The following is a 43,196-nucleotide window of genomic DNA, read 5'->3' on the forward strand; positions in this document are numbered from 1 at the left end:
TTGAGGATTGTCCTCTGATGCATCGAGCGATGCGTCCGGATCGAGCACGCTCAACGTACCCGTATCGCCGAGTGCTTCACGGCCGATGGCATCGGCGAGCAAGAGGCGCGGCGTCGAGTCAGTGAGGATGTGAGTCAGGCGTTCGCCGGGGTAAGCCGGATCGAGCGGCACATAGGCGCCGCCCGCTTTGAGTATCGCGAGCAACGCCACCACCATGCCGATGCCACGCTCCACGCACAGCGCCACGCGATCTTCCGGACGCATGCCCAACTTGATCAAATGATGCGCGAGCCGATTGGCGCGCGCATTGAGTTGCGCATACGTGAGCGTCTGATCTCCAAAGATCAGCGCGATCGCATCGGGCGTGCGCTCGACCTGCTGCTCGAACAACTGATGAATGCACAGATCGACAGGGTACGACGCAGCCGTATCGTTCCACGTCTGGACCAGTAACTGACGCGTCTTGGGCGGCAGCACATCGAGTTGGTCGACGGGCGTCTGCGGTGCCTGCTCGAGTGCCTGCACGAGGCTCGATAACGCTTGCTCCATGTACCCGCACAACTGATCGGGCGAGAGCGGCGCGAGCGTTTGCGCGGTCAAGCCAAGGCTCTCGCCGTTGTCTTCGACAGCGAGCATGAGCGGATAGTTGGTGCGCTCTTCGGCGCCCAGCAGCTCGATCCCCTCGAAGGCATATTGTTCATCGGCGACGGCCTGGTTGTGGCGATAGTTCAGCAGCGCGCTAAAGAGCGGCGCGGGCGCGGCCACGCCACTGCATCGCTGAGCGAGTGCGAGCGGAGCATGCTGATGCTGCAGCAAGGCCGCGAGACGTTGATGCGTGTCACGCACGCTATCGACAACAGAGACATCGTTCACATCGAGGCGAATCGGCAAGGTGTTGATGAGCAGCCCGAGCGCCTGATCGACACCTGCCTGCATGCGCCCGAGCAGCACGGTGCCGAAGACGATGCGGCCATCGCCGGTGCTTGCCGCGTCGAGCACACGCGCCCATGCGAGATGACAGAGACTGGCGAGACTGACGCCGAGGTCTCGCGCCTGCGTGCGCAGACGCGTGTTCAACGCCGCGGGCAACGTCACGCGAGCTTCGGCGACCGAGGAGCCGTCGTGATGCACATCGGTGAAGCCGAAGGGCAGCGTGGGCTCGCTGAGCTCGGCGAGCATGTCGCGGAAGAACGCTTCATGCTCCTGCTGAGTGGCGCCGAGCCGCGCCTGCGCGACCAGATCGCGAAACGGTTGCGCCACATCGAGCGCATCGGCATGGCCCTCGAGCAATGCGCTGATCTCTTTCTGAATCACTTCGAGCGTAACGTGATCGCCGATCAGGTGATGCCACACGAGCAGCGCGAGCCAGCGCGGCGAATCGTGTTCCTTCGCGAGGGTGAGCCGAAGCAGGGGCGCCCGATGCAGAGGCAGGCGTTGCGAGCGCGCATCGAACAGACGCGCGAGTTGATCGACAGCCGGACCGTGTGCGGGATCGAGCTCGATCTCATCGATGGTGACAGGCGCTTGGCGACAGACGACTTGCGCGGGCGTGCTGATGCCGTCGTGGATGAAGGCGGTGCGCAGGATGTCGTGCCGTGCGATGATCCGTTGCAGCGCATCGAGCCAGGCATCCAGACGCTCGCGGCTATCGAAGGCGATGCGCGCGGTTTGCAGATACGGGTCGCCCTCGGTGCTCAGCATGTGATGGAACAGAATGCCTTCCTGCAGCGGTGCGAGCGCGTAAATGTCCTGCACGTTCTTTATGCCGCCCGGGACTTGTTCGACGATGGAGTCGATATCCGCTTGCGTCAAGGCGATGAGCGGCAGCATGGCAGGGGTGAGCGCGGTCGTGTCGGGCGTGATGACATTGGGCGGCACGACGATATCGTGCGCAATCGCACCGCGCTCGATCGATGCGGCAAGCGTGCTGAGCACGGGCGTGGCGAAGAGATCGCGCACATTGGCGTGCAGGCCGATGCGGCGCATGCGTTCGATGAGCGTGACGGCCAGCAGCGAATGGCCGCCGAGCGCGAAGAAGTTATCCTGCCGGCCGACGCGATCGAGGCCCAGCAATTCGGCCCACAGATCGGCGAGCGACGATTCGGTCTCGCCCAAAGGCGCTTCGAAGGGACGCAACGCGAAGGCATCGGCGTGCGGATCGGGCAGCGCGTGACGGTCGAGCTTGCCGTTGGGCGTGAGCGGCAGTGCATCGAGCATGACGATCGCTGAGGGCACCATGTAATCGGGCAAGCGCTCGGCGAGATGCTCGCGCAAGACACTGGCATCGACATCGGCGAGCAGCGTGACATAAGCGATGAGTTGCTGATCCTGGGAGGCTTCGCTGCGGGCCCGCGCGATGACGACCGCTTCACGCACGGCGGCATGATCCACGAGTTGCGCTTCGATCTCGCCGAGCTCGATACGGAAGCCGCGCACCTTCACCTGATGATCGTTGCGGCCGAGGAACTCGATGTTGCCATCGGCACGATAACGTGCGAGATCGCCTGTGCGGTACATGCGATCGCCGGGCATGAACGGATCGTCGCGGAAGCGTTCGGCGGTGAGTTCAGGCCGGTTGAGATAGCCACGCGCCACGCCCGCGCCGCCGATATACACTTCGCCCACCGTGCCGAGCGGCACCGGCTTGCATCGCGCATCGAGCAGATAGACGCTGGTGTTGGCGATCGGCTTGCCGATGGTCTCCTTCAGGTGATCGCCCCTATGCATCTCGATCCACGTCGAGTAAGTGGTCGTCTCGGACGGGCCATACAGATTGCACAATCGTTCGATGTCGGTCTCGGCGAAGATGCGTTTCATCAGCGCGAGCCTGAGCGGCTCGCCCGCAAGGTTGATAGTCTCGACGGATGCGAGCGATGCGCCTGCATCGAGTAGAGAAGTGATCGCCGAAGGCACCGTGTTGACCAGGCTCACATCGTGCGGCTTCCTGGAAAGTGCGAGGACGTTGTCGACGAGATGCACGGTGGCGCCGCAGGTCAACGGTGCGAAGCATTCATAGATCGAAAGATCGAAATTGATCGATGTGGCAAACAGCGTGTGTGAAAGCTCTTTCGATGTAAAGGCGTTCTGCGCCCAGTTCAGGAAGTTGACGGCGTTTCTATGTTCGATGGCGACGCCCTTCGGCTTGCCCGTCGATCCCGACGTATAGATCACATACGCGAGGTTGTGCGGCGCGACCGGTGTTTGCGGATCGGCCTGCGAGAGCGTTTCGTCGTCGGATGCATGAAGATCGAGTACCGTCAGAGTGCCCGTGTCGCCCAACGCATGACGGCCGGCTGCATCGGCGATCAACAATCGAGGCGCGGCATCGGCAAGAATGTGATTCAGCCGTTCACCCGGATACGCAGGATCGAGCGGCACGTATGCGCCGCCCGCCTTGAGCGTGGCTATCAACGAGACGATCATGCCGACGCGCCGCTCCATGCATAACGCGACGCGATCTTCCGGACGCACGCGCAGCGCGATCAGTCGATGAGCAAGCCGATTCGCACGCGCATTCAGCTCCGCATACGTGAGGGATTGGTCTTCGAAGATGAGCGCGGTGGCATCGGGCGTGCGTCGAACCTGTTGCTCGAAAAGCTGATGCATGGAGAGGTGCTCGGGGTAGGCGGCTGCCGTGTCGTTCCATCGATCGAACAACGCATACTCTTCAGGCAACACGAGTTCGAGCGCATGTAACGGTACATCGGGCCGCGCGAGCGCCTGATCCAGCAAGCGCGTGAAGCGTTCGCCGAAACGCACGATAGTCTGCCTATCGAAAAGATCGCTTGCGTAGCTGATGCTGCCCGCGAAGCGGTCGTGCGTGTGAGTCAGGTTCAGCGTGAGGTCGAACTTGGCGCCGGCTTCGGCCGGGGGCAGAAGTTCCAGCGTGAGACCGGGCAAAGCAAGCGCCTCGAGCGGCGCATTCTGCAAGACGAGCATCACTTGAAAGAGCGGCGTACGGCTCGTGTCGCGCGCCGGCGCGAGCGCTTCGACGAGTTTTTCGAAAGGCAGGTCCTGATGTGCGTAAGCGGCGAGCGTCGTATCGCGCACTTGCGTGAGCAATTCGAGCATGCTGGGCGCGCCCGACAGATCCGCACGCAATACGAGCGTATTGACGAACAGACCGATGAGCGGTTCGATCTGTGCATGCGTGCGATTGGCGATCGGCGAGCCGACTGCCACTTGCGATTGCCCGGAGAGACGACCAAGAAGCGTCTGGAGTGTGGCGAGCAGCACCATGAATGGCGTCACGCCTTCTCGATGCGCGAGCGTGGTCACGCGCTCCGACAGGTTGGGACTCAGCGAAAAGGGCAATGTTGCGCCACGTCCGCTGATCCGCGCAGGGCGAGGGCGATCAGTCGGCAGATCGAGCGGTGCGAGTTCGGCGAGCTGAGTGCGCCAGTATTGCGTCTGTCGATCGAGTTCCGCGCCGGCGAGCCAATCGCGCTGCCACAACGTAAAGTCGGCATACTGCACGGCCAATGGCGGCAAAGCGAGCGCTTCGTCATGCAACGCGGCCTCATAGCACGCGCCGAGTTCACGCACGAGCACGCCGATGGACCAGCCATCGGAGATGATGTGATGCATCGCGAAGAGCAGCACATGCTCGTCTTCGGCGAGGCGAAGCAGCCGCGCGCGAAGAAGCGGCCCGTGCTGAAGATCGAAGGCTCGCGTGGCTTCGGCTTGCGTGATCCGGCGGACTTCGGCGGCTTGCGCGTCGGAGGCGAGCGTGCCGAGTTCGACGAGAGGCAGTGCGATCCGCAATTGCGTCGCGATACATTGAACCGCCTGCCCGTCTTGTTGCACGAAGGAAGTACGCAGGCTTTCGTGACGCTCCACGAGGGCATTCAACGCAGTGTCGAGCGCCGGAACATCGAGCGACCCGCTCAGGCGCACGGCTACCGGAATGTTATAGGTCGACTGTCCGGGGTTGAGCTGTTCGAGGAACCACAAGCGTTCCTGCGCAAAAGACAGCGGTAAATGCTGCGGCCGCGTGCGTGCTTGCAGTGTCGGGATTGCGCTCACGCGACCCGTTTCCTGCTGTAAGGTTTCGCCGAGCGAAGCCACCGTCGGCGCATCGAACAATGTTCGTAAGGGCAATTCGATGCAAAGCGCCTGACGCAAGCGCGATACGAGTTGCGTGGCCAGCAACGAATGCCCGCCGAGCGCGAAGAAGTTATCGAAGACACTCACGCGCTCGAGTCCGAGGACGCTGGCAAAGCACTGCGCGAGCGTATGTTCGAGCGAGGTGCGCGGCGCGACATAAGCGGCGAGATCCTGCCACTGCGGATCGGGCAATGCGCGCCGATCGAGCTTGCCGTTGGGCGTGAGCGGCAGCGCATCGAGCGTGACGAACGCCGATGGCACCATGTAATCCGGCAAGCGCGCAGTCACATGCTCGCGAAGCGCATTCGTATCGATAGCGGTGGCGCCAGTGACATAGGCGATGAGCTGCTGGTCCTGCGTCTCTTCACGCCGCGCCCGTGCGATGACGACGGCTTCGCGCACGGCCGGATGACTCGCGAGCTGCGCTTCGATCTCGCCGAGTTCGATCCGGAAGCCGCGAATCTTGACCTGATGATCGTTGCGTCCGAGGAACTCGAGATTGCCATCGGCGCGATAGCGCGCGAGATCGCCCGTGCGATAGATGCGCGCATCGGCAATGAACGGATCGTCGAGGAAGCGCTCGGCGGTGAGCTCGGCACGATTGAGATAACCACGCGCCACCCCCGCGCCACCGATATACAACTCGCCCACGGCACCCGGCGGCACGAGCCGGTAGTGCGCATCGAGCACGTACAGACGCGTGTTGGCAATCGGCCGGCCGACCGATACCGTGGATGACCTATGCGCGTCGCGGCCCGTGCGATAGCACGAGGACCAGACCGTCGTTTCAGTCGGACCGTAGAGATTCCACAGCGCCTTGACCTTCTCGTTCAGACGCGCCGCGAGGTTCGCGGACAACGCTTCGCCGCCGCACAGCGCGGTAAGCTTCGCGCTGCCGCTCCACTGCGTGTCGAGCAGCATGCGCCAGGTGGCCGGGGTCGCCTGCATGAAGCTGATGGCGTGTGCATCGATGAGCGCTTGCAACGCGAGCGGATCGGCCGCATCGTTGCGCGATGCGAGCACGATGCGCGCGCCGGCGCTCAAGGGTAAATACAACTCCAGGCCCGCGATATCGAAGGATATCGTCGTGACAGCGAGCAGTGTGTCGGCGGCGTTCATCGAGGTGATATCGCGCATCGAGCACAGGAAGTTCAGCATCTGGCGATGCTCGATCATCACGCCTTTGGGCTTGCCTGTGGAGCCCGATGTAAAGAGCACGTATGCGAGATGATGTGGTTCGATTCTGGTTTGAGGATTGTCCTCTGATGCATCGAGCGATGCGTCCGGATCGAGCACGCTCAACGTACCCGTATCGCCGAGTGCTTCACGGCCGATGGCATCGGCGAGCAAGAGGCGCGGCGTCGAGTCAGTGAGGATGTGAGTCAGGCGTTCGCCGGGGTAAGCCGGATCGAGCGGCACATAGGCGCCGCCCGCTTTGAGTATCGCGAGCAACGCCACCACCATGCCGATGCCACGCTCCACGCACAGCGCCACGCGATCTTCCGGACGCATGCCCAACTTGATCAAATGATGCGCGAGCCGATTGGCGCGCGCATTGAGTTGCGCATACGTGAGCGTCTGATCTCCAAAGATCAGCGCGATCGCATCGGGCGTGCGCTCGACCTGCTGCTCGAACAACTGATGAATGCACAGATCGACAGGGTACGACGCAGCCGTATCGTTCCACGTCTGGACCAGTAACTGACGCGTCTTGGGCGGCAGCACATCGAGTTGGTCGACGGGCGTCTGCGGTGCCTGCTCGAGTGCCTGCACGAGGCTCGATAACGCTTGCTCCATGTACCCGCACAACTGATCGGGCGAGAGCGGCGCGAGCGTTTGCGCGGTCAAGCCAAGGCTCTCGCCGTTGTCTTCGACAGCGAGCATGAGCGGATAGTTGGTGCGCTCTTCGGCGCCCAGCAGCTCGATCCCCTCGAAGGCATATTGTTCATCGGCGACGGCCTGGTTGTGGCGATAGTTCAGCAGCGCGCTAAAGAGCGGCGCGGGCGCGGCCACGCCACTGCATCGCTGAGCGAGTGCGAGCGGAGCATGCTGATGCTGCAGCAAGGCCGCGAGACGTTGATGCGTGTCACGCACGCTATCGACAACAGAGACATCGTTCACATCGAGGCGAATCGGCAAGGTGTTGATGAGCAGCCCGAGCGCCTGATCGACACCTGCCTGCATGCGCCCGAGCAGCACGGTGCCGAAGACGATGCGGCCATCGCCGGTGCTTGCCGCGTCGAGCACACGCGCCCATGCGAGATGACAGAGACTGGCGAGACTGACGCCGAGGTCTCGCGCCTGCGTGCGCAGACGCGTGTTCAACGCCGCGGGCAACGTCACGCGAGCTTCGGCGACCGAGGAGCCGTCGTGATGCACATCGGTGAAGCCGAAGGGCAGCGTGGGCTCGCTGAGCTCGGCGAGCATGTCGCGGAAGAACGCTTCATGCTCCTGCTGAGTGGCGCCGAGCCGCGCCTGCGCGACCAGATCGCGAAACGGTTGCGCCACATCGAGCGCATCGGCATGGCCCTCGAGCAATGCGCTGATCTCTTTCTGAATCACTTCGAGCGTAACGTGATCGCCGATCAGGTGATGCCACACGAGCAGCGCGAGCCAGCGCGGCGAATCGTGTTCCTTCGCGAGGGTGAGCCGAAGCAGGGGCGCCCGATGCAGAGGCAGGCGTTGCGAGCGCGCATCGAACAGACGCGCGAGTTGATCGACAGCCGGACCGTGTGCGGGATCGAGCTCGATCTCATCGATGGTGACAGGCGCTTGGCGACAGACGACTTGCGCGGGCGTGCTGATGCCGTCGTGGATGAAGGCGGTGCGCAGGATGTCGTGCCGTGCGATGATCCGTTGCAGCGCATCGAGCCAGGCATCCAGACGCTCGCGGCTATCGAAGGCGATGCGCGCGGTTTGCAGATACGGGTCGCCCTCGGTGCTCAGCATGTGATGGAACAGAATGCCTTCCTGCAGCGGTGCGAGCGCGTAAATGTCCTGCACGTTCTTTATGCCGCCCGGGACTTGTTCGACGATGGAGTCGATATCCGCTTGCGTCAAGGCGATGAGCGGCAGCATGGCAGGGGTGAGCGCGGTCGTGTCGGGCGTGATGACATTGGGCGGCACGACGATATCGTGCGCAATCGCACCGCGCTCGATCGATGCGGCAAGCGTGCTGAGCACGGGCGTGGCGAAGAGATCGCGCACATTGGCGTGCAGGCCGATGCGGCGCATGCGTTCGATGAGCGTGACGGCCAGCAGCGAATGGCCGCCGAGCGCGAAGAAGTTATCCTGCCGGCCGACGCGATCGAGGCCCAGCAATTCGGCCCACAGATCGGCGAGCGACGATTCGGTCTCGCCCAAAGGCGCTTCGAAGGGACGCAACGCGAAGGCATCGGCGTGCGGATCGGGCAGCGCGTGACGGTCGAGCTTGCCGTTGGGCGTGAGCGGCAGTGCATCGAGCATGACGATCGCTGAGGGCACCATGTAATCGGGCAAGCGCTCGGCGAGATGCTCGCGCAAGACACTGGCATCGACATCGGCGAGCAGCGTGACATAAGCGATGAGTTGCTGATCCTGGGAGGCTTCGCTGCGGGCCCGCGCGATGACGACCGCTTCACGCACGGCGGCATGATCCACGAGTTGCGCTTCGATCTCGCCGAGCTCGATACGGAAGCCGCGCACCTTCACCTGATGATCGTTGCGGCCGAGGAACTCGATGTTGCCATCGGCACGATAACGTGCGAGATCGCCTGTGCGGTACATGCGCTCGCCAGAAGCGAAGGGGTCGGCGACGAAGCGCTGCGCGGTGAGCGCCGCGCGCCGCAGATAGCCGCTCGCGAGACCCGTACCGCCGATATACAACTCACCCGTCACGCCGAGCGGCACAGGACGCAGGAATTCATCGAGAACATAGGCTCGCGTGTTGGCCAGCGGTCTCCCGATGGGAATCGACATGCCGTATGCGATGTCATCGTGATAGGCATGCGTCAACACGCCCACGGTCGTCTCGGTCGGGCCATAGTGATTCAGAATGCGCATGCCGGGCTTCAGTGCCTGCACGCGGCGGATCCAGTCGGAGCGCGTCGCTTCCCCGCCTAGCACGAGCAATTGCGTCGGCAATGCAGGCGCGGTGTCGAGCGTAACGTCAACGAGCGCGCGCAAATGTCCGGGCACGATCTTGAGCACATCGATTCCGCGCTGACGCATGTACTGCCCGAACAGATAGCTATCAGTGGTGCGGTCGTTCGACAGCACATGCAGCTCGTGGCCAGCGACCAGCGCACCGAACAGAATCGTATTGCCCAGATCGGTCGCGATGGTCGAAGCGAGGGCCATCTTGCACGGCGCGAGCACGTTCATCCTCGCAAGCACGCCGCTCAGATAGTTCGATAGATTCCGATGACTCAGCACGACGCCCTTGGGCTTGCCGGTCGAGCCGGACGTGTAGATCACATACGCGGGGCTGTGCGACTGCAGGTCAATGGCGGGATCGATATCGGGACATGCTTCGATACGGCACGCTTCGTCGTCGGGACAAACGATCGAGACGTTAAGCGCGACCCGTGAAAGACCGTCGAGCAGCGATGTCTGAGTCACGAGCAGCGATACATCGGCGTCGTCGAGCATGTACGCGAGGCGCTCGGCGACCGAGGCGGGGTCGAGCGGCACATACGCAGCGCCTGCCTTGAGTATCGCCATCAACGCGACGATCATGTCGATGCCGCGCTCCATGCACAACGCGACGCGATGTTCCGGTTCGACGCCAAGCGCGATGAGATGGTGCGCAAGCCGATTAGCGCGCGCATCGAGTTGCGCATACGTGAGGGATTCGTCTTCGAAAACGAGCGCGATCGCATCGGGCGAGCGTCGGACCTGTTGGGCAAAAAGTTGATGGATACTCAAGTGCTCGGGATACGCAGCAGCGGTGTCGTTCCATCGCCTGAGGGATGCATGCTCTTCGGGTAGCACGATGTCGAACGCGTGCAGAGGCGCATCGGGTTTTTCTAGCGCTTGTTCGAGCAGACGCGCGAAGCGTTCCCCGAGCCTTGCAATCGTGTGCTCGTCGAAAAGATCGGATGCGTAGCTCAGGCTGCCGGTAAAGCGCCCTTGCGTGTGCGCGAGCTTCAACGTGAGATCGAACTTCGCGCCGGCTTCGGAAGGAGGCAGCAATTCGAGCGTGAGTCCGGGCAAGGCGAGCGGCTCCGCCGGGGCGTTCTGCAACACGAACATCGACTGGAAGAGCGCCGTACGGCTAGTATCGCGAGCGGGCGCGAGTGCTTCGACGAGCTTCTCGAACGGCAAGTCCTGATGCGCGTACGCGGCGAGCGTCGTATCGCGAACTTGCCTGAGCAATGTACGCAACGAAGGCGAGCCGGAGAGATCCGCGCGCATGACGAGCGTATTGATGAACAGGCCGATGAGCGGCTCGACTTGCGCATGCGTGCGATTGGCGATCGGCGAGCCCACCGCGATATCCGTTTGCCCGGACAAACGCGCGAGGAGCGTCTGGAAGACGGCGAGCAGCAGCATGAAGGGCGTGGCGCCTTCGCGTTGCGCGAGCGCGATCAGCCGCTCGGAAAGCGCCGGGCTGAGGGCGAAGGGCAAGCTGGCACCGCGCCCGCTGATGTGCGAGGGCCGGGGGTGATCGGTCGGCAGATCGAGCGGCGCGAGGCCTTCGAGCCGATTGCGCCAGTACCGAGTCTGTCGTTCGAGTTCGGCGCCGGCGAGCCAATCGCGCTGCCACAAGGTGAAGTCGGCGTACTGCACATCGAGCGGCGGCAACGCAGCAGGCGCGTTCGACAACGCCGCCGTGTAGTACGCGCCGAGTTCACGCACGAGCACGCCCGTCGACCAGCCATCGTAGATGATGTGATGGATCGTGAACAGCAGGACATGCTCTCGCGCGGACAGGCGCAGCAATCTCGCTCGGAGCAGCGGACCCTGTTCAAGATCGAATGCGCGTGTTGCCTCATCTTGTGCGAGGCGGCGGACTTCGGTGGCCTGCGCATCGGCATCGAGCGTATCGAGCGCGATCAGCGGCACGGTGACCTGCGCTTGCATTGCGATGCGTTGAACCGGAACGCCGTCGTGTTGCGCGAAGCAAGTGCGCAGGACTTCATGCCGATCGATGAGCGCGTTCATCGCGGTCTGCAACGCCCGAGCATCGAGCGATCCGGTGAGACGCACGGCCACTGGAATGTGATACGCGGACTGACCCGGGTTGAGTTGCTCGAGGAACCATAAACGTTCCTGCGCGAAGGACAACGGCAGATGCGCGGGGCGCTCGCGCGTCTGCAAAGGCGGCAAGATGCTCGCGCGATCCGAAGGCGCATCGAGCGTCAGCGCTTCGGCAAGCAAAGCGACGCCAGGCGCATCGAACAGCGTCCGCAAGGGCAGCTCGATCGCAAGCGTCTGACGCAAACGCGAGACGAGTTGCGTAGCAAGCAGCGAATGGCCGCCGAGCGAGAAGAAGTTGTCGAAGACGCTCACGCGTTCGAGGCCGAGTACATCGGCGAAGCACTTCGCGAGCGTGTGTTCGAGCAAGGTGCGCGGCGCGACATACGCGGCAAGGTTTTGCCATTCAGGATCGGGCAACGCGCGACGATCGAGCTTGCCGTTGGGTGTCAGCGGCAGCGCGTCGAGCAGCACGAAGGCCGACGGCACCATATAGTCGGGCAGACGAGAACGTGCATGTTCCCGAAGTGCCTCGATGTCGATATCGCCGGTTGCCGTAACATAAGCGACGAGTTGCTGATCCAGCGTTTTTTGATGCCGCATGCGGCCGATGACGACAGCCTCGCGCACCGACGGATGACTGGCGACGTGCGCTTCGATCTCGCCGAGCTCGATACGGAAGCCGCGTATCTTGACTTGATGATCGTTGCGTCCGAGGAACTCGATATTGCCATCGGCGCGATAACGCGCGATATCGCCGGTTCGATACATGCGCGCGCCCGCGATGAACGGATCATCGATGAAACGTTCGGCCGTGAGTTCGGGCCGGTTCAGATAACCACGCGACACACCCGCGCCGCCTATAAACAACTCACCGATCGCGCCCGGCGGGACCCGCCGAAGGTGCGCATCGAGCAGATAGATGCGCGCGTTGGCAATCGGCTTGCCGATGACCGGCTGCACCTGGTCTGCCGTGATCTCGGTAAGCGCCGCATCGACGGTGCATTCAGTCGGACCGTAGACGTTGAACGCGCGAATCTGTTCAGCGTTCGCCAGTCGATTCCACGTCTGTTGTGTGATCGCTTCGCCGCCGATAAGCAAGGTCAGCTTCGACCGCCGGCGTTCGAGCAGGCCGCTTGCGAGCATGACATCGAGTTGAGTGGGCGTGCAGTCGAGCACGTCGATATCGGCGTTGTTCAGATAGTCGATGAGCACCGCACTATCGGTGCGCACGTCGGCGGGAATCACGATCAGTCGATGACCTGCAAGCAGCGCCGTGAGGCTCTTCAATGAAGAGTCGAACGCGATGCTCGCGTTCAGACCGATGCCGGAGCGCGCGGCGCAACGTGCGAACACCGTCGATTGCAGCGCGTAATGCAGATTCACGACATGGCGATGTTCGACCATCACGCCCTTGGGCTTGCCGGTGGAGCCGGAGGTGTAGATGACGTAGGCGAGATGATGCGGTGCGACGTTCGTTTGCGGGTTCTCTTGTGGGAGCTCGTCATCGAGCGATGCATCGATTTCGAGTACGCCGAGCGCGCCGGTGTCGCCCAATGCTTCCCGGCCCGCGGCATCGGCGAGCAGCAGACGCGGCGCGGCATCGGTGAGGATATGGTTCAGGCGCTCGCCCGGATAAGCCGGATCGAGCGGCACGTAAGCGCCGCCTGCCTTGAGTATCGCCATCAACGCGACGATCATGCCGATGCTGCGCTGCATGCACAGCGCGACGCGATCGTCCGGCCGGACGCCGAGCGCGATCATCCGATGCGCAAGCCGATTCGCACGCGCATTGAGTTCGGCATACGTGAGCGAATCGCCTTCGAATACCAGCGCGGTCGCTTCAGGCGAGCGTCGTACCTGCTGCTCGAACAGACGATGGACGCATGCATCTTCGGGATGCGCCTCGGCCGTGTCGTTCCATCGTTCGAGCAGCGCATGCTCGTCAGGCAGCACCAGTTCGAACGCGTGCAAGGGCGCATCCGGTTGATCGAGCGCCTGTTCGAGCAGACGCGTGAAGCGTTCGCCCATGCGCACGATCGTCTGTTCATCGAACAGGTCGGTCGCATAAGCGAGCGTGCCTTGGAATCGATCTTGTGTATGCGTCAGATTCAGCGTGAGATCGAACTTCGTGCCGGCATCGGCGGGGCGCATCACTTCCAGCGTCAGGCCGGGCAGCGCGAGCGGCTCCATCGGCGCGTTCTGAAGGACGAACATGACCTGGAACAACGCCGTGCGGCTGGTGTCGCGAACCGGCGCGAGCGCTTCGACGAGCTTCTCGAACGGCAAGTCCTGATGCGCGTAAGCGGCGAGCGTGGTCTCACGCACTTGCGCGAGCAGTTCACGCAGCGACGGCGATCCCGAAAGATCGGCGCGCAAGACGAGCGTGTTGACGAACAGGCCGATGAGCGGTTCCGTCTGCGCATGCGTGCGGTTTGCGATCGGCGACCCTATGGCGATGTCGTTTTGACCGGACAGCCGCGCGAGCAGCGTCTGGAAGACGGCGAGCAGCAGCATGAACGGCGTGACGCCCTCCCGATTCGCAAGCGCGTCGATCCGTTCGCATAACGCGGCACCTACCGCGAATGGCACACTCGCACCGCGTCCGCTCATTTGCGATGGACGTGGGCGATCGGCGGGCAGGTTCAGCGGTGCGAGTTCGGCGAGCTGATTGCGCCAGTATTGCGTCTGACGGTCGAGTTCTGCACCCGCCAGCCAATCGCGCTGCCACAAGGTGAAGTCGGCGTATTGCACGGCCAGCGGCGGCAGTGAAACAGGCTCATTGCGTAACGCAGCCGCATAGCCCGCACCGAGTTCACGCACGAGCACGCCCGTCGACCAGCCATCCGAGACGATATGATGCATCGTGAACAGCAGCACATGTTCGTCTTGTGCAACGCGCAGCAGGAGTGCGCGCAGCAACGGACCGCGCTGAAGATCGAATGCCCGCGTGGCTTCGTCCTGCGCGAGTCGACGCAGTTCGGCGGCGTGCGCACCAGATGCAAGCGCATCGAGCGCGATGACCGGCAGCGCGATGTGCAAGTGCGGCGCGATGCATTGCACGGCCTGTCCGTCGTATTGCGCGAACGTGGTTCGCAAGCTCTCGTGACGCTCCACGAGCGCGTTCAGCGCGGTCTCGAATGACGGCACATCGAGCGATCCGTTCAGACGCACCGCGACTGGAATGTTATACGCGGATTGTCCGGGATCCAGTTGTTCGAGGAACCACATACGTTCCTGCGCGAAGGAAAGCGGCAGATGAGCGGGTCGCTCGCGTGCTTGCAGAGGCGGCAAGGCGCTCGCGACGCGACGTGACTCATCGAGCGCAAGCACTTCGGCAAGCGCTGCAACGCTCGGCGCATCGAACAAGGCACGCAGCGGCAAGTCGATGGAGAGCGCTTGGCGCACGCGCGAAACGAGTTGCGTGGCCAGCAGCGAATGACCGCCCAGCGAGAAGAAGTTATCGAACACGGCGACACGTTGAAGGCCGAGCACACTGGCAAAGCATTGCGCGAGGGTTTCTTCCAGCGATGTGCGCGGCGCGACATATGTGGCCTGATCCTGCCACTGCGGATCGGGCAATGCGCGACGATCGAGCTTGCCGTTGGGCGTCAGCGGCAAGGCATCGAGCACCACGAACGCCGAGGGCACCATGTAATCGGGTAAGCCCGATGCAAGATGTTCGCGCAACATGCCCGCGTCGATCTCGTCCGTACCGGTGACGTACGCGATGAGTTGCTGATCCTGCGTCGCTTCATGCCGCGCGCGCGCGATGACGACAGCCTCCCGCACCGACGGATGACTCGCGATCTGCGCCTCGATCTCGCCGAGTTCGATACGGAAACCGCGAATCTTGACTTGATGATCGTTGCGTCCGAGAAATTCGATGTTGCCATCGGCGCGATAGCGTGCGATGTCGCCGGTGCGATACATGCGCCCGCCCGGTACGAAGGGATCGTCGAGGAAGCGCTCAGCGGTGAGTTCGGGACGGTTCAGATAGCCGCGTCCGACACCCGCGCCGCCGACATAGAGTTCGCCCACGGCGCCGATAGGCATCAGGCGGCGCTCGGCGTCGAGCAGATAGATGCGCGTGTTCGCGATGGGACCGCCGATCGGCACCGGGTTCGACTCTTCCGGCAGGCACCGATACGCGGTCGCCCAAACCGTCGCTTCCGTCGGACCGTATTCGTTGTAGAGGGCGACCGGTCGAGGCAGCGTGGAGCTTTGCTTCGCGAGTCCGGGCGGGCACGCCTCGCCCGCTACGATGATCTCGCGAAGCTTATGATCATCGCTCGACGACATACTGTCGAGAATGGCCTGACCGAGCGACGGCACGCACAACACACGCGTGATGTCGCGGTGCCGCACCAGTTCGATGATCGCGTCCGGGTCTCGCGCGGTATCGAGATCGACGAGCGCAAGACAGCCTCCGTTCGTGAGCGTGCCGAAGAGGCCCGCGACGGAGCTGTCGAACGCGAGCGACGACAGCAGCAGGAAGCGTTCGTTCGGTGCGCGCTCATAGAACCGGTGCCGCGCGAAGGTGGACGCGACGAGCGTTCCGTGCTCGATCGCCACGCCTTTGGGCTTGCCGGTCGAACCCGATGTGTAGATCACGTAAGCAAGGTTGCTCGGCCTGACGTTCGGGCGCGGATCATCCTGCGGATACGCGTCGTCGAGCGCTGCTTGCGGATCGATGACAGTGAGCGAACCCGTGTCGCCCAATGCTTCGCGACCGGCGGCATCGGCAATGAGCAGACGAGGCATCGCATCGGTGAGGATATGCGTCAGGCGTTCGCCCGGATAAGCGGGATCGAGCGGCACGTACGCGCCGCCTGCCTTCAGTATCGCCATCAACGCGACGATTCCTCCGATGCCGCGTTCCATGCAGAACGCGACGCGATCTTCCGCTTGCACGCCGAGCGCGATCAGCCGATGCGCAAGCTGGTTCGCGCGCGCATCGAGCTGCGTGTACGTGAGCGACTGGTCCGCGAAGATGAGCGCGAGGGCATCCGGCGTGCGCCGGACTTGCTCTTCGAAGAGTTGCTGAATGCAAACATCGTCGCGATAAGCCGTTGCCGTGTCATTCCATCGTTCGAGGAGCGCGTGCTCCTCGGGCAGCACGATGTCGAGCGCAAAGAGCGGCGCATCGGGCTGATCGAGCGCCTGTTCGAGCAAGCGCGCGAAGCGCTCGCCGAAGCGCGCGATGGTGCGTTCATCGAAGAGGTCGGTGGCGTAGTTCAGGCTGCCGGTCAGATGGTCTTGCGTATGAGTCAGGTCCAACGTGAGATCGAACTTGGCGCCGGCTTCGGCCGGTGGCAGCGGTTCCAGCGTGAGGCCGGGCAGCGCGAGTGGTTCGAGCGGCGCGTTCTGTAACACGAACATCACCTGGAACAACGCGGGGCGGCTAGTGTCCCGAACCGGCGCGAGTGCTTCGACGAGCTTTTCGAACGGCAAATCCTGATGCGCGTAAGCAGCGAGCGTCGTTTCGCGGACTTGCGTGAGCAACGTACGCAACGACGGCGATCCCGAAAGATCGGCGCGCAGCACGAGCGTATTGACGAAGAGGCCGATGAGTGGCTCGATCTGTGCATGCGTGCGATTGGCGATGGGCGAGCCGACGGCGACATCGTTCTGTCCGGAAAGGCGCGCAAGCAGCGTCTGGAACACGGCGAGTAGCAGCATGAAAGGCGTGACGCCTTCCCGCTGCGCGAACGCATACAGCCGTTCGCACAGCGCGGGGCCGAGCGCGAAAGGCAAGGTCGCGCCGCGTCCGCTGATCTGTGCGGGGCGTGGACGGTCGAGAGGCAAGTCCAGCGGCGCGAGATCGGCAAGACGACCGCGCCAGTATTGCGTCTGGCGTTCCAGTTCCGCATCGGCGAGCCAGGCACGCTGCCAAATCGTGAAGTCGGCGTACTGCACGGGCAAGGGCGGAAGCGCAACCGGCTCCTTGCGCACGGCAGCCGTATAGCATGCGCCGAGTTCGCGAACGAGCACGCCGATAGACCAGCCGTCCGAGACGATGTGATGCATCGTGAACAACAGGACATGTTCAGCGGATGACAACCGCAGCAATCGCGCGCGAAGCAGCGGTCCATGTTGAAGATCGAAGGCGCGCGAGGCTTCGATCTGCGCGAGACGGCGGACCTCGGCGCTTTGCTCATCGGCGACGCGTTCATCGAGTTCGATGATCGGCAGCGCGATCTTCAGGCTGGACGCTATGCATTGCATCGCTTGGCCGTCGTGCTCCACGAATGATGTGCGAAGGCTCTCGTGACGTGCCACGAGCGCGTTCAACGCGGTTTCGAATGCGTGAACATCGAGCGAGCCGGAAAGGCGCACGGCGACGGGTATGTTGTACGTCGATTGTCCCGGATCGAGTTGATCGAGGAACCACAAGCGTTCCTGTGCGAACGACAGCGGCACTTGCGCGGGACGCGGCAACGCTTGCAACGGCGGGCGCGCCCCGGCGCGATGAGCCGTGTCCTCCAACGCGTCGGCGAGCGCGGCGACGCTCGGCGCATCGAACAGCGTGCGCAAGGACAATTCGATCGACAGGGCTTCGCGCAGTCGCGAGACGAGTTGCGTGGCGAGCAGCGAGTGTCCGCCAAGCGCAAAGAAGTCATCGAAGATGCTCACGCGTTCGAGGCCGAGCACGCTGGCAAAGCACTCGGCAAGCGATGTCTCGAGCGATGTCCGCGGCGCGACATACACGGCGAGGTTCTGCCATTGCGGATCAGGCAGCGCACGTCGATCCAGCTTGCCGTTCGTCGTAAGCGGCAAGGCATCGAGCGTCACGAACGCGGACGGCACCATGTAATCCGGCAGACGCGAACCGAGATGCTCGCGAAGGTCGCTCGTGTCGATGTCGGAAACGCCGGTGATATAGGCGATGAGTTGCTGATCCTGCGTCGCTTCATCGCGTGCGCGCGCGATGACGACGGCTTCGCGCACCGCCGGATGACTGGCGATCTGCGCTTCGATCTCTCCCAACTCGATACGAAAGCCTCGAACCTTGACCTGATGATCGTTGCGCCCGAAAAACTCCAGACTGCCATCGGGACGATACCGTCCGAGATCGCCCGTGCGATAGAGCCGCGCGCCCGGAACGAAGGGATCGTCGATGAAACGCTCCGCGGTCAGCTCGGGCCGATTGAGATAGCCGCGCGCCACGCCCGCGCCGCCGACATACAACTCGCCGACCGCACCGACAGGCGCGAGCCGCTGTTGCGCATCGAGCAGATAGATCGTGAGGTCAGGAATGCGCACGCCGATCGGGCTGTGGCTGTCCGCGCAGTCTTCGCGATCGAGCGGTCGATAAGTCACATGCACGGTCGTCTCGGTGATGCCGTACATGTTGACGAGGCGCGGATGCCGATCCGAATGACGCGCGTACCACGGCTCCAGCATCGAAGGATTCAACGCCTCGCCGCCGAATATCACATAGCGCAACGCGGTGGGCGCATCGTTCGTCTCCTGCGCCTGAATCAATGCGCGAAACGCGCTCGGTGTCTGATTCAGTACGGTCACGCGTTCCCGCTGAAGCAGTCGAAGAAAGTCGGGCGCGAAGCGCGCAAACTGTTGCGGCACGATCACGAGCTTGCCGCCATAACGCAGCGCGCCCCACATTTCCCAGACCGAGAAGTCGAAGGCGAACGAGTGGAACAGGCACCATACGTCGCGTTCATCGAAATTGAACCAGTCGTGCGTCGCATCGAAGAGGCGAACGATCTGCGCGTGCTCGATCATCACACCCTTGGGCTTGCCGGTAGAACCGGACGTGTAGATCACGTATGCGAGATGCGCCGGAGCGACGGCCGTGACCGGATCGTCTTGCGAGATGTCGTCGTCGAGCGATGCATCGGGATCGATCACGGTAAGCTCGCCCGTATCGCCGAGCGCCGCGCGGCCGGGGGCGTCGGCGAGCAACAGGCGCGGCGTCGAGTCGCTGAGAATGTGGCTCAGGCGCTCGCCCGAATAAGCGGGATCGAGCGGCACATAAGCGCCACCGGACTTGAGGATCGCGAGCAACGCGACCATCATGCCGATGCCACGCTCCACGCATAACGCGACGCGATCTTCCGGTCCCACGCCCAGCGCGATCAGACGATGCGCGAGCCGGTTCGCTCGCGCATTGAGCTTCGCATAGGTCATGGATTGATCTTGGAAGACGAGCGCGACCGCGTCCGGCACGCGCCTGACCTGCTGCTCGAAAAGCTGGTGAATGCACATGTCCGATGGATACGAAGCCGTGTCGTTCCATGTCTTCACCAGCAGCTCGTACGTGTCGGGCGGCACGACGTCGAGCTGATTCACCGGCGTTTGCGGCGCTTCTTCGAGTGCGTGCGCAAGGCTCGACAAAGCCTGCGCCATATATCCACAGAGCTGTGCGGGCGACAGCGGCGCAACGGTCTGCGCGATGAGACCGAGACTATCGCCGTTGTCATCGACGCACAACGTCAGCGGATAATTGGTGCGCTCTTCGGCGCCGAGCAGTTCGATGCCGTCGAAGGCCGTGTGCCGGTCGTCGGATGCGCGATTATGACGATAGTTGAGCAGCGCATTGAAGAGCGGCGCGGGCGCGGCGACGCCGCTGCATCGTTGAGCGAGCGCGAGCGGGGCATGCTGATGCTGCAGCAGCGCGGCGAGACGGTCATGCGCAATACGCGCGCTGTCAGCGACGGAAGCGTCGTCGATGTCGAAGCGAACCGGCAAGGTGTTGATTACGAGCCCGAGCGCCTGGTCGACGCCCGCCTGCATGCGTCCGAGCAACACGGTGCCGAATACCACGCACCCATCGGAATCCAGTGCGCTGCCCGCGTTCAACACGCGCGCCCACGCGAGATGACAGAGACTCGCGAGACTGACGCCGATATGCCGGGCCTGCGCGCGCAGACGCGCATCGAGTTCGGCGGGCAGCGTGATCTGCGCTTCGGCGACGGCCGAGCCGTCGTGATGCACATCGGTCAAGCCGAACGGCAACGTGGGCTCGCTGACATCGGCGAGCATGTCGCGGAAAAAGGCTTCCTGCGCGTCATGGTTCGCCCCGAGCCGGGCCTGCGCGACAAGGTCGCGGAATGGTTGCGCCGCGCCCAACGCGTGCGCGCGGCCATCGAGAATCGCGCCGATTTCCGCATGCATGACCTCGAGCGTCGCATGATCGCCGATCAGATGATGCCAGTTCAATTGCATCAGCCAGCGATCCCCGCTCGCGTCGCGTGCGATTGCAATCTGCATCAGGGGCGCGCGAGCGAGATCGAGGCGCTGCGTGCGCGCATCGAAATGATGCGTCAGATCGTCGACTTCGACGATCGTCACGGGCGCATGACGCAGGACGACTTGCGCCGCCGTCGTCACGCCTTCGTGAACGAACGCAGTGCGCAGAATGTCATGCCGCGCGACGACCTGTTGCAACGCATCGACCCATGCATCGAGACGGGCGCGGCTGTCGAACGCGAGGCGCGCGGTTTGCAGATACGGATCGCCTTCCGTCGTGAGCATGTGATGAAACAGGATGCCTTCCTGAAGCGGCGCGAGTGCATAGATATCCTGAACGTTAGAGATTCCGCCAGGCATTTGATCGACGATGCGATCGATATCCGTCTGCGTCAGCGAGATGAGCGGCAGCATGTCCGGCGTGACGGCGCTGTTCGCGGGCGTGATGACATTGGGCGGCACGACAATGTCGGACTTCGGCGCGGCGTAATCGATGGCATCGGCGAATGCGCTGAGCACGGGCGTCGCGAAGAGATCTCGCACGCTCGCTTGCAGCCCGATGCGCCGCAAGCGCTCGATCAACGTCACCGCGAGCAGCGAGTGGCCGCCGAGCGCGAAAAAATTGTCATGCCGACCGACACGTTCGATTCCCAGCAGTTCAGCCCACAGTCCGGCAAGCGCGCTTTCGGTGCGACCTTGCGGTGCTTCGAAGGGACGCAGCGCGAAGGCGTCGGCTTGCGGATCGGGCAACGCGCGGCGATCGAGCTTGCCGCTCGGCGTAAGCGGCAGCGCATCGAGCGCAACGAACGCGGCGGGCGTCATATAGTCGGGAAGACGCGTGCTCAGATGTTCGCGCAAGTCGCTGGCATCGATGCCGAATTCATCGCGTGCGGTGACATAGGCGATGAGTTGCTGATCCTGCGAGCCGGGCGTGCGCGAACGCGCAATCACCACCGCATCGCGCACGGCCGGATGACTCGCGATCTGCGTCTCGATCTCGCCGGGCTCGATGCGGAAGCCGCGAATCTTGATTTGCAGATCATTGCGTCCGAGGAATTCGATATTGCCGTCGAGATGAAAGCGGGCGAGATCGCCGGTGCGGTACATGCGTGCGCCGGGCACGAACGGATCGTCGAGAAAGCGCTCGGCCGTGAGCTCGGGACGATTCAGATAGCCGCGCGCGACACCCGCGCCGCCGATATACAGCTCGCCCACCGCGCCAGGCGGCACCGTGCGACGCCGTGCGTCGAGCACATACGTGCGCGTGTTGGCGAGCGGCTTGCCGATAACCGGTCGCGCCTGTTCATGCGTGATCTCCGCGAAAGTCGCATCTACCGTGCATTCGGTCGGACCATAGACGTTGAACGCACGTATGCCTTGTGCGCGCGCAAGACGGCTCCACGTCTGCGGCGTGAGCGGTTCACCGCCGACGAGCACGGTCAGTGGCGCTTGCCGTCGTTCGAGCAGACCGGCCGAGAACAGCGATTCGAGTTGCGTCGGCGTGCAGTCGAAAACGTCGATACCGGATGTGTCGAGAAAATCGACGAGCGCCATCGCGTCGGTGCGCACATCGGCGGGAACGATGACGAGCCGATGCCCGGACAGCAACGCGGTGAGATTCTGCACGGACGCATCGAAGGCGATGCTTGCGTTCAGCGTCACGCCCGCATGCGGCGCGCACTGCGCGAACACGGTCGATTGCAACGCATGATGCAGGTTCATCACGTGCCGGTGCTCGACCATCACGCCCTTGGGCTTGCCGGTGGACCCCGACGTGTAGATGACATACGCGAGATGATGCGAGGCGAGGGCGGGCACATGCGGATCGTCGTTCGGCAGCGCATCGTCGAGCGATGCATCCGGATCGAGCACCGTAAGCGCGCCGATATCACCGAGCGCGTGACGGCCCGCTGCATCGGCGACGAGCAACCGAGGCGAGGCATCGCCGAGTATGTAACTCAGACGTTCGCCCGGATAAGCTGGATCGAGCGGGATGTAAGCGCCGCCCGACTTGAGTATGCCGAACAACGCGACGATCGCGCCGATGCCGCGCTCCATACACAAGGCGACGCGATCTTCGGGACGCACGCCGAGCGCGATAAGCCGATGCGCGAGCCGGTTCGCGCGCGCATTGAGCTGCGCAAACGTGAGCGATGCGCCATCGCAGGCGAGTGCGACGGCGTCGGGCGTGAGCCGTGCCTGCTGCTCGAGAAGCCGATGAATGCACTCATGCTCCGGATACGGCGCGGTCGTGTCGTTCCAGCGTTCGAGGAGCGCCTGCCTTTCAGGTAACACGAGCTGAAGCGTATGCAGCGGCGCATCGGGCCGATCGAGCACTTGTTCGAGGAGACGTGTGAAGCGGCGCGCGTGCGCCTCGACGGACTCGGGCGTATAGAGCAACGGATTGCCATCGAACATCAATTCGATGCCAAGTTCATCGCCCTGGTCATGCACGATCAGCGCGAGATCATCGGGCGTGCCATAGAACGAGCGATTCGAGCCGATGACGCAGCCCGCGAAGTTCAGCGCACGGCTGTACTCCGGCATGATGTTCACCGTGGGACCGAAGAGCGGCCTGTCGGCTTCGATGCGGCCGACATCGCGCCGGATATCTTTCACGCGATAACGCTGATGACGCAGTACGCGGCGGCTTTGCCGCGCGACGGCATCGAGAAGATCGACGATGGTCGTGCGTTCGTCGACGATCGCTCGTAACGGCAGCGCATTCGACAACATGCCCGGCACGCTTCTCGCCAGACGTCCGACGCGTGCGGTGACGGGCAACCCGAGCACCACTTCGGGCTGGCCGCTCAGACGTGCGACATAGGCGGCCATGACCGCCGTCATGATTTGCGGCCAGGTCGTGCCGTTGCGTTCGGCCATATCGCGCATGCGCGCGGTCGTGTCGGGCGACAAACGGATCCGCGCGCTCGCCTGCGAATAGGCTTCTGCGGGCATCGGCTCGGGCGCCATGCATGCCGAGAGGATCACAGGCTCGGGGCAACCCGCCATGTATTCGTGCCAGAACTGCCGATCGTTTTCGAAGGCGCTGGACGCGCGATACGCGGCGTCGTTATCGAGGAGATCGGCAAGACGCGCCCAGCCGGACGGTGCGGGATCGTCTCCTTGGATCAGTGCCGAGTAAATGGCTGCGAGCCGCTGCGTGAACAGCAAAAACGAAAAGCCATCGAACGCTACATGGTGAATCCGCTGGAAGAAGAAGAAGCGCGTGGGGCTCGCCTGAAAGAGCTGCCCATCGAATAGCGGCCAATGGCCGAGGTCGAAGGCGGTGGCCAGCGCGATCTGCACAGCGCGATCGATCGCTTCCAGCGGATCGGGTGCATCGCTTACATCGACCACGCGCAGTGTGAAGTGCAACGGCTCATCGGGAACGGTCTGACGCGGCAAGCCGTCGGTGACGAAGAGGCGCACGCGCATGCCTTCGGCTTCGTCGATGGTTTGCCGCAGCGCTGCCTGAAGCGCATCGACATCGAGCGGTCCGATGATCTCCGTGAGTTGAGCAAGATTGAAGCGCGGATCGCGCAAATCGAGTTGCTGTCGAAAGAAGATGCCCGATTGAGCGGGCGTGATGGGAAAACCGTGCATGGCGTCGATCCGTAGTGGAGAGCACGCGCGTGCTCTGAAAGCGATAGTCGAGAACGTCGTCATCGGAACGCGTGGAAGAAGCGCACGCGCGTTCGCGCGTGGTTGCATCTGGCACAGGTCCTTGCGTGTTCGTCAGACTGATGCGGCGGCGTAAAGCGACGCAAACGCGCCTCGATTGGCCGCGGGTAGGAATGTGAAACTCAGGGAGTCACGAGCCTCGAAAGCGAACCGAGGGCGACGAACGCTCTCATCCGGAACGCGAGCATGGCGCTTTGCTGCGCGCGGATGACGTCTTTCACCGCGGGATCGCTCAGTGAACCGAGGCGATTGAGCGGCGTTCTGAAACAATGAGCGAGTGTGATGCCGAAATCGTTATCGGCGGGATCGACGCCATGCCACCAGAACGGTGGGATATAGAGAACGTCGCCGGGCGCAAGCGTGGTTTCGAACTTCGTCAGTGCACCGTCCGCGGGAAAGAAGCGCGCGCCATCATTCATGTGATGAAGATTGGACTTGATCGGCACGGCATACGCTTGCCAGTTTTCACTGGACAGCCTGAACATGGAAATGCGCTTGGTGCCGATGATCTGCGTGGTTAGCGTCTCGTCGGTCGTGTGGTAGTGCCATTCGGTCGAAGCATTCCGATAGATGAAGAGCCTGTCTTGTGCATATGCGCGCGGCGGTCGATCGTGCTCTCTTTCGAGAAACTCATGATGGCCGAGATCGGGTTTCCATTCCGACGGAATAGGGAGCGCGCGGATCGCATGCGTCTCGTCCGGCCCTGCGTCGCGCAGACGCGCAATGGCCTGATTGAGTTTCAGCTTCGGGAGATTTGCATACCAGAGACCGGTGGGCGAGGCGTTGAACGCATCCGAGATGCCGACTTCGCTATCCGTCAATGCTTCGAGATAGCCGGGTGCGTTCCATTTCCGGAGAGCAGGCCAGTTGCGCACCGCTCCTCTGATGACAACAGGTTTCTGAGCGCAGACATGGTCGCTCCAGAATTGTCCGTGTCTGAGCGTTTCATTATCGATGGACGGAAGCTGAACGCTGCGTCCCGGAACGAGGTCGATCACTTTCACAATGCGCTTGGCCATTTCCCACTCCCAGATCGAGAATCATCAGGACCGTGCAGTCCAGTTCTGTTCGATGTAGTCCAGGCATTGCCTGCGTGAACAATCTGGATACTCCACCGTCCAGCCGTCCGGAACCTCGAGATGAGCGGGCCAAAGCGAGCGCTGCTGCAATTCGTTGATCAGCACACGGAATGTGCCCTGATCGTCGTCGAATGGATTGTCCACGCTGTTGCTCCCTTCGTTCGTGCTTCGGATTGCAACGAAATATAGGCGCCGGGAGTTAGCATTGAATGAGGTGTCGCGAGAGCCATAGCGTGCGTCGAGCGTGGCGCGCACTCGATGCGACGAGCACCTTGCAAAAGACGTGAGGAATGCATCGCTATTTAATATCGGCTTCGGATTGGTAGCAAGGGAAATTGCGGGGGCCTTACCGAGTTCGATATGTCTCGCGTGACGAGTGCTTTGCGCGATGCCCACATCGCGCTCGGCGCAAGGCACGTCGAGTTGCTTGTGACGCGTGTGCTGCCCTTGGGGGACGAGGTACGCAGCTATGGAAGCGCTTCCCGATGGCCTCGATCGCAATAAAAGAAGCGTATCAAGGATTGGTTTCTAATCCAAAGCGCCCGGCATTTGCATGCAGACGGGCACAGACTCGGTCTTAACTCGAAAGAGCGTGCGCTGTGCACCTCGCCCGAGTTTGTGAGTGCTTCAAACATGGACTGCGGTCCCGGTGAGCCGCGCACGCGCGTATCCCGGCGCATACGACAACTTTCCGCGATGCCGTGCGCTGGCGCCAGGCGCTGCGGTTCCGTCGCGCGGGCTCGACTGCACCCGCCGACGCCATCGAACGCGTGGCGCGTCATGCGAACTTCCATCTGCATCTGGCTGCGCCCTGGCACGAAGCCGTCGTCGATGACAACCGCGTGCGCGCGCGTGCGGAAGACGGCACGTTCGAATTCGATTTCGTGATCGCGGCACGGGCTACACGGTCGATCTGCATGCGCGGCCCGAACTCGCCGGCATCGCCCATCGTGTGCTGCTTTGGCGCGACCGCTACCGCCCGCATCCGACGAACGCGACGATGCGCTCGAATATGTGGAGAAGCGGCCCGGCGAGGCATCGTTCCTGAAGAATATCCACGTCGTCAATGCCGCGGGATTGGTGAGCCGGGGCGAAGCCGCTGCGCCACGCTGTTACCGGTAACGCGCGCAATTGCACGAATCGCGAAACTGTCGTTATACTGGCTCCGCGATCGAGTGGCCTGACCACCGCGATTGGCCTGACCGCAGGACGAATCAAGCAGACTGACTGGAAGCGTCGCATCGGCACCGCGCCCGATGCGCCCGGAAGGGGCGTGCTGTAGATGAAGTCGCGCAGCGCCTCTCCACAAGAAAAATGAAAGGAGACAACCCGATGTTCCGTGAAGGAGTGCAGGCAAGAGCCGCGCTCGCGCTCGCCGTCTGCATGCTCGCAGGCGCCGCGCACGCGCAGGTCGCAACGGGCGACACCACGCAGAAAAAAATCGCCCTGTCGAATAGCTTCGCGGGCAACGCGTGGCGGCAGTCGATGCTCAAGAGCTGGAACGCCGTCGCCCAGCAAGCGGTGGCGGACAAGAAGATCGCGGCCGCGCCCGCTTTCACGACCGCCGAGAATCAGGTGACGGAGCAGGCGCAGCAGGTTCAGAACCTGATCCTGCAAGGCTATAACGCGATCGTCATCGACGCCGTTTCGCCGACCGCGCTCAACGGCACCATCAAGAAGGCATGCGCCGCGGGCGTCGTCGTCGTCTCGTTCGACGGCGTCGTCGACGAGCCGTGCGCGTATCGCGTCAATTTCGACTTCAAGGGCTGGGCGGAGCAGGGCGTCGACTATCTGGCGACGAAGCTCAATGGCCACGGCAACATACTGGAAGTGCGCGGCGTGGCCGGCATCTCCGTCGACAACCTCATGCACGAAGGCGTGCTCGAAGGGCTCAAGAAGCATCCGGGGCTCAAGCTCGTCGGCTCGGTGAACGGCGACTGGACGCAATCGGTCGCGCAGAAGGCTGTGGCCGGCATTCTCCCGACGCTACCGCAAGTCGATGGCGTGGCGACCGAAGGCGAGATGTCGTTCGGCATCGCGCAGGCGTTCAAGGCCGCCAATCGTCCCGCGCCGCCGATGGTCATCGGCAGCACCTATCCCGAACTGCAATGGTGGAGCGAGCAGGCGAAGACCGGTTATCAGTCGCGCTCGCTGTCGAATCCGCCGGGCGCGGTCTCGTTCGCGTTCTGGGTGGCGCAGCAAGTGCTCGCGGGCAAGAAGATTCCGAAGGAAGTCACCATTAACGTGCCGCTGCTCGCCATCTCGCAGCAGGAGTTGCCGGCGAGGCTCGCCGCGACGCCGCCGGGTGGAATCGCCGACGTCACTTATACGCTGCCGCAGACCGTGGCCTTGCTCGACAAGAAGTAAGCATTCGATGACGCCACGCATGGAGGCATGTGAATGGGCGCAACTATCAATACAGAGGGCGAGCGCACGCTGATTCGCTTCGAAGGCGTCGGCAAGACCTTCGGCCGGGTGCGCGCGCTCGCGGACATCGACTTCGCGTTCATGCGCGGCGAATGCGTCGGCATCGCGGGACACAACGGCGCGGGCAAATCGACGCTCATGGCCGTGCTCGCGGGCGTGTATGCGCCGACGCAGGGCCGTATCGAAGTGGACGGCCAAAGCGCGCCGCACTACGACGCCAACGCCGCGCGCAAGGCCGGCGTGCGCTGCGTCTTTCAGGAACTCTCGCTGTGCGCGAACCTGACGGTCGCGGAAAACATGACGATCGTGCATCCGCAATTGCGCGGGCGCGGCTGGCGGCGCACGGCAACGGCGCTCATGCGCGACAAGCTCGAAGAGATTTTTCCGGGCAACGGACTGAAGGGCAACGAACTCGTGTCCGATCTGACGCTCACCCAACAGCAGATGGTCGAGATCGCGCGCGGGTTCACGGTGACGGACGCGCCCGTGCGTCTCGTGATCCTCGACGAGCCGACCTCGTCGCTCGATGCCCATACCGCCGATCAACTGCTTGCCTTCGTCCGGCGCGCGGCAGAGAGCGGCATCACCTGTCTGCTGATTACGCACATGCTCGGCGAGATAGAGCGCGTCGCGAATCGTGTGATGGTGATGCGCGACGGCGGCATCGTCGGCGTGCTGCCGGGCAACGAGGCGAACCGTGCGTCGATCATTCAGGCGATGGGCCAGCATCTGGAAGCGGAGAAAACGCCGGCCGCCGCACGCATACGCAACGCACAAAGCGATGACAAACCGTTCCGCTGGAACGTCGGCGGAAGGAAACATACGCTGATCGAGGCATCGCGCGGAGAGATCGTCGGCTTCGCCGGACTCGCGGGCCAAGGTCAGACCGAAGCGCTGCTCGCCATCTACGAGGCAGCGACGAGCCACGGCGCGGGCCGCATGAAAGCCGCATTCGTTGCCGGCGATCGCGGGCGCGACGGCGTGTTCCCGGTGTGGTCCATCGCGCAAAATCTCGATTTGCGGTGGCTTCTCGGCGGCGCGAAGCGCAAGCGCGGACTCGTCGATCGCGCGGCGGCGCGCGCGCTCGTGGAAGCGTGGCGCACGAAGATCGGCATACGCGGCGCGCCGATAAGCGCGGGCATCCTGTCGCTCTCGGGCGGCAACCAGCAGAAGGTGCTGTTTGCGCGCGCGCTGTCGTCGGACGCGCAGCTCATTCTGATGGACGATCCGACGCGCGGCGTCGATGTAGGCACCAAGCGCGACATCTACCGGCTCGTTCACGACGAAGCCGCGAAAGGCCGCACGTTCATCTGGTACACGACAGAAAACGAAGAGCTGTCGCATTGCGACCGCACGTATGTCTTTCGCTCGTCGGCGGTCACGCGCGTCTTGCATGCGGACGAATGCACGGAAGAAGCGCTGCTCGCTGCGAGCTTCGAGGAGCAGGCCGCATGACCCCCGCGCGCATCACGTTCCGGGACACGCAAGCGCGTCTTCGCGCGCTGCTTCCCGCCATCTCGCTCGTCGCGGTGCTCGTGCCGATTCTCGTCATGCAACCCGCCGTGATGAGCTATTTCGGATCGAGCCTGCTGCTCAATCTGGCCGTGCCGATCGTGCTCGCCACGCTTGCGCAACTCGCGATCATCACCGTCAACGATCTCGACTTGTCCATCGGTCCATTCGTGAGTCTCGTCGCGTGCATCGGCGCGACGCTGCTCGTCAAGGAGCCGTGGCTCGGCGCGCTCGCACTCGTCGCCTGTGTGCTCGCGTATGCAGCCGTCGGCGCGCTGATCGAACTGCGGCAGATTCCGTCCATCGTCGTGACGCTCGGGCTGTCGTTCGTGTGGAGCGGGCTCGCGATCGTGCTGCTGCCTTCGCCGGGCGGCGCGAGCCCCGGCTGGCTCGGCACGGCGATGAGCTATCAGACGCCGTTCATCGCCGCGCCGATCGTGTGGTCGGTGCTCATTGCCATCGCAGGGCACATTCTGCTGATGCGCACCTCGGCCGGCGTGCGCATACGCGGCGCGGGCGGCAATCCGCGCGCGATGCGGCGCTTCGGCTGGTCGCTCGTGCGCAGCAAGGCGACGCTTTACGGCATCGCGGGCGTGTTCGGCGTGCTGTCGGGTCTTTCGCTGCTCGGGCTCACGACCTCCGCCGACGCGAACCTTGCGCTGCGCTACACGCTGCTCTCGATTGCGGCGGTCATTCTCGGCGGTGGCGAATTCGTCGGCGGGCGCGTATCGGTCATCGGCGCGGTGCTCGGTGCCATCACGCTCACGCTCGCGGCGTCGTTCCTCGCCTTTCTCAACATCTCGGCGGATTGGCAAGTCGGCATGCAGGGCGCGATCCTGATCGTCGTGCTGTCCTTGCGCGTGCTGCTGCAACGCGGGGAACGGCAATGAAATCGCAGACTTCCGGTGAAGCGCTCGCCAACAACGATACCGCGTGGGAACGGCTGAAGGGCGTTCAAGCACCCTGGGCGTGGTCTTTCGTCGGCACGGTGCTCGTGTGGTTCGGTATCGTCGGCATCTTCGGCTTCGGCATCGCGAGCAATGTCGCGCAGACGGCCCTCACCTACGGCGTGTTCATGGTGCTGGTCGGTCTCGGGCAGATGCTCGTCATCACGTCGGGTGTCGGCAACATCGACCTCTCGGTGCCGTCGACGATCGCGCTCGCGGGCGTCGTCGGCATGCACGCGATGGGCGGCTCCAACGGCCAGATTGCGCTCGGCGTCGCGGCGGCGCTCGGCGTGGGCGTCGCGGTCGGGATCGCGAACTACATGCTGATCCGGCTGCTGCGCATTCCGCCGATCATCGCGACGCTGTCGTCGAGCTTCATCATCCAGTCGATCGCCATTACGCAAGGGCGCCAGCTTCCGCCGCCGCCGCCCGCGCTGGGCGCATTCGCCACGAGCCGGCTCTTCAACGTGCCGTATATCGCGCTGGTTGCGCTCGCCTTGTCGGTCGCGCTCGCGGTGCTGCTTCATCGCGCCGTGTATGGCCGCAGGCTTTCGGCGATCGGACAGAACGCGCGCGCCGCGTGGCTCGCGGGCGTGAACGTGCATCGCACGCGCTGCCTTGCCTACGTGCTTTCGTCGATGATCGCGGCGCTCACGGCGCTGCTGCTCGCGGCGACATCAGGCGGCGCGTCGCTCGATATGGGCGTCGAGTACATGCTGATCTCGATCGCCGTGGTCGTGATCGGCGGCACGCTGGTCACGGGCGGCAAGGCGACGATCGTCGGCGTATGGGGCGCCTCGATGTTCCTGTTTCTCACTAACGCCGCGCTCAACGCGGTCGGCGCCGATGCCGGCGTGCGCTCCATCGTGTACGGCGTGCTCATCATCGCGGTGACGGTCGCCGCCGGCGGAAAACCGGCGCGCTGACACGCAATCCACAAAGGACGAGGAGACATGAAACCCAGCGATTTCGAAGTGCATGATCCGCGTTTCAGGCTGCTGCTGCAGCCGAACGCGTTCCTTTCCAAAGTGACGGACGAATGCCTCTGGGCGGAAGGACCGGTCTATTTTCCGGCCACGGACCTGTTCGTCTGGAGCGACATCCCGAACAACCGCATGCTGCGCTGGGCGCCGGGAATGGGCGTCGGCGTGTTTCGCGCGCCGTCGAACTACAGCAACGGCAACACGCGCGACCGCGAAGGGCGGCTCGTGAGTTGCGAGCATGGCGCGCGGCGCGTGACGCGCACGGAGCACGACGGCAGCGTGACCGTGCTTGCATCGCATTTCGAAGGCAAGCGGCTGAACTCGCCGAACGATGTCGTCGTTGATTCGAAGGGCGACATCTGGTTCACGGATCCCGACTACGGAATCTTGAGCGACTACGAAGGCTATCGCGCAGAGAGCGAGATCGGCCGATGCAACGTGTATCGCCTATCGCCCGACGGCGCGCGTGTGCATCTCGTCTGCGACGACTTCGCGAAGCCCAACGGCCTCGCGTTTTCTCCGGACGAATCGCAGATCTACATCGCGGATTCGGCCGCTTCCCACGACGAAGAAGCGCCGCGTCATATCCGCGTGTTCGATGTATCGGGCGATGGCGTATTGCGTAACGGACGCGTGTTCATCGAGATGCAGAGCGGCGTGCCGGACGGCATGCGGGTCGACGAGCACGGCAATGTCTGGACCAGCGCGGAGGACGGCGTGCACTGCTACGCACCCGACGGCACGCTGCTCGGCAAGATCCTCATTCCCGAGGTCGTCGCGAACCTGACGTTCGGCGGCATCCATCGAAATCGCCTGTTCATTACGGCGACGTCATCGATCTATTCGCTGCATGTCGGCGTGCGTGGCGCGGGACGGTAAAAACATCAATAACAGGAGACGAGCATGAGAATCACAACACTGGCCGTGGCGCTGTGCCTGGTCGCGGCATCGGCGGGCGCGTCGGCGCAGGTCGCGACGGGCGATACGTCGTCGATGAAGATCGCGCTGTCGAACAACTACGCGGGAAATAGCTGGCGCCAGCAGATGCTCAAGAGCTGGGCCAACGTCGCCGATCCGGCCGTGAAGCAGAAGGTCGTCGCGGCGGCGCCCAGCTTCACGACAGCCGAAAGCCAGGCGACAGAGCAGGTTCAGCAGATTCAGAATCTCATCTTGCAAGGCTTCAAGGCCATCGCCGTCGATGCCGTTTCGCCCACGGCGCTCAACGGCGTCATCAAGCAGGCGTGCGGCGCGGGCGTGACGGTCGTATCGTTCGATGGCATCGCAACCGAGCCGTGCGCGTATCGCATTGCCGTGGATTTTCAGGGCATGGGCCGCATGCAGGTCGATTACTTGGCGAAGCGGCTGAACGGCAAGGGCAACTTGCTCGAAATTCGCGGACTCGCGGGCGTCTCCGTGGACGACGAGATTCATCAGGGAATCGTCGACGAACTCAAGAAGTATCCGGGGATGAAGATCGTCGGTTCGGTGCACGGGGACTGGACGCAGACCGTCGCGCAGAAGCAGGTCGCGGGCATCCTGCCGACTTTGCCGAAGATCGACGGCGTGCTCACGCAAGGGGGCGACGGCTTCGGCACCGCGCAGGCGCTCAAGGCCGCGGGGCGGCCGACGCCGATCATCATTCTCGGCAACCGGCAGGAAGAACTCGCCTGGTGGGCCGAACAGAAGAAGAGCGGTTACGAGACGATGTCGGTGACGATTCCGCCGGGCGCGTCCTCGTTCGCCTTCTGGGTGACGCAGCAGCTTCTCGCCGGCAAGAAGATGCCGCACGACATCCGTATGCCGGTTCTGGAAGTGAAGCCGGAGGAACTCGACGCGGTGCTGGCCAAAACGCCGGTTGGTGCATTGGCGAACAAGGAGTACACGCGCGACGAGGTCGTCGCCGTCGTGGATGGGAAGAAGTAGGCACGTATCATCGGAGATGGAAACACGACGAATGAATCTGCGGGTACACGGCGCGTTGAATGCGGTTGGCTCGTCGCCCGCCAGCCTGATCGCCTGCTCCGAGCGCTGATGAAGCTCGGCAAGCGTGTATTGGCCAGAGCGTCTCTGCTCGTGGTGTTCAGAAGGTATTGCCGAGACGTCCTGCGGCAAGGACGTCTCGCGCTCATTTCGCCCGCGAGGCGTTCGCAGTCAGCTTGACGATTGCGTCGAGCGCGCCATTCACCATGCCGCGTACCACCGGCTCCACTTTCTTCGCGACCTCGGGCAGATAGTGGAACGGTGCGTTTTCGCTCATATAGGTGGACTGGCACATCTCCAGTTGCACCGCATGCACGCCGTCCTGCGGCGCGCCGGCGTGCCGCGTGATAAAGCCGCCCTTGAAGCGGCCGTTCGCAATCCATGTGAACGGACTCGCCGCTGCGACGCGCTGTATTGCTTCCTGCACGGAGGGCGCGGCGGTGCGGCCATCCTGCGTACCGATGTTGAAGTCCGGAAGCTTGCCTTCGAAAAGGCGCGGCAGCACGCTCGCGATCGAGTGCGCTTCCCAGAGCAGCACATTCCGATGCTGGCTGCGCAGGCGCGTCAGCTCTTCCTGAAGGGCGTCGTGATACGGCTGCCAGTAAGTCGCCACCCGGCGATCGCGCTCGGTCGCGTCGGGCGCGCAGCCTTCGCGATACAGCGGCGCTCCGCGAAACGTTTCCGTCGGGCACAGGGACGTGGCGATCTGCCCGGGATACAGGCTCTCGTCGTTCGATGGCCGGTTCAGGTCGATCACGTAGCGCGACACGCGCGCGCCGAGGATCGTCGCGCCGAGTGCGCGGGCGAAGCCGTAGAGGCGGTCGAGGTGCCAGTCAGTATCCGCGACCGTCAGCGCGATATCCGTGTACCGGTCGCGCAGGGCGTCGGGAATGTGCGTGCCGAGATGAGAGGGTTTGCACTATCGCTTACCTAAGGCTATGTTCAGGCGCGGCAGTATCGCAATGCGAAGGTCGCAGTCGGTACCTTGGCGGGGCAGCGCCAATGTCGCTTCGACCGGACGCCGCTAGGCGCTGTTAGCTCTCTCCTGAGTTTGGAGCTGTCAGCTTGAGACACTCGCGGGGTTAGTCGACTGGTCGGACGAAGCAGCGATGGTCGTTCGAACACATTGCCTCGTTTGACGCGTCGTTCGATCAGGCTGCGGCCGACATGACATCGCGTTCAGTCATCTTTAGATTTCGGACCTGCAGTCGAATGACCGGTGTTTTTCGTTACCCGACGCCAAAACCCTGTCCAGCTAACGGCGGTTCTGGGTCGGTTTGCGCCCGTCACCTCCTCAAACCCGTCGCTGGAAAGCAGTCAGTGGTTGCAACTGCCCACAAGCTCCCAGCCGGCAGCGGATCTTCACAACACCGAACGGCCGTCCACGTTCCTCAAGCCGACGTTTAGGGCCGCGGAAGTCCCACTGCGTAGGAATGCGCTAGGCGCATGTAGCGCGTCGTCGCACGTGCGACAATTCGGTTTTCGCCTGCGCGCGCACCGCCTTGAGATCTGCACCGCATCAGCACAGGGCGGCCATCCGGGGCCATATATCATGAATCTACGAGCAGCGGTCTTACCCCCCGACTGGGTAAGGCGCGCCGAGCCGATAGAAGGCGTCGAGCGCATCGAAGCGTGGTTTCACGGCAGCGCATACTCCATGCACCGCCACGACACCTACGCGATCGGCCGCACGCTCGCTGGCGTTCAGAGTTTCAACTATCGGCGCAGCCAGCGGAACAGCCTGCCGGGCAACACGCTCGTACTGCATCCCGATGAGGCTCACGATGGCCAGGCGGGCACCGATGAGGGGTTCCAATACCGGATGGTCTACGTGGAACCCGCTCTCTTTCAGGAAGTGCTCGGCGGACAAGCGCTGCCGTTCCTCGAAGGCGGCGTGACTACCGATCGGCGCCTCGAGGTTGCGACCGTAGCGTTGCTGCAGCATGTCAGCTATACGCTCGAGCCGCTTGAACAGAGCGATGCACTTGCCGAGTTGGCGAATGCCTTGGCCGCCGTCACTGGTACGCCTGCAAGAACAGCCAAAGGGGACTTCCTCGCGGCGCGGCGTGCACGCGACTATCTGCACGCAAATTGCTCGCGCGTTGTCGCGCTCGACGAACTCGAAGCGGTGACGGGTCGCGATCGCTGGAGCTTGTCGCACGATTTTCGCAGGTTCTACGGCACGAGCCCGTATCGATATCTGACGATGCGGCGCCTCGATGCAGTGCGCCACATGCTGCTCGCTGGCACCTCGCTCGCTTGCGCTGCTGCAGCCGCGGGTTTTGCCGATCAGAGTCATATGACGCGACACTTTTCGAAGACATTTGGACTGACGCCAGGGCGCTGGTTACAAGTCGCGGGCGGCGTTCCGCGCGGCTAAAAGCACCACGATCGTTCAATACGACCGGAAGGAGCATGCGTATCCTCAACGCATCAACCTTTGAACGGAGAGAACGATGTCCCAATCCTCGAACCATTCCACCGCTCCGGTCAAGCGCGGCCAGTGCGACACCATCGATCTGATCGGCAAGATCGCGCAGATCAACGATCACTGGCAACCGCGCGTTGTCGCTGAAATGAACGACTATCAATTCAAGGTCGTCAAGGTCGAAGGCGAGTTCGAGTGGCACCGACATGCCGATACCGACGAAGCGTTCATCGTCCTCGATGGCGAACTGCGTATCGATTTTCGGGCAGGGCCTTCAGGCGATGGTTCGATCGTATTACGTGCCGGACAGTTGGGAGTCGTTCCGAAGGGAGTCGAGCACAAGCCCTGTGCAAACGCAGAAGTCAAGCTGCTGCTTATCGAGCCGCGAGGTGTCGTGAACACAGGCGACGGCGCGGCAAGCGAGCGTACTGTCGCGAACGACCAGTGGATTTGAGCCGGCCACCGGGGTATGACCGGTGAGACGTGGCGGGCGGAGACGGGCGATTCTCCGAGGGCGCGATTGCGTCGATTCCAGTTCAACGTCCGCTCTCGTGTGGGGCCAGGTAGTTCCACCGGCGATTCGCTTGAGGACACAAGGCATGTGCCGGTCGAAACAGCCCGGCGCCTGCCACTCGGCCATGGCTGGTGAACCGGCGACAATCGCGAGGAAACACAGAGCGCATCAGGCGCGAGACATCCGAGGCCGATTAGCGTCTTTTCGACGGCCACGTCCAGCGGCGTATGCGGCTCGTGCCCGAGCGTCTGCACGAGCCGCGCGTTATTCAGATGCACGGACGTCGTCCATAGATAGCGCATTTCCTGAAGCTCCCTGAATGTTACGTTGAACGGCGCGGCAAGCGCGAGCAGCCACCACGGAAAGCCGACGACAGCGGGCGCCCGCCCGGTGCGCCGCGCGACCACGCGACGGATCGCGTCGGCAAAGCCGGTGCCGTCCTCGTCCCAATGACCGCTCATGTGAAAGCGCGCGAACGCATCGAGCGAATGGCGGTGCGCAAGCAGTTCAACCATCGTGCGAGCGACATCGGGTAGATACGCCCATTGATGCCCGATGCCACGCGCACCCGGATTGCTGACCTTCGCCACCGGCTTTCCTGGCTTCACGAGTCCTTGCGCGAGCCAGTTATTGCCCGCTCTTGGCCCGAAGAAATCGCCCGCGCGCACGATCAGCACTCGCGCGCCTTCCTTGCTCGCGCGTTGCAGACGCGCTTCCATTTCCACGCGAATCGCGCCTTTGCGCGTGACGGGATGCTGTGGCGCGTCTTCGTCGATGAATGGAAACGCGTCCGGCCCGAAGTTGTAGACCGTGCCCGGCAACACGATGGTAGCGCCCTGCGCCTTCGCCGCCGCGATGGTGTTGTCGATCATCGGCAGCACCAGTTCGGCCCAGCGCTTATAGCCTGGCGGATTTACCGCGTGCACGATCACGGATACGCCCTGTGCCGCGCGCATCACGTCGGCCGCGTTCATCGCGTCGCCGTGAATCCATTCGATGCCGTCGCCCTTCGATGCCCCCGCGCCACGCCGCAGCCCGTGCACGCGCCAGCCCGCATCGCGCAATTGCCGCGCAACTTCCCCGCCGATGCCGCCCGTCGCCCCAAGTACCAGAACCGTTTCGCCTTGCGCCATGTCACGCCTCCCAGGTTGTCGATGACGCCATTCTCCGCCCTTCGCGGACACATTAAAATTGGCGAACCTCGTTGATCCGATATTCAAAAACGTATGGCAGACGACATCGGCTGGGAGCTTTACCAAACGTTCCTCGCAGTGCTGCGCGAGGGCTCGCTGTCGGGTGCAGCGCGCGCGCTCGGCATCACGCAGCCGACGGCTGGGCGGCACGTTGAAGCGCTCGAACGGGCGCTGAAGGTAAGTCTATTTACGCGCTCGCAGAACGGGCTTCAGCCGACCGACGTTGCGCTTGCATTACAGTCGCACGCCGAAGCGATGCAGAGTACGGCGGCATCGCTCAAGCGCGCGGCGAGCGGCCACACGGGCGACGACGGCGCGGGCGTGCAGGGCGTCGTGCGCGTATCCGCGAGCGAAGTGGTCGGGGTCGAAGTGCTGCCGCCGGTCATCGCCGCGCTGCGCGAGCGGCATCCGCGATTGATCGTCGAACTCGTGCTGTCGAACCGCGTGCAGGACTTGCTGAGGCGCGAAGCGGATATTGCCGTGCGCATGGTGCGCCCGCGCCAGACGCAACTCGTCGCGCGGCGAGTCGGCGTGATCGAGGTCGGACTTCATGCGCGGCGCGATTATCTCGACCGTCACGGCACGCCGCGCAGCATGGCGGCGCTCGCAGAACACGCGGTCATCGGCTACGACCAGCCAAACGCGTTCATTCGCGATGTGAGTCGCACGTTGCCGGGTTTTCGTCACGCCTTGTTTTCGATGCGCGCCGATAGCGATCTCGCGCAACTCGCACTGATCCGCGCGGGTGCGGGAATCGGCGGATGTCATGTGGCGATTGCGCGCCGTGATGGTCTCGTACGCGTGCTGTCGAAAGCGTTCGCGCTCCGGCTCGAAACGTGGGTGACGATGCACGAAGATCTGCGCGCGAGCCCGCGCTGCCGCGCTACCTTCGATGCCCTTGCTGACGCGCTCGAACAGTACGCGCGATAACGCCGCGACTGGGCGACACGCGCATCCGCAAGCCTCACTGTGAGCGTCGGCGCGAGGCATCGACACGGCGCAGTCCGCACCCGTCTTCCGAAACACTTCCAGCGGAGCTTCGGCGAGCGGCGCAACCAGTTCGCATGGGCACGACGGATTTGTTCGATCCCGTATCGATGATTCTCCGCGAGACGCGACAGCGCATTTTATAGCGCGTGCTACCAGCGGAGGAAGAGGCATTTGACCGTTCTGGGCGAGGTCAATCCAGAAACTTGACGCGGGCAGCGAGGTGAGAGCCGCGCGTTCTGATTGCCGAGCGAACCGAACAGCCATGTGCACGCCGATGAACTCAAGCGCGTCAACGAAAGGGTGTTGAATACGTACGGAATCTCGGCACCATGCGTGCTGCCGAGGCGGGTTTCTTTCCGGGGGTCCTACTGTACCTCTCGTACTGGATTCCGGCGTCGTACCGCGCTCGCATCGTTGCTATATTCATGGTGGCGATCCCGCTTGGTAACTTCGTCGGTTCACCACTGTCCGCACTGCTTCTGCAGATGGATGGAATCGCAGGGATGCGCGGATGGCACTGGCTTTTTATCCTTGAAGGCCTGCCGACTGTGCTTCTTGGTCTGATGTGCCTGTTCTTCTTGACGAATAAGCCAGAGCAAGCGAGATGGCTCAAGGAGGACGAGCGCACGTGGCTCGCCAATGAACTTGCGACAGAGACGAAGGCGCCAAAAAAAGTCTTGGATATGCCGCTGACGAAGCTCTTCCGAAACCGCTACGTCCTTTGCCTTGCTCTTGTCGATAGCTGTGCGTCGGCTGCGGGTAGCACCCTGAACGTGTGGCAGCCACAATTGCTCAAGTCGTACGGCCTGACCGTTATGCAGACAGGCCTCATTAACTCTGTACCCTACGCGTTGGCGTGCGTGTTGATGGTCTATTGGGGCCGACGCTCTGACCGAGTAAAGGAACGTCGCTGGCACACAGTCATTCCGATGCTTCTTATCGGTATGGGCCTATTCGCCACGTCGCTTAGCGGCGCCTTGCTCCCGACGATCTGCCTGCTCTGTGCCGTTTTGGTCGGTGCTTATGCGTTCAAAGGGCCTTTCTGGGCGCTCGCTGGCGACATGCTCTCCGGCAGCGCGGCGGCGGCGGGCCTCGCAACGATTAACGCCATCGCAAATCTGCTTGGTGGCGGCCTCATGGTGAACGTCTACGGCTGGGTTAAGGAGGCAACGGGCAGTTACTCCCTCGCGCTCATGCCGCTTGCCATCCTTACGCTCGTCAGTGTCGCAACGTTGCTGCTCTTGACGCGCAAAGGGCGATCCGGGCACATGGTCGGCAAGACGGAGGCAGCCTGAGCATGAAAATCTCGCGCGGCGCGGCTTTCTGGAGCTCGCCTGCGCTTCGAGGCGAATCTGGATTTACCTCGGTATGTTGCTTCTCGGATTGATCGCGATCGCCTTCATTCCCTCAATATCAACGGTCTTTCTTTGAGGCGCCGTCGAAAGCCGAGGTTGCTTAGTCAGAGGCCGCTGGCGCGCATCAGGGCGTACGCGAATGCAGGCGTCGATCCGATGACCATGCCTCGATTCCACGTACAGCAGGAATTTGCTAATTCCTGTCTGTACGGAGGTTTGAAGGTCGGAGAAGCTAGTGCCAAAACGACAACGGTGTCATTGCGCTGCGGGCGCCGTGTCGCGCAGCGCGGTGCGATCCCAGCCGCCTCCGAGCGCCTTGAGCAGTCGAACGCTAGCATTCAGTCGGCGCGCTTCGATCGTCTCGCCGTTGCGCTGGTTCTCGAGCGCAATGGTCTGCGCGCTGGCGACATTGAGATAGTCAACCGAGCCGGCCTGATAGCGGTTCGTCCCCTTGAGCACGAAAGGGTGGATGGAACGCTCTTACCTTCGTAGCTGTGTCGACTATGAGGTCCGACGTGCGCGCTAAGGTCTTAGCGACGTTCGGGACTGAAAGCGAGCTTGCTTGGCGAAACAAGTAGCATCGCCGATGGCGACCTCGACCGGCTGAAGTATGGCTGCTCGCGGCTGCCCGTTGGATCGCTAGCTGCGCGGGACGCAGCAAACGGACTTCGATTGAGATCATCTTCTAGTTCTTGACCGTTGCGGTTACTGGATCTGTGCCGAGTTCTCGCGATGGTGCTATGTTCGCGTGCATCGGTTCCGCGCATCCGAGCGGACCCCCAACGGAGTCGAACCGAACATGAAAGGTTGTGTACGGAAAGCGGTGGTCGGTTTCACCTTTGTCGCGTCGGGCGCCATGGCGCAATCCAGCGTCACGATGTATGGACGCCTCGACGGGGGCATCGAATATCTGAATCACATCGCGAACGGTACCGGCGGCACATCCGCGCGATGGAGCGCCGAGGGCGGCGACTGGGGCACCAGCATGTGGGGCCTCAAAGGCAACGAAGATCTAGGCGGCGGCCTGACGTCGGTGTTCAATCTCGAAACTGCGATCCAGATCATGAACGGCACCACGGGGGGCGGACGTCTCTGGTCGCGCCGCGCCTATGTCGGACTGAGCTCGAAGACATACGGGCAGTTGCAGGCGGGCCGCAATCTGTTCATTGACAGCGACGGCGTCTGGGAATTCGATCCCTTCGTGCAACAGGCGGTGTCATCGGCATCACTCGTGCGCGGACGCAACTGGCAGCAGACGAGCAACAACGTCGAATATCACAGCCCCGTGTTTCATGGGTTCGACGTGCAAGGACAGTACTCGCTGGGCGGTCAGGCGGGCGCGTTCAACTCCGGCGCGGCGGGCGAGTTCGGCCGCTCCGACGGCATCATGCTGACTTACCACTCGCCGCTTTTCGACGTGCGCGGCATCTATGACGAACTGCGCAGCCAGAATGGCCAGATGAACAACGTATTTCAGGCGTCGCGCGAACTCTTCGTGGGCGCGAACCTGAAGGTGGATCGATGGAAAGTGCAGGCCGCCTACACGCACTATTCCGCGCCCGACACGCCCGCGGGCCTCTCCAGCACCGCCGATCACTATTGGCTCGGCGCGACCTATCAGGCGACGCCCGCTTGGGCCGTCACGGCGGCGGGCTTCTATGTCCACGTGGGCGAGGGCGGCGGCGACGCATCGCATGACCCGGCGAGCCACGCGATGCTCTATGTGCTCGGCACGACCTATAACTTCACCAAGCGCACATTTCTGTACAGCACGGTCGCTTACGTGCGCAACAGCGCGAACGGTACGTTCTCCGTCTTCGCCACGCCGCGCGACGCCGATCCGGGCACGAGTCCGCTCGCGGGGCAATCCCAGACGGGCGCGTACATCGGCATGATGCATATTTTCTGACGCGCCGACGTTTCTTTTCGGCCGAAGTAGTCATGTGCCTTGCGCTTGGTGCACTACGCGAGCGTGACCGCGCAATCGAGGCGTGGCTGCGGGATGAGGTTTTGCCAGACGACGACCGGCCTGTGCCCCGATCTGACGTTTCGCGGCGAGCAGGTGAATCGCGAAGGCTGCGCTCCCGATGCCGCCGAAAAGCAGCGTCGCGTGACAGCGTACTGGCAGCCGTATCACGATGCGATCCCCGCCGAGCTTGTGCGTCTGCGCGACATGCACGGGAACGTGCTGCTGTGGGAAGGGCGCTCGATCGCGAGCGTGCTGCCGCGTCTTTTCGACGGCAAGCTGCCAGACCTGTACATCGGCACGCAGGATGGGAGGACGGCGGCGGAATCGGTGACGAGGGCGGTGACGGATGCGGCCGCGCAAAGCGATTACACGTGGATCGCGAACGGGCGCTTCAAGGGCGGCTTTATCACGCGCCATTACGGCGCGCCGCAGGACGGGATTCACGCGGTCCAACTGGAAATGTGTCAGTCCGCGTATATGGATGAAGCGCCGCCGTTCGTGTATCTGCCGGAGAAAGCCGACGCTATCCAGCCGACGCTGCGCGCGATGGTCGGCGGCGCGCTCGATGCGGTCGTGGCGTTGGATTGACGTCGGCGAGCCGGTCATCGGCCACAGCATCGACGTGACTTGCCGGACGTCGACCCTCTTTCCGATCGTCGCTGGACTTTGCGCAGCAAGTGACGTGCTTCCGATGCAGATCGAATATTCATCGGGTTGCGTCGCGCGAACGGAATTGACCTCGCAATGACGCATTTCACGGTGATGCGCAACGGCCGCTGCTGGTCAGGCAGTCGGCCAGGCGCGCCGCTACGCGCCCATCGAGCTTACATGCGCGCTGGCGACGCGCCATCCCTCGGGCATCTTCACGCACGTTTGAGTCTGCCGGCCGATGCGCGGATCGCCATCGCGCCGGAACTCGATGTTCGCGACGGGAAGGCATCGCCGCATGTGGTCACGACGCGCGCGGTCACCGTGCGCGCCAGTGTCTTGCCCGGTCGTGCAGCCCGGAACGCGCGGATCGCCTTGTAACCGTAGAGGTTTTCCGTGGCGCCGTAGCGCAGCGTATGCGGCGTATCGAAAAACAGCGCGTCGAGCATCGCGACGTCGTTCGTGACGAGTGCGGTCTCGTACGCGTCGAAGGCCGCTTCGACCTCGGCCAGCTCGGCCCGAAGTCCTCGTAGCGTTCGCGGATCAACGCCAGCGCGCGCTGTGCCACGCCGTTGGGCAATTGATGGTTGCTCGGGCGTCCGCGTTTGCCTGACACCAGACCGGCCACGCCGGCCGCGTGGTAACGCCACACCAGGCGTTCGACTTGCCGTACGCTCAAGTTCAGCCGTTCGGCCGCACGCTCGGGTTTGAGTCGCGCGTCGGCGACCGCCTGAATCGCCTTGAGTCGGTCCAGTTCACGCATCGACATCGTGATGGTCCCAATCGTGTTCATCGCCCGCGCTCCTGAAACGCTTGTGTGGCGACGAACCTACGCCAAAACGCGACATCTCTACTTAGCAGAAACACGACATTTGAACTTGGGACCTACACTTAATGTCAAAGCAAAATTGAAATGTCGTACCACCGGCTAAATACAGATGTCGTGTTTTTGATGTGTGATTGGCTCTGTTTTCAACGGTTTGAATCCACG

The 43,196-nt window shown here is 63.1% G+C and carries 14 protein-coding genes and 6 pseudogenes (1 of these 20 only partly in view); 12 read left to right on the plus strand and 8 right to left on the minus strand.

Features of this window, described 5'->3' with window-relative positions; all coding sequences use genetic code 11:
• From QCE58_RS29870 to QCE58_RS29880, 3 genes are all read right to left on the minus strand, one after another.
• On the minus strand, positions 1–24,102 hold the 5' portion of the coding sequence (locus QCE58_RS29870; RefSeq protein ID WP_309780529.1) for a non-ribosomal peptide synthase/polyketide synthase. It extends 2,130 nt beyond the left edge of the window; 24,102 of the gene's 26,232 nt are visible here — the first part of the coding sequence; the start codon lies at positions 24,100–24,102; its stop codon lies off the left edge, out of view.
• A gap of 200 nt (positions 24,103–24,302) precedes the next feature.
• Positions 24,303–25,199 (minus strand): cupin-like domain-containing protein, encoded by an 897-nt coding sequence (locus QCE58_RS29875; protein ID WP_250522738.1) that lies wholly within the window; start codon positions 25,197–25,199, stop codon positions 24,303–24,305.
• A gap of 24 nt (positions 25,200–25,223) precedes the next feature.
• Complete coding sequence (locus QCE58_RS29880) at positions 25,224–25,403, minus strand: MbtH family protein (protein WP_008345490.1); 180 nt, start codon at positions 25,401–25,403, stop codon at positions 25,224–25,226.
• Between the two features lie 1,188 nt (positions 25,404–26,591).
• Here QCE58_RS29880 and QCE58_RS29885 point away from each other — a divergent pair.
• Genes QCE58_RS29885 through QCE58_RS29910 form a run of 6 tightly spaced genes read left to right on the plus strand, consistent with a single transcriptional unit; the run spans position 26,592 to position 33,051 of the window.
• Positions 26,592–27,626: a substrate-binding domain-containing protein gene (locus QCE58_RS29885; protein WP_008345492.1), complete on the plus strand. Its 1,035-nt coding sequence runs from the start codon at positions 26,592–26,594 to the stop codon at positions 27,624–27,626.
• A gap of 33 nt (positions 27,627–27,659) precedes the next feature.
• Positions 27,660–29,141 carry a sugar ABC transporter ATP-binding protein gene (locus QCE58_RS29890; RefSeq protein ID WP_250522737.1) on the plus strand — a complete coding sequence of 494 codons (1,482 nt, stop codon included), beginning with the start codon at positions 27,660–27,662 and terminating at the stop codon, positions 29,139–29,141.
• Entirely contained in the window at positions 29,138–30,088 is a 951-nt protein-coding gene (locus QCE58_RS29895) for an ABC transporter permease (protein ID WP_008345494.1), read from the plus strand. The genes QCE58_RS29890 and QCE58_RS29895 overlap by 4 nt, the downstream gene beginning before the upstream one ends.
• Positions 30,085–31,071, plus strand: coding sequence for an ABC transporter permease (locus tag QCE58_RS29900; RefSeq protein WP_008345495.1), 987 nt, complete (start codon positions 30,085–30,087; stop codon positions 31,069–31,071). The genes QCE58_RS29895 and QCE58_RS29900 overlap by 4 nt, the downstream gene beginning before the upstream one ends.
• A gap of 27 nt (positions 31,072–31,098) precedes the next feature.
• Positions 31,099–32,007 carry an SMP-30/gluconolactonase/LRE family protein gene (locus QCE58_RS29905; RefSeq protein WP_008345503.1) on the plus strand — a complete coding sequence of 303 codons (909 nt, stop codon included), beginning with the start codon at positions 31,099–31,101 and terminating at the stop codon, positions 32,005–32,007.
• Between the two features lie 24 nt (positions 32,008–32,031).
• Positions 32,032–33,051 carry an ABC transporter substrate-binding protein gene (locus QCE58_RS29910; protein ID WP_250520585.1) on the plus strand — a complete coding sequence of 340 codons (1,020 nt, stop codon included), beginning with the start codon at positions 32,032–32,034 and terminating at the stop codon, positions 33,049–33,051.
• Positions 33,052–33,253: 202 nt separating this feature from the next.
• Here the strand turns inward: QCE58_RS29910 and hutG are convergent.
• Positions 33,254–34,015, minus strand: a pseudogene (gene hutG, locus QCE58_RS29915) (N-formylglutamate deformylase); the annotation flags it as partial.
• A gap of 645 nt (positions 34,016–34,660) precedes the next feature.
• Here hutG and QCE58_RS29920 point away from each other — a divergent pair.
• Together QCE58_RS29920 and QCE58_RS29925 are read left to right on the plus strand one after the other, a co-directional pair.
• A complete protein-coding gene (locus QCE58_RS29920; RefSeq protein ID WP_250522740.1) occupies positions 34,661–35,488 on the plus strand; it encodes an AraC family transcriptional regulator in 828 nt (275 codons plus the stop codon).
• A gap of 76 nt (positions 35,489–35,564) precedes the next feature.
• Positions 35,565–35,990, plus strand: a complete 426-nt coding sequence (locus QCE58_RS29925) for a cupin domain-containing protein (RefSeq protein ID WP_250522736.1) — start codon at positions 35,565–35,567, stop codon at positions 35,988–35,990.
• 230 nt (positions 35,991–36,220) lie between these two features.
• Here the strand turns inward: QCE58_RS29925 and QCE58_RS29930 are convergent.
• Positions 36,221–37,183: pseudogene (locus tag QCE58_RS29930) on the minus strand (NAD-dependent epimerase/dehydratase family protein); the annotation flags it as partial.
• A 93-nt stretch (positions 37,184–37,276) separates the two neighbouring features.
• On the opposite strand from QCE58_RS29930, the gene QCE58_RS29935 reads away from it, so the two are divergent.
• Positions 37,277–38,173, plus strand: coding sequence for a LysR family transcriptional regulator (locus tag QCE58_RS29935; protein WP_250522735.1), 897 nt, complete (start codon positions 37,277–37,279; stop codon positions 38,171–38,173).
• Positions 38,174–38,568: 395 nt separating this feature from the next.
• Positions 38,569–39,528: pseudogene (locus QCE58_RS29940) on the plus strand (MFS transporter); the annotation flags it as partial.
• Positions 39,529–39,843: 315 nt separating this feature from the next.
• Here the strand turns inward: QCE58_RS29940 and QCE58_RS29945 are convergent.
• Positions 39,844–40,035 (minus strand): annotated as a pseudogene (locus QCE58_RS29945) (RND transporter); the annotation flags it as partial.
• Positions 40,036–40,387: 352 nt separating this feature from the next.
• Between QCE58_RS29945 and QCE58_RS29950 the strand changes: the two are divergent.
• A complete protein-coding gene (locus tag QCE58_RS29950) occupies positions 40,388–41,497 on the plus strand; it encodes a porin (RefSeq protein ID WP_075583492.1) in 1,110 nt (369 codons plus the stop codon).
• A gap of 93 nt (positions 41,498–41,590) precedes the next feature.
• Positions 41,591–42,145 carry an N-formylglutamate amidohydrolase gene (locus QCE58_RS29955; RefSeq protein WP_250437918.1) on the plus strand — a complete coding sequence of 185 codons (555 nt, stop codon included), beginning with the start codon at positions 41,591–41,593 and terminating at the stop codon, positions 42,143–42,145.
• 219 nt (positions 42,146–42,364) lie between these two features.
• On the opposite strand, the pseudogene hpxZ reads toward QCE58_RS29955, so the two are convergent.
• Together hpxZ and QCE58_RS29965 are read right to left on the minus strand one after the other, a co-directional pair.
• Positions 42,365–42,717 (minus strand): annotated as a pseudogene (gene hpxZ, locus QCE58_RS29960) (oxalurate catabolism protein HpxZ).
• A pseudogene (locus QCE58_RS29965) lies at positions 42,717–42,998 on the minus strand (helix-turn-helix domain-containing protein); the annotation flags it as partial. The pseudogenes hpxZ and QCE58_RS29965, both read right to left, overlap by 1 nt.
• Positions 42,999–43,196 lie beyond the last annotated feature (198 nt).

It is taken from the genome of Caballeronia sp. LZ028, from assembly GCF_031451415.1.
Taxonomy (GTDB): Bacteria; Pseudomonadota; Gammaproteobacteria; order Burkholderiales; family Burkholderiaceae; genus Caballeronia; species Caballeronia zhejiangensis.

Coding starts and splice junctions, on each gene's coding strand:
- QCE58_RS29895 (WP_008345494.1), top strand. CDS start 29,138: ATGACCCCCGCGCGCATCACGTTCCGGGACACGCAAGCGCGTCTTCGC.
- QCE58_RS29885 (WP_008345492.1), top strand. CDS start 26,592: ATGTTCCGTGAAGGAGTGCAGGCAAGAGCCGCGCTCGCGCTCGCCGTC.
- QCE58_RS29900 (WP_008345495.1), top strand. CDS start 30,085: ATGAAATCGCAGACTTCCGGTGAAGCGCTCGCCAACAACGATACCGCG.
- QCE58_RS29920 (WP_250522740.1), top strand. CDS start 34,661: ATGAATCTACGAGCAGCGGTCTTACCCCCCGACTGGGTAAGGCGCGCC.
- QCE58_RS29905 (WP_008345503.1), top strand. CDS start 31,099: ATGAAACCCAGCGATTTCGAAGTGCATGATCCGCGTTTCAGGCTGCTG.
- QCE58_RS29950 (WP_075583492.1), top strand. CDS start 40,388: ATGAAAGGTTGTGTACGGAAAGCGGTGGTCGGTTTCACCTTTGTCGCG.
- QCE58_RS29935 (WP_250522735.1), top strand. CDS start 37,277: ATGGCAGACGACATCGGCTGGGAGCTTTACCAAACGTTCCTCGCAGTG.
- QCE58_RS29875 (WP_250522738.1), bottom strand. CDS start 25,199: ATGGCCAAGCGCATTGTGAAAGTGATCGACCTCGTTCCGGGACGCAGC.
- QCE58_RS29925 (WP_250522736.1), top strand. CDS start 35,565: ATGTCCCAATCCTCGAACCATTCCACCGCTCCGGTCAAGCGCGGCCAG.
- QCE58_RS29955 (WP_250437918.1), top strand. CDS start 41,591: ATGAGGTTTTGCCAGACGACGACCGGCCTGTGCCCCGATCTGACGTTT.
- QCE58_RS29910 (WP_250520585.1), top strand. CDS start 32,032: ATGAGAATCACAACACTGGCCGTGGCGCTGTGCCTGGTCGCGGCATCG.
- QCE58_RS29890 (WP_250522737.1), top strand. CDS start 27,660: ATGGGCGCAACTATCAATACAGAGGGCGAGCGCACGCTGATTCGCTTC.